Genomic DNA, 55,195 nt, shown 5'->3' with positions numbered 1-55,195 from the left:
ACTACGTTGTGACCGAAGCGGGCTTTGGTGCCGACCTTGGTGCCGAGAAGTTCATGAACATCAAGTGCCGCAAGGCAGGCATCGCACCCTCGGTCGTGGTTGTTGTGGCCACTGTCCGCGCGATGAAGATGAACGGTGGCGTTGCCAAAGCCGATCTCGGTGCGGAAAACGTTGCAGCGGTTCAGGAAGGTTGCGCAAACCTTGGCCGCCACATCGAGAACGTCAAATCCTTCGGTGTTCCGGTTGTTGTCGCGATCAACCACTTCGTCACCGACACCGACGAGGAAGTTCAGGCCGTGAAAGACTATGTGGAAGCACATGGTTCGGAAGCCATCCTGTCGCGCCACTGGGAACTGGGTTCGGAAGGTTCGGAAGACCTGGCCAAGCGCGTTGCGGAAATCGCAGACGCCGATACCGCCAACTTTGCACCGATCTACCCCGACGAAATGCCGCTGTTCGAGAAGATCGAAACCATCGCCAAGCGCATCTACCGTGCCGACGAAGTTCTCGCCGACATGAAGATCCGCAACCAGCTGCGCGAGTGGGAAGAAGCCGGTTACGGCAACCTGCCGGTCTGCATGGCGAAAACCCAGTATTCGTTCTCGACCGACCCGAACCTGCGCGGCGCGCCGGTTGGCCACTCGGTTCCGGTTCGTGAAGTCCGTCTGTCGGCTGGCGCCGGTTTCATCGTCGTTGTTTGCGGTGAAATCATGACCATGCCGGGCCTGCCGCGCAAACCTGCAGCAGAATCGATCCGTCTGAACGAAGAAGGCCAGATCGAAGGCTTGTTCTAAGACGCAAAATGCGCTTTCTGCGGCCCGGAGAGCCTTCGGGCCGCAGGAGACAAAGATGACCGAATTGACCCCGCCACGTGATTGTCAGGATATGACGGCGCTTCGTGCCGAGATAGACGCCCTTGACCGGCGTCTTGTTGCGCTTCTGGCGACACGTGCGACCTATATCGACCGCGCGATTGAGCTCAAGCAAGAGAATGGCTGGCCGGCGCGCATCCCCGATCGGGTGGAAGAGGTGGTCAGCAAGGTTTGCCAGGAGGCCGAGGGCAAGGGGCTGGATCCCAAGCTGATCGAGACTCTCTGGCGGGAATTGATTGACTGGTCGATTGCGCGAGAAGCGCAAGTGATCGTCGCCGAGTGATGCAGGGGCTGCTTGCCCTTGTCAGTGGAAAAGGAAGCAAGAGCTATGGCAGCTAACATCATCGACGGTAAAGCCTTTGCGGCAACGGTTCGCGAGAAGGTCGCGGGCCACGTAGCACGTCTCAAGGAAGAGCACGGCATCACCCCCGGTCTGGCGGTGGTTCTGGTGGGTGAAGACCCGGCCAGCCAGGTTTACGTCCGTTCGAAGGGCAAGCAGACCGTCGAAGCGGGTATGAACTCGTTCGAGCACAAGATGGACGCGGACACTTCGGAAGAGGATCTGCTGGCTGTCGTCGAGAAGCTCAACAACGATCCGTCTGTTCACGGTATCCTGGTTCAGCTGCCGCTGCCCGGTCACCTGAACGAAGACCTGATCATCAACTCGATCGCGCCGGAAAAAGATGTTGACGGTTTCCACATCTCGAACGTTGGCCTTCTGGGCACCGGTCAGAAGTCGATGGTGCCCTGTACTCCGCTGGGTTGCCTGATGATGCTGCGAGACTACCACGGCTCGCTTTCGGGCATGGACGCCGTTGTGATTGGCCGTTCGAACATCGTTGGCAAGCCGATGGCGCAGCTGCTGCTGGGCGATAGCTGCACCGTCACCATCGCGCACTCGCGCACCAAGGACCTGCCGGACGTCGTGCGTCGTGCAGACATCGTTGTCGCTGCTGTTGGTCGCCCCGAGATGGTGCCCGGCGACTGGATCAAGGAAGGCGCCACCGTGATCGACGTGGGCATCAACCGCATCGAACGCGATGGCAAGAACAAGCTGGTTGGCGACGTGGACTTTGCTTCGGCAGTTGAACGTGCCGGTGCGATTACCCCGGTTCCGGGTGGCGTGGGGCCGATGACCATTGCCTGCCTGCTGGCGAATACCGTAACTGCCTGTTGCCGTGCAAACGGTCTGGCAGAGCCGGAAGGTCTGACCGCGTAAGCGCCGTTAGTTTCAAGGTTTTTAAGGGCGGTCCAATCGGGCCGCCCTTTTTCGTTCAAACCTCGACCGGAATCATGCTGCCGGTCAGAAGGGCGATGTGGCGGGCGCTGCCGTCTTCCTGATCAGCGTAGACATCGGCCTGCACAATGACCAAACGGCGCCCTGGTTTGATGACCCGACCCTCAGCGCGAAGTTGCACACCCATTGCCGGGGCAAGGAGGTTGATCTTCATTTCGGTGGTCAGGACTTCACAATTCTCGGGCATCACAGACAGTGCCGCATAGCCCGCCGCCGTATCCCCCAGGGCGAACGTCAGCGCGGCATGGCCAAAGCCCTGCTGTTGTTTGAAACCGTCCCGTATCGGGCTTGTCAGGGTCGCCACGCCGTAGTCGATTGATGCGATAGACGCCCCGATCGAGCCCATCAAAGACTGATCCGCAAAACTCTGATTGATTTTCTTGACGATTTCGGGTGACAAGGCCACGGAAATTCCCCTTATTTGTTTTGTGGGATAAGCGCATTTTCAAGATCGGGTGGAAACCGCGAACAGGTCAAGCTGGTCGCAACGTCACGAATTTTGGGCATGACGAAAGAAAACGAAAATAGACTTGCAGTATTTCTGAATACCTTTGACACGCTCGGGACCCCGCGTGTTCTGGCCTTGGTATTCTTGGGTGCAACGGTCGCGGCAGTGGCCGGGCCTTTCGGAACATTTTCGGCAATGGATTTGCCGACGCGGATTTTCTATTGGAGCCTGATCTCTACCTCTTCGGTACTGTTCGGCTATCTCGGATTTGCCCTGGCACGCGCGATTGGGTTCAACAAGGATGATGTGCCTCATGCAGCTGTCGGTTCGCTCATCGCGTCATTCTTTATCACGGTGGATGTGTGGGCGATTTCAGTGACTAAGCCCTGGGGCTCGCAGTCGATGATCGGGTTCTGGGAACTCTTTGGCTATGTCTTCGTTGTGACCGCCGTTATCGGAACGTTGCGGTATCTTCTGATCACTTTCCTTGAGCGGGAAACCTCGATTGCGGAAGAGCGTGACCAAGCCCTGACGCTGCGGGAGCAGCCGCGGTTGGCGCGGCGGTTGCCGGATGAGATGGGGGAAGACATCCTTTATCTTTCGGTGCGCGATCACATGGTGGACGTGTTCACAGAAGCTGGTCAGACCTCGCTCAGAATGCGGTTTCGCGATGCGCTGGACGAAATGGACGGGGTGCCGGGCTATCGGGTGCACCGGTCGCATTGGGTGGCGCATCATGCGGTGCAGGGCGTGGAGCGGGATCAGGCGCGCGTGTACCTGCGGTTGCCCGATGGCCGCAAGGTGCCGGTGAGCCGGAACTACCGTCCCGAACTGGAAGACGCGGGCTTGCTCTGACGGGGCATTGGCACGAGGCGTGGCACCTGTCCGGTGACGATGGCGCGTGCCTCCTTTCGCATCAGACCATCAAGCGCCTCGTCGGTTGAGCGCAGACCGCCGGTATAGGTGCCATAGGCGGGCAGGATCACCCTATCGGAATCAAACAGGAAGGCCGGGCGGGAAATGCTGCGCAGGCGGGTCTGGATACGCACCTTGGGGTGGTAATGCCCTGAAATTTCGCCGCTTTTTCCGGGTTTTGCGATGTGTCGGAACGTCAGGGGCGGCAGCGGAAATTCGGCGAGGTGGCTGCCTCCGAATTCCACGGGGCCGGGATCGTGATTGCCTTCGATCCATATCCACTGGCGGCCTGCCTGAAGGCGGGAAATCCACAGCCTTTCGGCGTCGGACAGGGCGTCGGCGGCTTCGAGGTCATCAAAGCTGTCGCCGAGGCAGACAACGGTTGAGGCATTGGTCTGGCGCAGGTCGTTCTCGAGCCGCAAAAGCGTGTCGCGGGTGTCATAAGGGGGCAGGGTTGGACCCTTGCGGCGGGCCACCCTTTCGGACTTGCCAAGGTGCAGATCAGAGACGCAGAGAATACGCCGTTCCTCCCACCAGAGAGCGCCGGAGCCGAGGGCATCCAGCCGTGTGCCGGCAAGGGTGAAGGGAACAGTCTGCATGGGATATTGGTGGCGCAAATCGGGGGATCGGGCAAGGGGCCAGACCCGCGAAAATCAACGTCGGTATTACGTCGGTATTGCGACTGTATCACGGAGGTGCGTCAGGCGGACAATCCGGCATCGTTAAGAAGCCGTTCACTTTCTTCGGCCAACAGCCGTTCCTCGGCCTCGCCGTCAACGCGGACCTTGCCAACCTCAAGGAAGAGCGGGGCAGAGAGGGGCGTCACGTGATCCGTGCGCACCAGATCAATGCGCCCGTCAATGCGGGCCAGCATTTCCTCAATCCGCGAGAAATCGACAAGGCCGCGCATGGCTTCGTCGCGGGTGATCTGCATCAGCAGGTGATCCGGATCGTATTTCAGCAGCGTTTCATAGAGGATGTCAGAGGAGAATGTGGCCTGCCGCCCGGACTTGCGCCCTTGCGGGCTGTTGCGTTCGATCAGGCCTGCGATGGTGGCGGCCGAACGGAAGCTGCGTTTCATCAGGGCATTGCCGGCAAGCCAGCCATCGACACCTTCGCGAAGGACATGCGGGTCAAACAGCGGCGTCGGGTCGGTGACGGCATCCAGCCCCCAGATCAGGGTGGCATAGTCGGTCGAGACAAACCCCATCGGCGCGAGGCCAAGGTCTTCCATGCGTTTGGTAAGCAGGAGGCCAAGGGTCTGCTGTGCGTTGCGACCGGCAAACCCGTAGACACAGAGGTTCTCGCGTCCGTCACGTGGAAAGCTCTCGACAAGGAGCCTGTCATGGCTGGGCAGTTGCGACATGGCGCGTTGCAGGTGCAGCCAGTCGGCCGTGTGTTGCGGCAGGTCCGGCCAGTCGTCCTGTCGGAAGAGCTTGAGGATACGGTGCGAGAGCTGCGTCGAGGTGGCGAACTTGGTACCGGAGAAGGTGGCGATCTTGGGTTTCTTCGCGGCATTGCGCGAGACCTCGACCGTCATTTCGCGCAGCCCCTCGTAGCGCACGATCTGGCCACCGATGAGAAAGGTATCGCCGGGGGTGAGCGAGGCGGCAAAACCTTCTTCGACTTCGCCCAAGGGGCGGCCCCCCCGTGACCTCTTGAGACGGACCTTGAGAGTGTCGCTGTCCTGAATGGTGCCAGCGTTCATGCGGATCTGGGCCGCGGCGCGGGGATCGCGCAACTGCCAGAGACCGTCGGGGCGCTGAAGTAGGCGTTGCCACCGGTCATAGGCCCTGAGCGCATAGCCCCCGGTGGCACAGAAATCGAGGCAGGCATCGAATTGGGATCTGGGCAGGCCGGCATAGGCGCCTGCCGATGTCATCTCGTCGAAAAGCGCGTTGGCGTCGAATGGGCCGGAGGCGGCGGCGAGGAGGATATGCTGACAGAGAACATCGCGCGGGCCGGGGCCACGAGGATCACCATCAAGATCATGGTCGCGCACGGCCTGTAATGCGGCAACGCATTCGATCACCTCAAAGCGGTTGGCAGGCACAAGCAGCGCCTTGGAGGGGGCGTTGTATCGGTGGTTGGCGCGGCCGATCCGCTGGACAAGACGCTTGACGTTCTTGGGGGCACCCACCTGGATCACGAGGTCGACATCTCCCCAGTCGATCCCGAGGTCGAGAGAGCCGGTGCAGACAATGGCCCGCAGGTCTCCCCTTACCATCGCGGCCTCGACCTTTTCACGTTGCTGGCGATCAAGAGAGCCGTGGTGGATGCCGATCGGCAACGCGTCTTCGTTGGCAAGCCAGAGGTTGTGAAAGAAGATCTCGGCCTGGGCGCGGGTGTTGTGAAAGATCAGCGTGGTCTTGTGCTGTTTGATCTGTTCCATCACCGCCGGAATGGCATATGCCGCGCCGCCACCCGACCACGGCGGATGCTCTTCGGTCTGAAGCATGGCAATGTCGGGATCGGGGCCGGGATCAGCCATCAGGATGTTGCAGGGATCGGGATTGCGCGCGAGCAGGCGGGCGATGGCCTCGGGATCATCGACAGTGGCCGAAAGGCCCACCCGCCGCAGATCGGGACAGAGGCTTTGCAGGCGCGCGAGGGCGAGCATCAGCTGATCGCCGCGTTTGCTTTCGGCAAGGGCATGGATTTCATCGACGATGACCCGCTTGAGCCCTTTGAAGGTGCGGGCGGCATCCTCGTAAGAGGTGAGCAGCGCGAGGCTTTCCGGGGTGGTCAGCAGAATATGCGGCGGGTCGGCGCGTTGCGCCTTTTTCCGGGTATTCGAGGTGTCGCCCGTGCGGTCGTCAATACGGATGTCGAGACCCATCTCCTCGACCGGGGTGCGCAGGTTGCGCTTGATGTCAGCGGCCAGTGCCTTCAGCGGCGAGATATAGAGGGTGTGCAGACCCTGGTGCCGGCTGTCGGCCAGATCGACAAGGGAGGGCAAAAAGCCCGCCATCGTCTTGCCGCCACCGGTGGGGGCGATCAGCAGGGTGCAGGGATCATCTGCCCGCGCCAGCATGTTGAGCTGATGCGGGTGCGCCTGCCAGCCGCGGCTGGCAAACCAGTCGTGAAATTGCCTGGGCAGGGCGCCCTGAGCCAAGGGGTTACTCCTCGGCCGGTCCGCAGAACAGGCGGTAGAGCATTCCGATCACCTCGGCGGTGTTGTCGTCGGCAAGGCTGTAGTAGATGGTCTTGCCGTCGCGGCGGGTCTGGACAAGGCCCTCTTCGCGCAGGCGGGCGAGCATCTGGCTCACGGCGGCCTGGCGGATTTCCAGAAGCTGTTCCAGTTCGCCCACGGATTTTTCACCCGAGCCGAGGTGGCAGAGGATCATTAATCGGCCCTCGTGCGCCAGGGTCTTGAGGTAGGCAGCGGCCTGTGCGGCGCTGCGCGCCATTTCGGCGGGCGGTGCTGGGGTCTTCTGCATGTTCACGTGCACGTTTCCTCGGGTCTTTGGACCCATATAACACGGCTTTTGAGAAAGTGCGAGATCAGTCCGCAGGGGCGGGTGCGCCTCCTTGGAAACTGTTGCCATTTGCATAGTCGCAGGGCGCATCCTGCATCTGGAGGTGCAGATCCTTGCCTGTATAGGGGTGCGCGCGGGCGAGATCTTCGTCGACCTCAATGCCGAGGCCCGGGGTTTCGGGCGGGATCACAAAACCGTTATCGACGCGGATTGCGCCCTTGATCAGGTCATTATGGAAGTCGGTCTCGATGGTTTCGATCATCAGGAGGTTGGGGATCGAGGCCGCGAGGTGGATGTTCGCGGCCCACTCGACGGGGCCGGCATAGAGGTGCGGTGCCATCTGGGCGTTGAAGGCTTCGGCCATGGCGGCAACCTTCTTCATTTCCCAGATGCCACCGGCGCGGCCAAGGGCGGGTTGCAGGATCTCGGCGGCGCCGGCGCGCAGCACGGCACCGAACTCGGCCTTGGTGGCCATACGTTCGCCGGTTGCGACGGGGATGCGCACGTTGCGGGCGACGCGGGCCATGTCCTCGATGTTGTCGGGGGGCGTGGGTTCTTCGAACCAGAGGGGCGAATAGGGTTCGAGCGCCTGGCCAAGCCGGATGGCCCCTGCGGTGTTGAACTGGCCGTGGGTGCCGAACAGCAGGTCGGCGCGATCCCCGACCGCTTCGCGGATGGCCTTGCAGAAAGTTGCGGACATGGTGATGTCGCTCATTGCGGGCATGTGGCCGCCCCGCATGGTATAGGGGCCAGCGGGGTCGAACTTGACGGCGGTATAACCCTTTTCGACCATCGCGGCGGCTGTTTCGGCGGCCATTTCGGGCGAGGTCCAGAACTCTGACATTGCATGATGCGGCAGCGGGTAGAGATAGGTGTAGGCGCGCAGCTTTTCGTTCATCAGCCCGCCAAGCAGAGCCCAGACCGGGCGTTCGCAGTGTTTGCCAAGGATATCCCAGCAGGCGATCTCGAGACCGGAGAAGGCCCCCATGACGGTCAGGTCGGGGCGCTGGGTGAAACCGGAAGAATAGACCTTGCGGAACAGGCGTTCGATGTTCTCGGGGTTCTCGCCAAAGAAATGCCGCTCAAAGACGTCGCGGATCACGTGGGTCATCGCCTCGGGGCCAATGGTCGAGGCATAGCATTCGCCCCAGCCGGTGATGCCGGTGTCGGTGGTCACTTTCACCAGAATCCAGTAGCGCCCACCCCAGCCCGGTGCGGGCGGTGCGGTGACGATGACATCGAGGTCCATGAGGCGCATCGGCTCTCTCCCTGTTGGTTTCCGGAGAGGGTGACCGTGGCGAAGGGGCAAAGCAAGCGTGAATGCGTCAGGGGATGTCGGAAATGGGCGTTGCCTGCGCCAACGTAGCGGCAGGCAGGTTCCGCCTCCGGCGGGAGTATTTCGGGTGCATTGAAGACAGGCTGGCCTTCAATGCACGAAAAATACCCCGGGGGTGCGGGGGGCTGGCCCCCGCGGGAAAGGTCAGCCGCAGTGGGCATCGACAATGCGCTGGATCATCGGTGCAAAGTGCCAGAAATCCGGGGTTTCCATGCCTGCGCGTTTGCCGGCCTCATCCAGATAGCGCACCTGGATGATCTTTTCGAGGTTGGGGTTGGTCTCGAACTCTGCCACCTCGTCTGGCGACATGGGGCCGCCCTGTAGTTCGAGCGTGTGGATCGAAGCCTCGGAGAGACGTTTGAAATACTCCGGTTTGGTCGCGCAGAGATAGCGTTTGGCGGCGACGTGGTAGAGCACGCAGTCGGTGATCAGAGTTGGAAAGAAGGGGGCCAGAACCTCGGCCCCGGCGTCTTCGTGGTGGCGGTCCTCGGTATCGTCGGGGCTGTAGGTGCCGAATTCCGAAGTGAAGTGGCCGATGTCATGCAGCAGGGCGCCGACGATCACGTCTTCGGGCATGCCGTTCTGTTCGGCGATGGTGGCACCTTGCAGCATGTGTTCGGCCATGGTGACGGCTTCGCCGAGGTATTCCTCGCCGCCGCGGCGGTCGAAGATATCGCCGAGGAAGGCCACGATGTTGGTTTTGTCGAGGGTGGAGAAGTCTGGTTTGGTCACGTGCGGGCCTCAAGGCTTGCGAGGGTGGAGAGGAGGCCGTCCTTGTCGGCGTAGCAGCCCTGGAGCCAGCGGGAGCCTTCGCCGGAATAGCCTTTGCGGGCGTGCAGGACGCGGGTGTTGTCGACGATGAAGGCTTCGCCGGGTTCCAGCTTGAAGGCCACTTCCATTGCGGTGTCGTCGATGATGTCGGACAGCTGGCGGTAGGCGGCGTAGTAGGCCTGCATGTCCTCGAATGGGATGTCGGTCAGGGGGGCGATGGAGCGGGAATTGAACCGCACCGCTTGCAGCGTGCCGTCGGGGGCGAGTTCGATCATCGGGCGGCGCGATTGCAGCTTTACGCCGGAGCTGCCGGTGTAGGAGAAGCGCGCGGTGTATTTCGACAGGAGGTCAAAGCCTTCGGGGTTTTCATCCTTGAGGCGCAGGGCGCAGGCGAAGCCGTCGACGACCATGTTCTCGCCACCGGCGGCAGAGTTGTCGAGGCAGGACAGGACCTGCAATGTCGGCACCGGGTCGCGGTAGGGGTTGTCGGTGTGCGCCTGCAATCCAAGGCCGGTGTAGGCGAGGTTGACAGGGTTGACCTCGGTACGAACTTCGAAGTGGCGGCCATAGTTGGTTTCCCGAACAAAGCCGAAAAGATCGACGATTTTGAACAGGTTACCGGATTCCACCGGCAGGCCGGTGACCTTGGCGAACCCGTAACGGCGGATCAGCGCGAGCCAGTTGCGCCGCGCGGTTGGATCCTCCAGCAGAGCGGGGTAGTGGCCGGTCGGGACGTCTGTGTTCAACTCGGAGGTCCAGGCGATGGCGGCCTCGGGAAGGCGGCCTGCGAGGCGGGGTTGCCTGCGGTCGTAGCTGTTGGCGAGGAGCCAGTTCAGATCATAGGTGGCGCTGTGATCTTCGGGGGTGAAGGTGAGGTGTAGCTTGTCCCCTTCGAGGGTTGCGGCGTTGATTTTGGTATCGCGCGACAGGTCGGCGAGAGTGATCAGGCGCTGGCCGTTATCGGGGTCGCGGGTCTGGCCGTCGATGGCATTGTCACGCAGCCAGATGGCGTGGAACCGGGTGGTGGCGCCGTCGTCTGCGGTGAGGGTCAGGACGGTGCCGTTTTCGGTGATCGAAGGGGTGAGGGGCATGGTGTGTTTCCGGGTCAGTGCTTCCTGTGTTTCAGGGTGAGGCCGGGGGTGGGGGTGTGTTAAGTGACAAATCTGTAAAAATCGGGTGATTTTTCAGATTTTTTCGTCCATTCATTAAAATACTCATTCTGGAAATGAATAATCTGATCGTTTTATCAAAAAATTCAGGTGAAGGGCCGGCGGCCGATCTTCGATAGAGTGATTCTCTGGCGTCAGAACAGGTCGAAATTCCACGTCGGTATTCCGTCGGTATCGTGACGGTATTGCGGAGGTGTGAAAACGCCAAACCCCGCCGGGAGGGCGGGGCACAAGGTTTCATGAAGATTGGGTGACTGGCCCGTGCGCCGCTAGCCGGCGGTGGCCTCGTCAAATGCGATCAGTTCGCGATCGATCTCGGCGACGGTTGCGTCGGGGCCGAAGAAGGTGAGATCGGGGGCGTCGATGTCGTCCATGAAGGCCTCGATCTCGATCATCACTGGCGCGCCGTCGAAATCGCCTTCGACCTTCCAGCGGCGGGTCTGGTCCAGTTCCATGCCTGACAGATCGCTGGCGATCTGTTCGGCAAGGTCGGCGGGAAGTCCGAAGCGCGGGTTGTTGGCGAGCCGCGTGAGGAAGGGCGCGACCTCGGGAGCATCGAAGTTCATCGAGGTTTCCGAAGTGATCGGCGGGGCCTTGGGCGCTTGCGGTTTGAACAGGTCGGTCAGGAAGGTCAGCATGGTCCTGCTTTTATCCTGCCGCGTCAGTCAAAGACAATCACGTTGCGTTTGGCCGATCCGGTTTTGGTGTCGGCGATGGCCTCGTTGATCTGGTCGAGGGTCCAGCGGCCCGAGATCAGCTCGTCGAGTTTCAGGCGGCCCTGCTGGTAGAGATCGACCATCCAGGGAATGTCGCGCTTGATCACAACGTCGCCCATCTTGGAGCCCTGCATGCCCTGGCCGATGGCGGCGAGGATGACGGGTTCGTAAGTGGATTTGGCACCGGAATGCGGCATGCCGACCATGATGACCTTGCCGCCAGGGGCGAGGTAGCGGGGGGCTTCGTCGTAGGCGGGGATGGCGCCGACGGTGACGATCACGGCGTCTGCGCCGCGGCCCATCGCGCGCATGGCTTTGACGAAGGGTTTCTTCTCGGTTGCGAGGACGCCGTCGGTGGCCCCGAACTGTTTGGCGATTTCGAGCTTTTCCTCGCTCATGTCGACGGCCACGATGCGGCGGGCCCCGGCGATGCGGGCGCCCTGAATCGCGTTGAGACCAACGCCGCCAGCGCCGATGACCACCACGTCCTGACCGGCGCGGAGCTGGGCAGCATTCACGACCGAGCCGACGCCGGTGATCACGCCGCAGGCCACGAGCGCGGCGGAGTCCATGGGAATGCCTTCGGGGATTTTTACAACCTGGCTTTGGTCGACAACCACCTTTTCGGCGAAGGCACCGCAGGCCATGGCCTGATGCAGGGTGCCGCCCTCGGCGGTTTTCAGCGGCCCCTTGTCACCATCGTAGGGGGTGCGGCAGATCACCGGCTTGCCTTCTGAACAGGAGGGGCAGGTGCCGCAGGCGCGGATCAGGGTGACAACCACGGGGTCGCCTTCGGCAAGGCCTGTGATGCCAGCGCCCACGGAAGTGACGCGTCCAGCGGCTTCGTGGCCGTAGACTGCTGGCAGGGTGCCGCCCCATGCGCCGTCGGCAAAGGAGATGTCGGAATGGCAGACGGCGACGGCGTCGAGGGTGACTTCGACTTCGCCCATTTCGGGGCTGCGGAGCTGAACATCTTCGACAACGAGGGGCTGTCCGAATTCGTGGCAGACAGCGGCTTTGATTGTTTGCATGGTGCCCTCCCTTTGGCTGGCATCAGCGTTGCGGGGCGCGGCACGGTTACGCAAGGGCAAAATTTCGGGACGTGCCGTCAAATGCCTGACATTTTCTGCAAGTGCGGGGTTCAGAGCCTTTTGCGGACGCGGGAAAACAGCAGGAGGCCGATGCCGAGCAGGCAGGCGGAGAGGATGAAGGGCGCGCCGGGGGCATAGACCGGGGCGGCGGGTTTGGTGAAATAGGCGAAGGTTTGCGTCATCATCAGCGGCGCGAGGATGGTGGCCAGCGAGGTGAGCGAGGTCAGGACGCCCTGTAGTTCGCCCTGCGCGTCATCGGGGACGCGGCGGGACATGATGGCTTGGAGGGCGGGCATTCCGAGAGCGCCGAGGGCGGAGACCGGGACGGCGGCGAGGACAAGCAGGCCGGAGGTGACGACGCCGAGGAAGATGAGCGAGGCGAATTCGATCACGAGGCCGAAGGTTACTGTGCCGCGGTTGCCGAAGATGCGGATGGATGGTGCGACCAGCAGGCCCTGAACGATGGCAAAGCCGAGACCGTAGGCGGCAAGGGACAGGCCGATCATGCCGGGCGACCAGCCGAGGCGTTCGGTGGTGAAATAGGCCCAGATCGACGGATAGACGGCGGTGGCGATCTGGTAGAAGAAATAGACCGCCAGAAGCGCGGCAAGGCCCGGCAGGTGGGTGACGGCGCGCAGGGCGCCAAGCGGGTTGGCGCGTTTCCACGAGAACGGGCGGCGGATCTTGTCGGTCACGGTCTCGCGCAGCACGATCCAGCCCAGAAGTGCATTGGCCCCGGTGAGGCAGGCTGCGGCCCAGAACGGTGCGCGGGAGCCGAATTCGGCGAGCAGGCCGCCAAGTACGGGCCCCAGCACGAAGCCGACGCCAAAGGCTGCGCCAATCAGGCCGAAGTTGCGGGCTTTTTCCTCGGGTTTGGAGATGTCGGCCATATAGGCAGAGGCGGTGGAATGGGTTGCGGCCGTGATGCCGCCAACGATGCGGCCTGCCAGCAGGAGCCAGATCGAGCCGGCCACCGCCATGACCACGTAGTCGAGCGCCATGACCACCAGCGAGACCAGCAGCACCGGACGACGGCCGTAGCGATCCGAGAGATTGCCGATGATCGGGCCAAAGAGGAACTGCATCAGGGCAAAGGCGGCGGAGAGCACGCCGCCCCAGATCGCCGCATCGGCCAGGGTGCCGTCCGATACCTCCTGAATCAGCGTTGGCATGACTGGAAAGATCAGGCCGATACCCATGGCGTCGATCACGACGGTGATGAAGATGAAGAGGATCGGCAGGTTGGGACGCATGGGGGGCTCGGGCACTGGTACTGTGCCGCCTAAGGTGGCGCGGGCGCGCCGGTTTGGCAATTGTGGCGCGACGTTACTTCAGCGTGGCGACCTGTGCGGCGAAGGCACGGGCATCGGCGGGGGCGGTGCCCAGTTGCGTGGCGGGATCGAACAGGGCGCTGTCGATCTGCGGGTAGTCGCGGGCCGTGAGTGTCGAGAGAGGCGTCTGGCTGGCGTTTGCCTCCTGGCAGAGCGCCTTGGTGGCGGCCTGCGCGTCGGGGCGGGGCATGTGGGCCGCCAGCGCGAATGAGAGCGCCTCGGCGTGGATCAGCTGCAGCGGCACATTGACGGATTGGGCCATCGCATCAGGGCGTGGCGCGATCAGCGGCAGTTGTTTGGCAGCAAGCGTCAGGGCGGAGGCCGCGCCGAGGGCGATCTGCGGCAGGGTCAGCCATTCGGTGAACCATGCGGCCCCGTCGCGCTGGTGTTTGTGGATGGCAGCCCCTTGCATGGTGGAGAGAAGACCGCGTGCCTGATGCGACAGGGCAGAGAGGGCCGAGGGCATCACCGGGTTCTGTTTTTGCGGCATGGTCGAGGAGGACCCGCCTGCGCCAAGGTCGATTTCGCCGATGCCGGACATGGCCATGGCGATCAGGTCTTCGCCGATCTTGCCAAGGGCGATGTTGCTGCGCACCAGCCAGTCGGCAATGCGCAGCACCGGTGTGCGGTCGGTGTGCCAGCTTTGGCCGGGGTCGCGCAGGTTGAGGCCCTTGGCCAGCGCGGCGCGAATGTCGACGGCCTGTGGGCCAAGGGCACCGGCGGTGCCTGCCGCGCCTGAGAGCGAGACCATGAGACAGGAGGCGCGCAGGTCCGGCAGTTCCTTGAGCAGGCCCAGCAGTGGGGTGCCCCATTCGGCGGCCTGCGCTCCGAAGGAGGTGAGGGTGGCGTATTGGCCATAGGTGCGCGCCGTCATCGGGGTTTCGGCGTGGGTCTCTGCAAGGGCGGCGAGGGCAGCGAGGCAGGTCTTGAGGTCTTTCTCGGCGAGGGTCAGCAGCGAGCGCAGGCGCAGCATCAGGCCGGTGTCGATGATGTCCTGCGAGGTTGCGCCCCAGTGGATGTACTGGGCGTGTTCCGGGGCTTCCATGGCCTTGCGGAAGGCCGCCACCAGACCGGGGACGTTTACGCCGTTCTGGCCGGTGGGTTCGGCAAGGCCCGCGGGGTCGATCTGGACCTCCATGGCAGAGCGGTGGATGAAGAAGGCGCTGTCCTGGGGGATCAGGCCCAACTCGCCCTGCACCTTGGCCAGTGTTCCCTCGACCAGCAGCATCGCGCGGACCTCGGCTGTGTCGGTGAACAGGCGGCCTGCCTCGCCGGTGGGAAACAGGCGGGAAAACAGGGGGCTGTCGAAGACGGAACCGGCCATTTGGACTGTCCTTTGGTTGGGTAATCAGGGCGCGGCCAGTGGTAATCGCAAACGTCCCGAAAGTCAGCAGGGAAGCGGGGGTAATGTGCTAATGTCTTGAATTTGTTAAATACAATCCCCATATTCTGGTTGTTGAGGGGGCGATCCATGCGCCCGTTTCTTTTAAGAAAACAATACCACAGGGGGATTTACATGCTGTTTTGGCCAATCCTAGGACTTTTCATCATTGCGGCGGGCTATGTCATACGTCGCAACTTCAACTTTCCGGACAATGCCAACCTTGACGGGGCCGTGAACATGGCCGGTTGGGGCATCAAGGCAGGGGGCTTTCTGATGGTCGTCGTGACGGCGTTCAACGGGATGTTCTTTTATGCCGAGCCGGGGTTCAAATACCACGTGCGCACCATTCTGGGCGAAGAGAAGATGGTGTCGGATACCGGCTATAACCTCTATCTGTTCGGGCGCTATAATGCGTGGAAGAACGCGATGTCGGTGCAGGCGTCATCGTCGGGACGTGGCGAGGTTGTGGCCGAGGCCGAAAGCGCGCAGATGAGCGCGAACCTTGCGCCGAAATCGCTCGTGTTCCTGGATCAGGTGGATGCCTTCGTGTCGGCGACCTCGCGGTTTGAGCTGCCAAGTGACGAGGATGCCTTTTTGCGTCTGGCCCGCCAGTACCGCACGCCCGAGAACCTGTTGCGCACGGAACTTGTGCCGGCCTTCGAGGAAACCCTTGGGGCGACGGCGGCGCTGATGTCGGCAGAGGATTATTTCCAGGGCGGCAAGACCGAGTTCAACAACGAGTTCCAACGCCAGATGGAGGACGGGATTTACCTTGTGCGCCGGATCGAGACGCAGGTGGAAAGCGGGCAGAGGCGCGCGGGTTCGGCCAATGCGGCGCTGGGCGAGGATCAGGAAGACTTTGGCGATGATACCAAGACGGTTTTCGTGGTTCAGAAGCTGCTGGATGCCACCGGTCAGCCGCGCCGCAAGCAGCAGTCATTTACCAAGTTCGGGATCTCGGTGACTTCGGCGCGGGTGACGGATGTGAACCCGAACCAGAAGTTCAAGGACCGCATGGCGCTGCGCCAGCAGGCAGCGGCGGATCGTGCGATTGCCCGTGAACAGCGTATCCAGGAAGAGGAACAGAAGCTGTTGGCCGTGGCCCGCGGGGAACGCGAGGTGGCCGAACGTCAGGCGGCGGCGAAGGTGATCCAGATCGAAAAGACCACCGATGCCGAGACCGAAAAGCAGCTGGCGATCACCGCGGCCGAGCGTGAGCGGGAAGCGGCGCGGATTGCAAAGGAGCAGTCGGAGATCCTTCTGGAGAAGGCGCGGATTGATGCGGAGGCGGTGCAGGTGGCCGCGGATGCGGAGGCCTATGCCAAGACGCAGATCCTCGAGGCGGACAACGCGCTGGCGCAGAAGCTGGATGCCGAGGTGGAAATTCAACGCCTGTGGGCGGAGGCCTTTGCCCGCCGCAACGTGCCGACCTATGTCTTTGGCGGCAGCGGGTCATCGGACGGTGGCGCGCCGGTCGGATCGGACGACGAGGCCTCGCGCCTGTTCCAGATCCTGACGTTGCAGGCAGCGGAACGGCTCGACTACAACCGCTCGATTGCAACCGGCCAGTAAGGCATCGGGAAACACGGAAGGGGCGCGGGAAAGCCTGCGCCTTTTCCTGGGTCTGTTGCGGGGGCAAACACAGCGGCGCAATCGAGCAAGACTTAGACGCTCAACGACCTCACTGTTGCTGAGATGGAAAGCGTCGCGCCATTGGGGCTAAGGTTTATCGAGTATCTTATGCTCGATGTGATCGGCTTCACTGGGGTCTGTGTAGTGACGGATGAGCCTTTCAAATACTTCAGCGGCTTTCGCAGGATTGCTTGGTGCTATTTCCATGATCAAGATACGTCCGAACACTGCGTTGCTATCAATCGGCATCTCATAACATGCACCATCTTCAATCATTCGGTCATATGCAGCTTCAAGTGCTTCAAGATCAGCGAGACTCGTGTTCCACAGAAACGTATATTTCGCGGTTTGTAAGTCGCTTCCGAAATCATTTGATCGACAAAGTCTAATGATGTCATTTACGCTTTCAAGGAGTTGGGTTTGGACAAAGTCACGTACAGAACTCCTGATCTCCGTAGATTTGCTCACGGTATTTTCTTTCATGTTATCGAGACAAACTCTTCCACCTTTGAAACGGTGAGACAACGCAATCAATCATTTGTTGTACCGCCGCAACGGACATTCATGCGCGGCATGGCATCGGTCACTCTAGGCTCAAACCAGACGTAAGGTGTTGCGGGCCATGCGCTTTTGATCGGCGGCGCATTGGTAAGGAGCTTGGGGGAGACTGTGCGCCCTTCTGTCCTCAGGACGGGGTGTTGAGGATGTCGTGGATCAGGGTGGCGAGGCTGGTGGGGTTGGCGAAGAAGGGTGAGTGGCTGGTGGCCAGCAGGTGCCGGTTGGTGGCGGGAAGGGCGCGGGCCATCTCTTCCTGGAATTCGGTGGGAATGGCGTTGTCGAAGGCGCAGCGGATGTAGCTGCGGGGGATGGTGGTGTGGCCGGTGCCAAGCCGGGCGGGCGTGGTTTGCGGCAGGGTGGCCTGTGGCGTGATGTGCGCCTGTGCATAGGCGACGGTGCCGGGGGGGCAATCGGCGTAGAAGACCTCTTTGGCGTGTTCCGGGAAGACGGTGTAGCTTTGACCGTCTTCGGCGCGGTTGATGGCCTTCAGGATCGGCTGGCGCGGGGCGAGTTTGCGCATGTCGACCAGCGAGAGGCCGTCGCGCGGGATATACGCGCAGAGGTAGATCAGGTGGCGGATGCGGTCAGGCGCGATGTCGGCGGCCAGCGTCGCGGGGAAGCCGCCCCAGCTGTGGGCGACAACCACGGTGTCCTTGTTGAGCGCGTCGACAACAGAGCGGGTGCAGCTTTCCAGTGTGACCTCGGCGATTGGTGTGGGATCGTCGCCGTGGCTGGGCATGTCGATGGCGCGGGCGGTGTGGCCGAGGGCGGTGAGTGCGGGGATGGTGTCGCGCCAGCACCATGCGCCGTGGCAGGAGCCGTGGACCAGAAGGATGTCAGCCATTGGTGCCTCGCAGGTGGCCGGTGTCTTCGATGAAGCGGGTCAGGAGGGCGGCGTATTCCTCGGGTTTCTCGACGCAGGGCAGGTGGCCGGCGCGGCGGATCAGTTCGAACTTGGAGCCGTGGATCAGGTCGACGGTTTCGCGCACGAGATCGGGGGGCGAGGCGCCGTCTTCGCTGCCGGCGATGCCGAGGGTGGGCAGGCGCAGGCCGGAGGTTGGGGTATAGAAATCGGTGCCCTTGATGGCGGCGCAGCAGCCGGCGTAGCCTTCGGCGGGCTGGCGCACCAGCATGTTGCGCCAGAGCTCCATGTCGGGTGTGGCGCGGAAATCGCGGCCGAACCAGCGTTCCATGATGGGATCGGCCAGCGCCTCGATCCCGTCGCGTTTCACGGTGTCGATGCGGTCCTGCCACATCTTGGGCAGGCCCATCTTGGCGGCGGTGTTGGACAGGACGAGGGCGCGGATCAGGTCGAGGCGTTTCACCGCGAGGCCCTGTGCTATCATGCCGCCGATGGAGAGGCCGACAAAGAGCGCGTCTTTGACCGCGAGCATGTCGAGCAGGCGTTCGGTGTCACGCACCAGCGCGCCCATCGAATAGGGGCCGGGCGGGCAGGAGGAGAGACCGTGGCCGCGTTTGTCGAAGCGGATGATCCTGAGCCCCTTGGGCAGGTGCGGCAGGATCGGATCCCAGAGGCGCAGATCGGTGCCAAGCGAGTTGGCAAAGACCACGGGCGCGCCATCGGGGTCGCCGTCGATGCGGTAGTGAAGGCGGACGTCGCCAAGGTTTGCGATGTTCATGCTCAATCCTTGATCTGCATATGCGCCATCACTTGTCCGTGGTCCGACGCCAGCTTGTTGTAGGGCGCTTCGGCGTGGCTGCCATCGGTCAGGTGGTCGTTGAAGACGCTGAAATATTCCATCTCGCCGATGCGGTCGGCGTTGTCAGGATGGAAATGGCGCGACATGTAGATCTGGTCAAGGCTTTCGTAGACGCCGCCGAAGGCCGAGGTGTAGATCATGTCGCGCAGGGACTTGCGGACAAACAGGCTTTCGGCGCTGGTCAGGCGATGGGAGAGAACGGCGTTGGTGATCGCGGTGTTTTCCTCTTTCGAGTAGCGGTCGTTGCGGTCCTTGGCGTCGTGGCGCAGCATCCATGCGTAGTTGCGGAAGGGCTGTTCGCCGGAGATGATTTCCGAGCTGACCGCATGTTCGCCGTCGTTGAAATCGCCCAGCACCATGACCGGGTGCCCCTGTTCGAGTTCGGCGACGATCTCACGGCGCAGGACCCAGGCTTCGGCCATGCGGCGGGTTGCGGCGCGCAGGGCGCCGAGGGCACGGCCGACGGGATCATAGTGGGTGAGATCGGCCTCGGGGGCGAAGTCGGCGCCGGGGGCTTTGGCGAATTCGCCGAGTTTCGATTTCAGGTGGCAGTTGAAGACGGTGATGACCGTGTTGCCGACGGGCACGCGGGCCTTGAGGATCGGGCGCGAGGTGCGGGTGAGACGGTAGGATCCGGCGTCTTCGCCGGTGAGATCGCGGAAGGGAATTTCGAGCGGTTCGTCAAGCTGCTGGATCACCTCGGGGGTGCCGACAAACCCTTGGCGCGAGAGAATGGCGAGGCCGGGGCGACGCTGGCCGGGCAGGCCGTTGTCATTCACGTTCGGGGCAAAGGCAAGGCCTGCGTCGCGGTAGCTGTCGTAGCCAAGTTTCCGGAAGATCGCCTTTTTGCGGTAGCTCTTGGTTTTCGAGGGCAGGACGGCATCGTTGCTTTCCTGTCCGATGCGGTCGGCCTCGGCCACGACATCGCGCAGGGCCTTTTCCTCGAAGATTTCCTGAAACCCGATGATGTCGGCGTCCATCGAAAAGATCTGCTGGGCCATCCAGTCTTCTTTCCAGGCGTATTCCTCGGGGGTGTAGGTCTGGAACTGGTAGTATTCCTGATCCGGGCCGATCAGGTTCTTGACGTTGAACGAGGCGATGGTGAAGCGGGTCATGGGCAAAACCTCAGGCGAAGCGGGAGAGCGCGGTCTGGAACATTTCCGGGTCGACGTTGCCGCCGGTGCAGATGGCGATGACGTCGTCGCCTTCGATCTGGTCACCGTGGAACAGGGCGGCGGCGAGGGCGGCAGCGCCGCCGGGTTCGACCACGATCTTGAGGCGCAGGAAGGCCAGGGCCATGGCGTGCAGGCATTCGTCATCCGTCACGACAAGGCCGGGGCCGCAGAGGCGGTGCATGATCGGGAAGGTGATCTGGCCCGGTGAGGGGGTCACGATGGCATCGCAGATGCTGCCGGAAGGGGCGTTGTTCTGTTCGATGCCGCCGGAGGTAAGCGAGCGGGCGACATCGTCAAAGCCCTGCGGTTCGCAGGTGCGGGCGCGCAGGGTGGGGGCCTCGGCCTCGAGCGCGAGGGCGACGCCGGATGTCAGGCCGCCACCGCCGCAGCAGACGAGAACGTCGGCGTTTTGGATGCCTGCGTCGCTGGCCTGTTCGGCGATTTCAAGGCCGCAGGTGCCTTGGCCGGCGATGACCTGGGGTTCGTCGTAGGGGCGAATGAGGGTGAGGCCACGGTCTTCGGCGATGGCAGAGCCAACCTCTTCGCGGCTTTCGCCGCCCGCGCGGTCATAGAGCACGACCTCGGCGCCAAGGGCGCGGGTGTTGGCGATCTTCAGTTGCGGCGCGTCTTCGGGCATGACGATCACCGCCGGGGCGCCGTGTTGGGCGGCGGCATAGGCGACGCCCTGTGCGTGGTTGCCTGAGGAATAGGCGATCACGCCGCGTTTGCGGGTGTCTTCATCCAGCGCGGACAGGGCCGACCAGCCGCCGCGGAACTTGAACGATCCGGTGTGTTGCAGGCATTCGGGTTTGACCCAGAGGCGGCGGCCCGCGATCTCGTCCAGAAAGGGCGAGGACAAGAGGGGCGTCCGGCGTGCGTGGCCCTGAAGGCGGGTGGCGGCGGCGCGGATCATGTCGATGTTCATGGCGTCTCTTTCAGTTGCGCAATCCATTCCGTCAGCACGGTGACGGATTCCTTTTCGTCAAGAAAGGGGACATGTCCGCGATTTGGCACCGTAACCGCGAGCAGGCCGGGCGTGTGTTGCGCCATGGTTGCAAGGGTGTCGGCGCTCAGGAGATCCGAGTTCGCGCCGCGGATGGCCGCGAGGGGCATCCCGTTCAGGGTGGCGTAGAGCGGCCAGAGATCGGGGGGCGTGGCCTTGGGGTCGTAGGTTGCCAGCACCGCATCACGCAGTTTGGGATCGTAGTTGATGGTGAGGCCGGTGTCGGTTTCGACAAAGTGCTTCTCGACCTCTTCGCGCCAGCGCGATTGTGGAACGCCATCAAAGCCGATCATGCGGTCGCCGAAGACGGCGGCGGCTTCGTCGTGGGTTTTCCAGACCGGATTGCGCCCGAGATAGCCCATGATGACATCAAGGCCGCCGGTTTCGATCACCGGGCCGATGTCGACGAAACAGACGCCCAGCATCCGGTCGCGGGCCAGGGCGGCGAGGGTGAGGGAGATCAGGCCGCCGCGCGAGGTGCCGAGGAAGGCTGCCTTGTCGATCTGGAGGTGATCCATCAGTTCCAGCACATCCTGCGCTTCGCGCGGGACAGTGTAGGTGAGGAAATCCTCGGCCCAGTCGGATTGGCCCCGGCCGCGATAGTCGGGGCGGATGATGCGCGTGCCCTGCAAGGCGGGCAGGGCATAGTCGAAATCGCTGCCATTGCGGGTGAGACCGGAGAGGCAGATCACGGGCAGGCCGGTGCCTTCGTCGGTGTAGTGAAGGGACAGGCCGTCCGTGGTGGTGAAGCGGGGCATTCAGCCTCCTGTCAGGTCGGGGATTGTGGTGAGGTCGGAAAGAATTGTGTGCGGTGTCCACGGCAGGCGGTCGACGGGATCGCCGGCGCGGTTGACCCATGCGGTCTGAAACCCGTAGCCGGAGGCCCCGGCAGCGTCCCAGCCGTTGGATGAAACGAAGAGCACCTCGTCGCGGGCGCAGCCGAACCGCTGGCCGACAAGGTCATAGACACGGTGGTCTGGTTTGAAGATGCCGACGCTTTCGACGCTCAGAACATCGTCGAGGACATCGCCGACGCCCGCGCTCTGGACCGCGCCGTTCAGCATGTCGGGCGAGCCGTTGGACAGGATCGCGGTGTTCATGCCCTGCGCCTTGAGGGCGGCGAGCATGGCGGGCACCTCGGGGTAGGCCGAGAGTTCCCAGTAGAGTTGCAGCAGGCGTTCGCGCAGCTCGGCATCGCCCTGAAGGCCGCTGGCCTCGAGCGCCCAGTCGAGGCCGTTCTGGGTGACCTCCCAGAAATCGGTGTGGGCGTCGGTGATGGCGCGCAGCCATGTGTATTGCAGCTGTTTCAGGCGCCAGTTCTCGGCAACCTTGGGCCAGTGGGTCGCAAAGGTTTCGCGGCCCGGCTCGGTGGCGGCTTCGCGGGCTGCGGCGGCGACGTCGAACAGGGTTCCGTAGGCATCGAAGATGCAGGTTGTGATGGCCATTTTGTCTCTCCCCTCGTGGACATAGTGGCGATTGGAAGCGGGCTGTCAAAGGGTGAATGACCTGCCGTTGTGTTTGACAGGGTGATCGCATAGGGTGCGCCAATTCAATTCGGTAGAAATACCTGCCTGCCGGACCGCAAAACCAGAACTGGACAAGACATGAGTGTTGCAAAATCGGGCGATAAGGTCCGTATCCACTATACCGGAACGCTGAGCGATGGCTCGGTTTTCGACAGCTCGGAAGGCCGTGAGCCGCTGGAATTCACCCTTGGCTCGGGCCAGGTGATCCCCGGTTTCGATGCGGGCGTGACCGGCATGAGCGTGGGTGAGAAGAAGACCGTCGAGATCCCCTGTGACCAGGCCTATGGCCCGTCGCATCCGGAAGCGATCCAGGATGTCCCGCGCGAGCAGATCCCGGCGGAAATCCCGCTGGAGGTGGGTCTGCAACTGCAGATGCAGGCACCGACCGGTCAGGTTGTTCCGGTGACCGTGGTGAAGATCACCGAAGAAGCGGTGACGCTGGACGCCAACCACGCGCTGGCGGGCAAGGACCTGACCTTTGCTCTGGAGCTGGTCGAGATCGCCTGATCCGGTCTTGCGCCGAGATTTTGGAAAGACCCGTGGCGTGGCTGCGGGTCTTTTTGTTTGGGATGAGGGTATGCTCTGGGCACGGGCGGTTCGCCCGGGCCGCGCCCGACCCTCCCCCCGGGAGGGCGCATTTGCGCCCACCCAGGCTCGGGCGCGGCCCTGAGGGTCTGGGCGCACGCCGTAGTTTTGCGGGCTTTCTTTTTGTCGGGGTGCGGGGTTTGCTGGGCGTCAGGAGGATTTCATCATGACGCATTGGTTGCAGGACAGGCTGGGCGTGGCCCATCCGATCATTCAGGCCCCGATGGCGGGGGTGTCGACGCCCCGCATGGCAGCGGCCGTCTGTGCGGCTGGTGGATTGGGATCGCTGGGTGTTGGCGCGGCCAGTGCCGACGGCGCGCGGGAGATGATCCGGGAGCTGCAGGCGCTGACCGCGCGGCCGTTCAACATCAACCTGTTCTGTCATGAGCCCGCCGAACGTGACGGTGCAGTTGAAGGGCGCTGGCTTGAGGCGCTGGCACCGGAATTTGCCCGGTTTGGTGCCGAGGCGCCGGAGGTATTGTCGGAGATCTACAAGAGCTTCCTTGTGGATGATGCCATGCTTGAGGTGCTGCTGGAGACACGTTCCGCGGTTGTCAGCTTTCATTTCGGCCTGCCGGATGCGGGGCGGATCGCGGCTCTGAAAGAGGCGGGCTGTGTGCTGCTGGCCTCGGCGACCTCGGTGGACAGCGCGTTGGCCTGTCAAGCGGCGGGTGTGGATGCGGTTGTGGCGCAGGGTATCGAAGCGGGTGGCCATCGCGGTGTGTTTGATCCGGACGCCGACGACGCGGCGCTGGGCACGGAGGCGCTGGTCGCGCAGCTTGTCGGGGTGTTGGAGGTGCCGGTGATCGCGGCGGGTGGCCTGATGGAGGGTGCCGACATCGCGCGTGTTCTTGGACTGGGGGCCGTGGCGGGTCAGTTGGGCACGGCCTTTGTGGCATCGGACGAAAGCGCGGCGGATGCGGATTACCGCGCCTCCCTGCGCGATCCCGCCTGCCAGCCGCCGGTTCTGACCAAGACGATTTCGGGGCGACCTGCCCGCTGTTTGCAGAATGCGCTTGTGGGCTGGGGGGCGGTTTGTGGCGAAACGGTGCCGGCCTATCCGGTGACCTATGACGCCAGCAAGGCGCTGATGGCGGCGGCCAAGAAGGCCGGAGCCAGCGGCTATGGCGCGCAATGGGCCGGAAGCGGTGCCATGCGCGCCCGCGATGGCGGCGCGGCCGAGATCATGGCGCAGCTGGTGGCGGAGATGCGGGCGGCCTAGAGGTTCTCCGACTGCGGCATCCCGAGGACGTGGTAGCCGCCGTCAACGCGGATGATTTCGCCGGTGGTGCAGGCGCCGGACTCGGAGGCGAGGTAGACGGCGGTGCCGCCGATGGCCTCGAGAGTGGCATTGGCGCGCAGGGGGGCGTTTTCCTCGGTCTGGCGGAAGGTCTTGCGGGCGCCGCCGATCACCGCGCCGGCGAGGGTTTTCATCGGGCCGGGCGAGATGGCGTTCACGCGGATGCCGTCGGGGCCGAGATCGTTGGCAAGGTAGCGGGTGGTGGATTCCAGCGCCGCCTTGGCCACGCCCATCACGTTATAGAACGGCGTCACGCGGTTGGACCCCTGGTAGGTCAGGGTCAGGATCGTGCCGCCGTTTTCCCGCATCATCGGGTGCGTGCGGCGGGCCACGTCGATCAGCGAGTAACAGGAGATGTCCAGCGAGGTCTTGAAGTTGTCACGGCTGGTGTCGAGGAACCGCCCGGTCAGCTCATCGCGGTCGGAAAAGGCGATGGCATGGACGATGAAATCGAGGGTTGGCCATTTGGCCGACAATTGTTCAAAGGCCGCATCCAGCGAGGCATCGTCGGTGACATCGACATCTACCATGACATCCGCGCCAAGGCTTTGCACCAGCGGACGGACCCGTCTGCCAAAGCCTTCGCCCTGATAGGTGAAGGCCAGCTCCGCGCCGGCCTCGGACATGGCCTTGGCGATGCCCCATGCGATGGAACGTTCGTTGGCGACACCCATGATGAGGCCGCGTTTGCCGGACAGTGGCTGCATGTCGTCAGGTCCTTTGTCTTGGTAAGACCGGAATGGCGGCTTTGCGGGGGCGGGTCAAGTCGGAGGCTTGGGCTGCGCGGCAATGGCGGGCATGGATGGCCGTGGTCTGTTCCCCAAATGAAAAGGGCGGGGAAATCCCCGCCCTGATGTTGGATTGGCCGGATCAGCCCTTGTATCTGGACAGGATCATCGAACCGTTGGTGCCGCCGAAGCCGAAGCTGTTGGTCATGACACTGTCGAGGCCCGCGTTTTCGACCAGCTTGGTGGCGATTTCGCCGTCGTTGATGGCCGGGTCCTGGTTTTCGACGTTGATCGACGGGGTGATGAAGTCGCCGTCGAGCATCAGCAGGCAGAAGATGGCTTCGAGTGCGCCAGCGGCGCCCTGTGCGTGGCCTGTCATCGACTTGGTCGAGGAGATCGGCGGCTGTTCCTTGCCTTCGAAGACACGGCGCACGGCCTCGACTTCGCCGACGTCGCCGACCGGGGTCGAGGTGCCGTGGGCGTTGATATAGTCGACCTTGCGGCCTTCGGGCAGGGTTTGCAGGGCGAGGCGCATGGCGCGTTCGCCGCCCTCACCGGAGGGGGCGACCATGTCGTGGCCGTCCGAGGTGGCGGCAAAGCCGGTCACTTCGGCATAGATTTTCGCACCACGGGCCAGCGCGTGCTCGAGGTCTTCGAGAACCACGATGCCACCACCGCCGGAGATGACGAAGCCGTCACGGCTTTCGTCAAAGGCGCGCGAGGCGGTTTCGGGGGCGTCGTTGTATTTCGACGACATCGCGCCCATCGCGTCGAACAGGCAGGACAGGGTCCAGTCGAGTTCTTCGCCACCACCGGCGAACATCACGTCCTGTTTGCCCATCATGATCTGTTCTGCCGCGTTGCCGATGCAGTGCAGCGAGGTCGAGCAGGCCGAGGTGATCGAGTAGTTGATGCCCTTGATCTTGAAGGCGGTCGCGAGGTTGGCCGAGATCGTCGAAGACATGCATTTCGGCACCGCGAAGGGGCCGATGCGCTTGGTCGCGCCGGTTTTCAGCACGGTCTGGTGCGCGGTCAGCATCGCCGAGGTCGAGGGGCCGCCCGAACCGGCAACGAGGCCGGTGCGTTCGTTCACCACCTGGTCTTCGCTGAGACCCGCGTCGGCGATGGCCTGGCTCATGGCGATATGGGCATAGGCCGCACCGTCGCCCATGAAACGCAGGGCGCGTTTGTCGACATGTTCCTTGATGTCGATCTTGAGGGTACCGGCGATCTGGCTGCGGAAGCCATGTTCCGCCATTTCGGGGCTGGCCACGATGCCCGATTTACCCGCTTTCAGCGAGGCGGTGACCTCTTCGGCATTGTTGCCGATGGACGAAACGATGCCCAGTCCGGTGACGACGACACGACGCATACGTGCTCTCCCTTATTTGCTTATGCCTTACTAGGCGTTGAGGGGGGGAGGTGCAAGGTGGGTTGGTTGGAGTGACCGTTTCCTGATTTGGAAGAGAAAACTGTTCGTTGGGCAGAAATAGTACTGGAAGTAGCTAAGCTAAGAGATCAGTTTACAGTGACAAAGTAATTCAAATGAAAAATTGCGGCCTACTTCGACATGTTGAACCTCAATGCAGATCACTTGGACTTGCCAATAAACTATCAGTTCAATCAATTCGTTTGTTTTGAGTTTTTGAACGTGGGAATGGAACAGATGGCCAAATCCTCCCAAGCAAGGAACCATCCGGACGGCAGCTATCATTTTGTCGCTTGTGGTGCTGTTGGGATCGCATGCTTCGCTCAAGGAACCGAACTCCTCCTTAAGGCCGTGTGCCAAGCACGTGGCATGAGGGAGCCGGGAGGCAATCACCCAATCGTGGAATTGTACGAACAATTGACTAGCTGCGAGCGTTTTGTCGAAAACCTCGAAGCTCTATATGGTGCCGAAGGGATTAGTGTAGCGCAAGTTGAAGCGATTGAGACTGTTCGCAAGATTGAGACAGCATGGATGAATGCTCGGTATTTGGGTTTGAAGTCAAAGACACTTGAGCTTCCGTCCCCGAGGAAAGCCGGTCTCTTAGTTTTTGCTGTAGTGGTCTCTTTCTTTGGTAAATGGTCCGGCATTGTGCAAGAACAGCTAAACCTCAATTTGAGATTCATTTCCCCTTAGAAACTACAAGCAAACGTACCTGACCTTTTGCTGGTTCTCTGGAGCTAAAAGAGGCCCGAAAGCCTCTTCTCTTGTCGTGGTGTGATAGGTTTGTTTGCCCAGTCTTCGGGCTCAAAATTCGGAGAGCGCCAATTTCATGTCCTTGACCTGATAGATCACTTCGACGCGGCTTCGGCGAGACAGAAGGCAACAACTGATCAGTCTTGAGGTGGCCTAAGGACATTACGGCGCTGCCGCGGTGGAGTGCAGCAGCGTTGTGATGACCTGAAGTTTTGCGTCAGCCCGTCACCTCGCGGATTGCGTCGGACATGGTTTGCATGATGGTGTCGATGTCGTCTTCGGTGCAGATGTAGGGCGGGGCGATGGCGAGGACGTCGCCGATGATGCGGAAGAAGACGCCGCGGTGTTCGGCCTCCTGTCCGATCCGTTTTGCAAGGTCGGGGCCGTAGCGGCCGTCGGTTTCGAATTCGACGGCGGCCAGCATGCCGTTGCAGCGGGTGTCGAGGACGCCGGGGAGGGATTTGATGTCCTTAAGCTGGGCGGCGATGCGGGCCCCAAGGGATTTCACGTGGGCCGGCAGGTCCATCTCTTCATAGATGTCGAGGCATTCCAGCGCGACGGCTGCGCCGACCGGGTGGCCGCCGTAGGTGACCCCGTGGCCGAAGGTGCCATAGTCGCCAGCACGTATCGCGATGGTGTCGCGCACCGTGTCGGTCATGGCGACGGCGGACATCGGGAAGACCGAAGCGGTCATCTGTTTGGCCATTGTCATCATGTCGGGCGCGATGCCGTAGGTTTCGCAGGCGAACCATTCGCCCGTTCGGCCGAAGCCGCAGATGATCTCGTCGGCGATCAGCAGGATGTCGTGGCGGCTGAGGACCTCCTGGATCTCGGCCCAGTAGCCCTCGGGCGGCAGGATCACCCCGCCCGCGCCCATCGCCGGTTCGCCGATGAAGGCGGCGATGGTGTCGGGATCTTCGCGGCGGATCAAGTCGTCGAGTTCACGTGCGCGGCGCTTGGAGAAGTCGATTTCGCTTTCACCCGGATGGGCGTCGCGCAGGTGGTGGGGGCGTCCGGTGCGCAGTACGTCTGCCAGCGGCAGGCCAAAGCCGTCGTGGCAATAGGTGAGACCGGTGAGGGCGGCGCTCATCTGGCCGGAGCCGTGGTAAGCCCCCTCGCGGGCGATGAAGCGCCGCTTCTCAGGCTTGTCGCGGGCGGCCTGATAGTAGCGGGCAAACTTGGCCGCGGTCTCGACCGCCTCGGAGCCGGAGGTGCCGAAGAAAAGGTGGTTCAGGGCACCGGGCAGGCGCGCGGCAAGGCGTGCGGCCAGCCGGTCTGTGATCTCGGGGGTGCGGCCCATGAAGGAATGGTAGTAGGCAAGCTCCTGCATCTGCGTGTCGAGGGCGCAGCGCAGGCGGTCCGGCGTAAAGCCAAGCGAGGTACACCAGAGCGCCGAGACCGCATCAATATAGGCCTTGCCCTCGGTATCGAAGACGCGGATGCCGTCGCCTTTGGCGAACCGCTTGGGGGGAGAGGTTTCCGCTGCGATGGGATCGGTGAAGGGGAAAAGCTGTGTCACGGGAGGCTCCGGTCGGTCGAGTGTTGGGATGAGCTTTACGCAGTCGAAATATTCAGTCAAATTCGAAAAAGTTGTGCTTTTAAGTCGGTTTGCTCATGTCTAAATTCCGCCTTCCCAATCTGAACGCCCTGCGGGTTCTGGCCGAGGTGGCCCGCTATCGCAGCTTTACCAAGGCAGCGGAGAGCCTTGGCGTGACGCAATCGGCGGTCAGCAAGCAGGTTGCCGCGCTGGAGGCCGAGCTGGGGCAGCCGCTGTTTGTCCGGTCGCATCGCAAGATTGAGATCACGGCCTTCGGGCGGCGGGTGGCGGACCTTGCGGACGGGGCCTTTGCGCAGATCCGGGCCGGGCTGCGCGAGGAGGAGGCCGGGGCACCGGATCAGATCGCGCTGTGGGGGGATGCGGATTTCATCGAGCTGTGGCTGTTCCCGCGTCTGCATCGTTTCGAGGCGCTGCATCCCGAGATCAGGATTTCCATCTCGGTGCAGGTGGGCATGAACAGGCCGCCCCAGGGACGGTATGATTGCGCGGTGATCTGGGGACGTGGCGGCTGGGCCGGGTGCCGATTTGCGCCTTTCCTGACAAACAGTGTGTTTCCCGTGGCCGCGCCGGGGTTCTTTCATCACCTCGACCGGGCTCCGGCGCTTTCGGACATTCGGGAACAGCATCTGATCCACGACCAGAGCGCCTATTGGTGGCGGGCCTTCCGCGAGGCCGCCGGGGCGCGGTCGTTCAACCCCAACGCGGGCCGGATCTATAACCGGTCGGCGCTGTGTCTCGAGGCGGCGGTGCGGGGGCATGGCATCACCATCGGCGACGAGGTCACGACGCGCGAGCATATCGAGCAGGGCACGCTGGTCTGCCCGTTCGAGGCGCGCCTGCCGTCACCGGATGCCTACTATATCGCTCAGCCGGAAGGCGGGCGTGAGACGCCGTCGCTGACCACATTCCTGACATGGCTGGAGCACGAACGGGACGCGCACCGCCAGTTTTTCCAGAGGTTCTGGGAGGGGCGGGGGTGAGAGGCAGGTGCGTGTTTCCCGCGTGCGTGAGCCCGCAGCTTGCAATTTTTCCTGCGACGTGGTCTTCGCACCCGGTGCGAAACGAGGCATCGGGGCCAAGCGGAACGGATGCCGGACAGGAAGGACTGTGCCGATGACGGCTTTGATGATTGACCCGAACGCCCTGAAGAGCGTGCGCAAGGCACGCAAGCTGGGCCGCCCCCGTGTGGCGAAGGAAACCGGTTTGAGCGAACGGCAGATCGCGCGGCTGGAAGGTGTTGGCTCAAAGGGCGGAGACGTGCCGCTCGCGGCAGCGCTGCGTCTGGCCCATGTGTTGCAAGTGCCGGTGGAGACTCTGACCGGTGAGTTGCAGGTGTCGGATGCCTATCTCGCGCCTGCTGCGAAGCCGAGTTGTAGCTGCTGCGGGTGAGGCTGGCCACGCCGCGTGCTTGGCACCGTGTCTCGTGTTCGGTTGCATGGTGAACACAAAGAAAAAGAGGCCCGTGGACCTCTTTCTCGATGTCTCTGTGACGGGGTGGATCAGCTCTCGGAGAGCGCCACTTTCATGTCCTTGACCTGGTAGATCACTTCGCCATCTGCTTCGACGATGCCGTCGGCGACGCCCATGGTCAGGCGGCGGGTCTGGATCGCCTTGGTGAAGTCGATCTTGTAGGTCAGCATCTTGCGGTCGGGGCGGACCATGCCGGTGAGTTTGACTTCGCCCACACCCAGCGCATAGCCGCGACCCAGCCAGCCGCGCCAGCCGAGGTTGAAGCCGGTCAGCTGCCACAGGCCGTCAAGACCAAGGCAGCCGGGCATGATCGAGTTGCCGGGGAAGTGGCAGTCGAAGAACCACAGGTCGGGGGTGATGTCGAACTCGGCCAGAACGTGGCCTTTGCCGTGGGCACCGCCATCTGCGGAGATCTCGGTGATGCGGTCCATCATCAGCATCGGAGGCGCCGGAAGCTGTGCGTTGCCGGGGCCGAAAAGCTCGCCGCGCGCGCATTTCAGCAGGTCTTCTTTGTCGAAGCTGGTTGGATAGTCGGCCATGCTGGCTGCCCTCGTTAGTCTGGTTTTCTCAGGTTATGTCCCCTCTAACACCGCCCATGGCGCTCCTGCAAGTGTGGCCGTGTCATGAGGGTGTCATGAAGAGGGCGAGGGGTGCAGGCTGGATTGCGAGTGATTTTCAATTGAAAATGGGGGGCGTGAGGCTTTATATTGGCGTGTGAACAAAGGAAAGCCCGCATGACCACGCAAGCGATCGACAATGGAACCAACTGGCTGGCCAAGGCCGGTTTGCGCCCCACGCGACAGCGCGTAGCCCTGGCTTCGCTTCTGGTTGGCGACGGGATGGACCGCCATGTGACCGCCGAGAGCCTGTTTGCCGATGCGCGTGAACATGGCGAAAGTGTTTCGCTGGCAACGGTTTACAATACCCTGCGGGCGTTTTGTGATGCCGGTCTGATGCAGGAGATCACGGTGGATGGTTCGAAGAGCTATTTCGATACCAACACCCATGACCACCCGCATTTCTTCTGGGAAGATGACCGGGTGCTGACCGATGCGCCGGCCGAGCAGCTCGAGATTCAGCGCCTCCCGGATGTGCCGGAGGGGGCCGAGATTTCCAAGGTCGATGTGGTGATCCGCCTGCGTCGCAAGTGATGTGATCGCGGATTTGCGATGGGAAGGGGCGCTGGGCGTCCCTTTTTTGTTGCGCCCGGTGAGGCGGAACGCCGCGTCTGTCTTGGCAGTCCGCAAGGGGCGTGCAAGGGTGCGCCCAACAGGAGGAGTTTCCCATGAAAGCAGTTGTTTACCGCGCGTTCGGATTGGCAGAGACGGCCCTTGGCCTGGAAGAGTTGGATACGCCTGTTCCCGACACGGGCGAGGTACTGGTGCGGGTGGCCTTTTCGGGGGTGAACCCATCGGACTGCAAGGCGCGGGCGGGGACGCGCCCGGGCGTGACCAAACCGGCGTTTGAGGAGATCGTGCCGCATAGCGACGGCGCTGGCGTGATCGAAGCGGTGGGTGCGGGCGTTGATCCGGCCCGCGTGGGAGAGCGCGTGTGGATCTGGAACGGCCAGTGGCAGCGGGCCTTTGGCACGGCGGCAGAGTATATTGCCCTGCCCGCGGCACAGGCAGTGGCCCTGCCGGAAGGTGTCTCGCTGGAGGTGGGCGCGGTTCTGGGCATTCCCGGCCTGACGGCGGCGCATTGCGTGTTTGGTGCAGGTGATGTGGCGGGCAAGACGGTGCTGATCAACGGCGGTGCGGGCACCGTGGGGTATCTGGCGGTGCAGCTTGCGAAATGGGGTGGTGCGACCGTGATCGCGACCGGATCGCCGCGTGATTTCGACCGGATGCGGGGGGCTGGTGCGGACCACGTGATCGACTATCGCAGCGCGACGCTGGCGGCGGATGTTCTTGCCGCCAATGGGGGCGCGCTGATCGACATGGCGGTCGAGGTGGAATTCGGTATCAATGCAGGCATGCTGGCCGAGGTGATGGCCCCGAACGCGCGGGTGGCGATCTACGGGTCGGCCAAGGACATGGCGCCGGAACTGCCCTTCGGGCCGATGCTGTTCAAGGCGCTGACGCTGGATATCGTGCTGATCTACATCCTGCCCGATGCCGAACGCGCAGAGGCAATTGCCCGCCTGCACGGCGCGCTTGCGGATAGCGCTCTGGAGGTGCCTGTCGAGACCGTCTTTGCGCCAGAAGACGCCGCAAGGGCGCATGAGGCGGTGGAAGCCGGCGGGCGCGCAGGCGCGGTGTTGGTGCGGTTCTAAAGGGGGTAAGGCCTTTCGAAAGGCCTTACCAAGCCGTTTGGAAACGGCTTGGGGTGTTTTGTTGAGAGGAACGTTCTTGGGTGAACGTTGGTCTATTCTGGTTTTGCGGGTACACAATCGTGCGGATTGGGCAAACCGTAAAAGGGCTCGAAGCGGTTTTTATGGAAGCTGAAATGCACATAACATCCGTCAATCATGGCGATGGCATGTGGCGATTTGCCGAATTCCTTTCCGTGGTCCGACAGGGTTTTGAAAACGCTTTTCCGGAGAAGTCTTTCAGCTTGCAGCTCGGCGGCCTTCGTTTCTATGTGTCGTTTTAGAGTCTGATCGGCAACCCAGAGGGCGGAGTAAAAGGCCGCGATGGCGATCAGGGGCCAGATGAGGCCGAGTTTCCAGCCAAGTGCTTTTCGGGTGAGGAATGCCGCGCCAAGCACGATTGCGCCGAACGACAAGAGGAAGGTCCAAATCAGAGCCGGAAAGACTCTTGTTGTATCGAAGAGAACACCGAATACAAACAGGGTGCTCGGGGGGAATAGAAGAATGCCGGTGCTAAACGGCGTGTAGAGAAACCATGTGGTCGCGCCCAAGAAAGCCGTGCATTGAGCGAGAAGAAACCACAACGTGTAAGGTTTCGGAGCGATGCGTCCCTTGTTGCGTAGGAAAGATACGATCAACGGGCACCACCACAGCGGAGCGAGTAGCATGCAGCCAAAAATGTAGATCACTTCGCCCATTTGCTATGAAGCTGTGTTCAGAACCACTGTCCCGGTTCCATCAGGCCGAGGTCGAGGAGCTGGCGGGAGTGCCATTCGAATGGCACGGAGTTGTGCCAGGTGAAGGAGCGGATGTCGAAGGTGCTGCCAGGGTTGGTCTTGAGCGCCTTGGCGGTGCGGAAGGAACAGACGGCGGCGGTCAGGTTGTTGTGCCATTCGCAGCTGTAGGTGTTGTATTCCTCGTCACTGAAGGTGAAATCCGGGCGTAGCTGCAGATCGGGCTTGGACATGAACAGCGAGATCCGGTCGATCTTGCGGCGTTCGGCGGGGATGTGTTCCTCGTAGCGCCAGCGCAGGCCGCCGTAGAAATCGAGTTGCCGTTCCTTTGGGTGGTTGTGGTTGGCCGTGTCGGGGCGTGCGAGGGCGTAGTAGCCCGATTTGTCGAGCATCGCGTGATCCAGCGAGACGGCGTCAGGGTAGCTGTCGAGGTCGTTGGCATAGAGGTCGATCACGTAGGTGAGCATGGCGTAGCGGCGTTCTTCCATGTGGAAGGTGGCCATCTCGCTCACGTTACGCGATTCGCAGAAGGGGAAGAACAGGTATTCGGCATTGAAGCAGTAGTAGAGCCAGATGCCCGGTGCGGCCTCGATGATGGTGTTCACGGTGTCGATCATGACCTGCCCGGTGGGACGGTCTTCACGGATGCGGATCACGCGATCGGTGATGTCTTCGGGCAGGGTGTAGGCGTCAGGCATGAACACCAGGACTGCCTTGAAGCCAAGCTCAAGGTGATGGCGCAGCGTGGTTTCCAGCTCGATCCGGTCTTCGGCAAAGATCAGGGCGACCGGACCCTTGGCCAGGGTCTTGGTGTCCGTGTCCAGAAACTCTTTCAGGGAACCGTATTTCATGAATGCCTCTGCTCTTATTGGCGACAGATTCGGGGAAATCGTCGTGCATTGCAAGCCATACCCTTTTTGATGTAGGGAAGCGCCCTGAAACCGCGATGGGACCGGGCACATGGCCGATACGAAGAAGCTTTATATCAAGACCTATGGCTGTCAGATGAACGTCTATGACAGTGAGCGCATGGCAGAGGCCATGGGCGGGGCGGGTTATGAGACCACCGAAAGCCCGGATGACGCGGATATGATCCTGCTGAACACCTGCCACATTCGCGAAAAGGCGGCAGAGAAGGTTTATTCCGAGCTGGGCCGCTTCAAGGGTCTGAAGGCCGAGAAGCCGGACCTGAAAATCGGGGTTGCGGGCTGTGTGGCGCAGGCGGAAGGCGAAGAGATCATGCGGCGCCAGCCGCTGGTTGACCTCGTGGTTGGTCCGCAGGCCTATCACCGTCTGCCCGAGATGGAAGCCAAGGCGCAGGGTGGCGAAAAGGCGCTGGACACGGATTTCCCCGAGGAAGACAAGTTCGAGAAGCTGAAAGGCCGTGCCAAGGCCAAACGCGGACCGACCGCGTTCCTGACGGTTCAGGAAGGCTGTGACAAGTTCTGTGCCTTTTGCGTGGTGCCCTATACCCGCGGGGCCGAGGTCAGCCGTCCGGTTGAGCGGATCGTGGGTGAGGCGCGCGACCTTGTGGAGCGGGGCGTGCGCGAGATCACCCTGTTGGGGCAGAACGTGAATGCCTATCACGGGGCCGGCCCCGGTGGCAGCGCGTGGTCGCTGGCCAAGTTGATCTGGGAGCTGGACAAGGTGGATGGCCTCGAGCGTATCCGCTTTACGACCAGCCATCCCAACGACATGATGGACGACCTGATCGAGGCGCATGGCACCTGTGAAAAGCTGATGCCCTATCTGCACCTGCCGGTGCAGTCGGGATCGAACAAGATCCTGAAGCGGATGAACCGCAGCCATGACCGAGATAGCTATATCAAGCTGATCGAACGCATCCGTGCCGCGCGTCCGGATATCCTTTTGTCGGGCGATTTCATCGTTGGCTTCCCGGAAGAGACCGAAGCGGATTTCCAGGACACGATGGACCTTATTGAAGAGGTGAAATACGGGCAGGCGTTCAGCTTCAAGTATTCGCCGCGTCCGGGCACGCCGGCGGCGGAACGGGATAGCGTGATGGTGGATGATGCGGAGGCTTCGGATCGCCTTTATCGCCTTCAGGCGCTGATCACCAAGCAGCAGCGCGAGATCCAGGACAGCATGGTTGGCCGCGAGGTGGGTGTGTTGTTCGAAAAGGCGGGCCGTTTCGAAGGCCAGATGGTGGGCAAGTCCGACTATCTGCACGCGGTGCACGTGGCAGATGCGAATGCAGCGGTTGGCGATCTCAAGCGCGTCAGAATCGTTGAAAGCGGTGCCAACTCGCTCAAGGGCGAAGTGATCGGCGATTGATCGCGGGCTGGAAACAATCGCGCGGCCTGCGCGCGGTTGTTGTTTAAGCGTTGGTTAATGATCCGTGAAAACCGCTGTTTCGGCGGGCGCGGAAACACAATGTTGCCACATTAACCTACCAGATGTTGTGAATAGTTCTTCACAGACTCTCTAAATTTGCTACAGTAGGGGCCATTAAGATTAGGGTCGATTTGCGCTTTTTCCAGCCGCAGTTGACCAGAGTATGGCGAGGATATTGCTGTGGCGAACAAGACGATTAAGAAGGCGCGGGCCACACTGGGAGGAGCGGCAGCCATCTGTTTGGCGCTGGTGTCTCTTGCTCAGCCCGCAGCTGCACAGAACACACGGACCGTTCTTGGTCAGGAGTATGTGCCGACGGTCTGGATTGATCCGGATGGATGTGAACACTGGGTGATGGACGATGGCGTCGAGGGCTATATGACGCCCCACGTGAACCGTCAGGGTATTCCGGTGTGCCGTCGCGGCAATGTCTGCGGCGTGATGAACTCGGATCAGTTCTTTGCAACCGACCGGTATTCGATCAATTCGGCGAACCGCCAGCGCCTGGCGCAGTTCTTCCAGAACGCGACCGCCTCGGCCTTTATCATCGCGGGACACACCGACAGCCGCGCGAGCGACGAATACAACATGCGTCTGAGCTATAACCGCGCCAACGCGGTGGCCAAGATCGCCCGTTCGACAGGTGCGCGCGTGATTGACGTGCGTGGCTATGGCGAGCGGATGCCGCGGGCGTCGAACCGGTCCGCCGGTGGCATGGCGCAGAACCGTCGCGTTGAAATCATCTGCATCCGCTAAGGGGACACTGAAATGAAACTTGTACGTGGACTTCTTCTGGTTGGGGCAGTTGCCGCCGTTGCGGCCTGTGACAACAAGGTCGACAAAACTGTCGACCGCGGATTTGACAGCAAGCACCTGAGCCAGCTGAAAGGCGGTATCTGGGTTGATCCGAACGGCTGTGACCACTGGATCATCGACGACGGTGTCGAAGGGTATCTCTCGCAGCGTCTTGACCCTTATGGCAAGCCGGTCTGTTCGGGAACGGCCCCTCCGGGCGTCGCCACCGGGCCGTTCAAGAAGGGCTCGGCGTTCAAAGACCAGATCTGATGTCTGGTGCTTCCCATTCCAAAGGCCGCGTGTTTCGACACGCGGTCTTTTTTTGTGACCTTTCCGTGAAAAGTGATGCCGCGCGACTTGCGTATCCGCGCGTGAGTTGGCACCATTTTGGAAAGTCGTTTGCCAACAGGAGAGTTGATTGGCCACTGGTGTTCTGACCCCGCCGCCCGCATCCGAAAATCCAGCCGAGGTATTGGTCGAATTTCCGGACAACAGATTGCTGATCGACCTGTGCGGAGAGTACGACCGCAACCTTGCAGACATTGAACAAAAACTTTCGGTACAGATCGTGCGCCGTGGCAACCAGCTTGCCGTGCATGGCGAGGAAACGGCTCAGAAAGAGGCCGTTGAGGTACTTGAGGCGCTGTATGAGCGGCTGGAAAGTGGCAAATCGGTCGAACATGGCGATATTGATCGCGAAATCCGCATGGGTGGCTCGGAAGAGGGCACCGGTGCGCGCGAGGGCGACCAGCTTGAGATGTTCAAGGGCGGCCCTGTCGAGATCAAGACGCGCAAGAAGCTGATCGAGCCGCGCACGGATGCGCAGAAGGCCTATGTGCTTTCGCTGTTCAACAACGAGCTGGCGTTCGGGATTGGCCCTGCCGGGACCGGCAAGACCTATTTGGCGGTGGCCGTTGCGGTGGCGATGTTCATCGAGGGGCATGTGGATCGCATCATCCTGTCGCGTCCTGCGGTGGAGGCGGGCGAGAAGCTGGGCTATCTGCCCGGTGACATGAAGGATAAGGTCGATCCCTATATGCAGCCGCTTTACGATGCGCTGAACGATTTCCTGCCGGGCAAGCAGTTGGCCAAGTTGATCGAGGAAAAGCGGATCGAGATTGCGCCGCTGGCCTTTATGCGGGGGCGGACGCTGGCGAATGCCTTTGTTGTTCTGGACGAGGCGCAGAATGCCACGACCATGCAGATGAAGATGTTCCTGACCCGTCTTGGCGAAGGGTCGCGCATGGTGATCACGGGCGACCGCAGCCAGGTTGACCTGCCGCGCGGGGTGCCGTCGGGGCTTGCCGATGCAGAGCGGCTGCTGAAGTCGATCCCGAACATCAGCTTCAACTATTTCACCGCCAAAGACGTGGTGCGTCACCCGCTGGTGGCGGCGATCATCGAAGCCTATGACGCGGATTCGCAAAAAGAGATGGCGAAGCGCGCGCAGAAGGCTTAGGGGCTGCCTCGGATTTGTAGGACGCAAGGGGGCGTGCCTTTGTGCGCCACCGAGAGAGGCTCTGGATGCTGACCGATACGATTTTCGAGGATGACCGCTGGCAGGCGCTGGGCTTCGAGGCGCTGGCCGAAGCGGCGGCGCAGGCGACTTTGGCGCATCTGGAGATTGACGCGGCAGACTTCGAGATTGCGGTGCTGGCCTGTGATGATGCGCGGATTGCAGAGTTGAACGCGGATTTTCGCGACAAGCCGACGGCGACCAACGTGTTGAGCTGGCCTTCGGAAGAGCGCGGCGCGCAAGAGGATGGCGGGGTGCCCGAGCGGCCCGAGGTGTCGTTTGAAGGCATGCCGGAAGAGCTGGGCGATATCGCGATTTCCTATGACACCTGTCTGCGCGAGGCCGAGGCGGCGGGCAAACCCGTGGCCGATCACGTGACACATTTGATGGTGCACGGGGTTTTACATTTGCTGGGGTATGACCATATCCGTGACCTTGATGCCACTCTGATGGAGGGGATCGAAAGCGTGATACTTGGCAAAATGGGTCTTCCTGACCCATATAGAGAGTGACCGGGGGCAAACCCCTTGATGGAAAGGTAAAATGGGCGACAGTACCGACGGGTCTTCTAACGCAGCGCTGAGCGCGCAGCCTTTGGCCCCAACACAATCGAAACCCGGTTTCTTTGGCCGGATCGTCAAGGCGCTGGGTGCCTCTGACGAAAATGATATCGAGCCCCAGGAGACCGCGGATACGCCGCGCCCCCAGACCCATGGCATGATCAACCTGCGCCGGATGCGGGTTGAGGATGTTGCCATCCCCAAAGCCGACATCGTTGCCGTACCCGATGACATCAGCAAGGAAGAGCTGGTGCAGATTTTCCGGGACAGCGGGTTTACCCGTCTGCCGGTCTATTCGGGCACGCTGGATACGCCGAGCGGATTTGCGCACCTCAAGGACGTGGCGCTGCGCCACGGATTCAACGGGTCGGGCGGGTCGTTTGATCTTGAGGCGATGTTGCGCCCGTTGTTGTTCGTGCCGCCATCGATGTCGATTGGCGTGCTGCTGACCAAGATGCAGACCGAACGCCGGCACATGGCGCTGGTGATCGACGAATATGGCGGCGTGGATGGGCTTGTGACCATCGAAGACCTGATCGAACAGGTGATCGGCGAGATCGAAGACGAACACGATGTGGACGAGGCCGAGCACTGGGTGCAGGAAATGCCCGGCTGCTATCTGGCGCTTGCCAAGACGCCGCTTGAGGATTTCGAGGCCGAAATCGGACGCCACCTGACCACCCATGACGAAGTGGATGCCGAGGATGTGGAAACCCTTGGCGGGCTGGTCTTTACCCTGTCGGGCCATGTGCCCGCGCGGGGCGAGGTTGTGGCGCATCCGGACGGGACCGAGTTCGAGGTGGTGGACGCAGACCCGCGCCGGATCAAGCGCCTGCGGGTGCGACTGACCGAGGCGCAGGATGGCTGAGAGCCGGGTGGCGCGATGGTGGGCTGAGCGCACGCCGCGCCACAGGTTCGCACTTCTCCTTGGACTGGGGGGCATAACGGCGCTGGGACAGGCGCCGTTTTCGCTGCCGATTTTCACCTTTGTCGGCCTTGCTCTGGGGATGCTGTGTTTTTCTCGGACAACGCACGTGTGGCAGGCGTTCTGGACGGGGATTGCCCTTGGCACCGGGTATTTCGCGGTGGCGCTGCACTGGATCGTAGAACCTTTCCTTGTTGATCTGGCGCGGCACGGGTGGATGGCCCCTTTTGCGCTTGTTCTGATGGCGGTGGGTATGTCGCTGTTCTGGGGCTGGGCCTTTGCGTTGGCGCGCGGGGCGGGACGGTCGCTTTGGTTGCTGGTGGTGGCCTGGGCGGGGATGGAGCTTTTGCGCGCCTACCTGTTCACCGGGTTTCCGTGGGCGATGCCCTCCTACGTACTTGTAGATGGCATGCTGGGGCAGGGCGCGGCCTGGCTCGGGTCACACGGGATGAATCTCGTGATGTTCGCGGCGCTGTCGCTTGTGGTGCAGGTGCGTGCGGTGTCGGTGGTTGGGGCAGCAGTTCTGATTGCGGGGCTGTGGCCTGTGCCGCAGGGGACGTTGATTGCCGAGGACGCGCCGGTTGTTCGGGTGATCCAGCCCAATGCACCGCAGCGCGAGAAGTGGGATCCGGCGCATATGCAGCGGTTTTTTGATCGCGCGATCCTTGGCACGGTGGCCGGACCGGAGCGGCCGGATGTGATTGTCTGGCCGGAAACCTCGGTGCCTGCGCCCCTTGGGCGTGCGCCGAATTCGATGGCCGCGATTGCCTCGGCGGCGCAGGGGGTGCCTGTGGTTTTGGGGATGAACCGTATCGACGGTCAGCGGTTTTTCAACGCGGCGGTTCTGATGGGGCGCGATGGTGCGGTGGCGGATGTCTATGACAAGCACCACCTTGTGCCCTTTGGTGAATACGTGCCCTTTGGCGACCTGATGGCGCGGTTTGGCATTCATGGCATGGCGGCGCGGGACGGGGGCGGTTTCTCGGCTGGCAGCGGACCGCGGCTGATCGAGATCGAAGGCGTCGGCAAGGCGCTGCCGTTGATCTGTTACGAGGTGGTGTTCCCGCAGGATGTGTTTGCCGTGGATGAGCGGCCCGAACTGCTGTTGCAGATTACCAATGATGCGTGGTTCGGGAACTTCTCGGGGCCGTTCCAGCATTTGCAGCAGGCGCGGGTGCGGGCGATCGAAATGGGGCTGCCGCTGGTGCGGGCGGCGAATACGGGGGTGTCGGCGGTGATTGATCCGCGCGGGCGGGTGCTGGATTTCCTGCCGCTCAACACGCATGGACACCTTGATATCGCCCTGCCCACGGCAAGTGCGGCGACGCTTTACAGCCGGACGGGGGACATGCCGCTTATGGTGATCTTGATTTTGCTCAATGCCGGTTTGCTTGGGATCGCTATACGCAATAGGCATTGACCTATTCCAACTTGGCGCGTAAGGCCTCAGATGGTGTTGTCACAACGGCTTCCTGGCGTGGCGACGGATTTCTAATGGAGCACATCTCATGAGCAGACAGAACTACACCTTCACCTCGGAGTCGGTTTCCGAGGGGCATCCCGACAAGGTTTGCGACCGCATTTCCGACGCGGTGCTGGATGCCTTCCTCGCGGAAGAGCCCGAGGCGCGTGTCGCTTGCGAAACTTTTGCCACCACCAACCGTGTGGTGATTGGCGGCGAGGTTGGTCTGTCTGACCAGGACAAGCTGCATGAATACATGGACCGCATCGACGAGATCACGCGGGCCTGTATCAAGGACATCGGCTATGAGCAGGACAAGTTCCACCACGAGACCGTGGAAGTGACCAACCTGTTGCACGAGCAGTCGGCGCATATCGCACAGGGTGTGGATGCGGCGGACAACAAGGACGAGGGCGCGGGCGACCAGGGCATCATGTTCGGCTATGCCACGACCGAGACCCCGGCGCTGATGCCCGCCCCGATCCAGTACAGCCACGCGATCCTGCGTCGTCTGGCGGAAGTGCGCAAGAACGGCACCGAGCCGGCGCTTGGCCCGGATGCGAAATCCCAGCTGTCGGTGGTTTACGAAGGCGGCAAGCCGGTTGGCGTAAGCTCGATCGTTCTGTCGACCCAGCACCTTGATGCGGCGCTGTCTTCGGATGACATCCGCGCAATTGTCGAACCCTATATCCTTGAAACCCTGCCGGAGGGCTGGGTGACTGCGGATACCGCATGGCACGTGAACCCGACCGGCAAGTTCGTGATCGGCGGTCCGGATGGCGACGCGGGCCTGACCGGCCGCAAGATCATCGTGGACACCTATGGTGGTGCCGCGCCGCACGGTGGTGGTGCGTTCTCGGGGAAAGACCCGACAAAGGTTGACCGTTCCGCAGCCTATGCCGCGCGTTACCTTGCCAAGAACGTGGTTGCCGCTGGCATGGCCGAGAAATGCACCATCCAGCTGTCCTACGCGATTGGTGTTTCTGCACCGCTGTCGATCTATGCCGACACCCATGGTACCGGTTCGGTTGAGGCGCGTGACATCGAGGCCGCGATCCCGCAGGTCATGGATCTGACCCCGCGCGGCATCCGGACCCACCTTGGTCTGAACAAGCCGATCTACCAGCGCACCGCTGCCTATGGTCACTTTGGCCGTAACCCCAGCGACGACGGTGGCTTTAGCTGGGAGCGCACCGATCTGGTTGAGGCGCTGAAAAAAGCGGTCTGATCTTTCAGACAAACTGACATTGAGGGCCAGAGTGTTCCGTAGCGGAATGCTTTGGCCCTTGTGCTTTCCTGTGGCAGGTTGTCCCGGAACAGGGAGGAAATCACATGTTGCTTGACGTGGCTTTGCCGCTTTCGCTGGCGTTCATCATGTTTTCGCTGGGCTATGGCCTGACGTTTGCCGATTTCGGGCGGGTATTTGCCATGCCCAAGGCGGCGCTGTCGGGGATTGTGTTGCAGGTATGCGTGGTGCCTGCGGTGGCTTATGGGCTGTTGCAGTTGGTGAACCTGCCGCCTGCGCTGGCTTTTGGTGTGATGATATTGGCCTTTTGCCCAGGTGGGGTGACATCGAACATCCTGACCAAGCTGTCGGGGGGCAATGTGGCGCTTTCGATTACCCTGACTGCGGTGGTGAGCCTGATGTCGGTGGCGACGGTGCCGGTACTGGTGGGATGGGCTTCGGATGCCTTTCTGGGGGCGGCGGCGCCGGATCTGAACGTGACGGCGATTGCCTTCTCGATGTTCGCGATTACGGCGATCCCTGTGCTGATCGGCCTTCTGGCGCGGTTTCTTGCGGGATCAATCGCGGATCAGACAGAGCCGACGGTGACGCGGGTGGCGCTGATCCTGTTCGTGGTGATCGTTGTGGCGGCACTGGCGACGAACTGGCAGCTGTTCCTTGAGAACGTGGCGTTGTTGGGGCCGCTGTTGATGGCGATCAACGCGATCCTTCTGGTGCTTGGCGTTGTGATCTCGCGGGTGATCGGGCTGTCTGGCGCGGACGGGCTTTGTATCTCGGTCGAGATGGGGGTTCAGAACGCGGCGCTGGGCATCACGGTGGCCGGTCTTGTGGCGCAGGTGGGGGGTATCCCGGAATTTGCTGTGCCCGCCGCAGTATATGGGATCACCATGTATATCGTGACCATTCCGGGCATGTTCCTTTTGCGCAGGATTTTCGGCAGAGCTTGACTGGGGCTGCGCAAACGGGCACATGCCTTCCGGATTTGCACAGGTAGAACGATGACGAACGGTCAACACCCCTCGGGCGCCCCGTGGCGCAACTTTTATGGTCGCTTCAAGGGCAAGGGTCTGCGCAAGACGCAAGAGACCTGGCTTGATGAGGATCTGGCGGGGCTGAGCCCGGGCAAGGTGAGCTGGGAAGAAAACCCCGAGCGCGAGAAGATCGACCTGGAGGCGCTGTTTGGGGGCAAGGATGTCTGGCTGGAAGTTGGGTTCGGCGGCGGCGAGCACATGGTGCATCAGGCCGTCCAGAACCCGGACGTCGGCATTATCGGCTGTGAGCCTTATATCAACGGCGTTGCCATGCTTCTGGGGAAGATCCGCGATGCCGGTGCGGACAACATCCGTGTGCATCCGGGGGATGCGCGCGACATGTTCGACGTGCTGGAAGACGAGAGCATCTCGCGGGCCTTTCTGCTGTATCCCGATCCCTGGCCGAAGAAACGCCACCACCGCCGCCGGTTCGTGACGCCGGAACATCTGGCGCCGCTGGCGCGGGTTCTGAAGAAAGGCGCGATCTTTCGGGTGGCGACGGACATTCCTGATTATGTGCGCCAGACATTGGAGCAGGTGCCGCAGCAGGGATTTGAATGGCTGGCCGAACGCCCCGCAGATTGGCGCGAGCCGTGGGACGACTGGATTTCCACCCGTTACGAGCAGAAGGCCTTCCGCGAAGGACGCACGGCGCACTACCTGACCTTCCGAAAGACCTGAGTGCAGGGTTGCCCCGAATGTGGGGCTGAACCGTCGTAGGGCAAAACGCGGCATGGACCTGTGCCGCTGCTTGCGGTAACAGCGAAGTCAACGAAATAACATCTACTGGGTGTCCTGATGCGGTGTGCGGGCAAACCCCGCGCCACGGGACATCCTTTCAAAGGAACGCGCAAATGTCCGGACATGGCACCCCCATCCCGATGACCTCCACCCCCTGTGGCCCGCTCAAGGGCGAGGCGCATGTGCCGGGGGACAAGTCGATCTCGCACCGATCGCTGATTTTCGGGGCGATGGCCGTGGGCGAGACCAAGATCACCGGTCTGCTTGAAGGCGAAGATGTTCTGGATACGGCCAAGGCGATGCGGGCCTTCGGGGCCGATGTGGTGCGGGACGAAGACGGCACGTGGCATGTGCATGGGGTCGGTGTTGGCGGGTTTGCCGAACCGGACAACGTGATTGATTGCGGCAACTCGGGCACGGGTGTGCGGCTGATCATGGGGGCGATGGCCTCTTGCCCGATCACCGTGACCTTTACCGGCGATGCCAGCCTGAACAAGCGCCCGATGGCGCGGGTGACCGATCCGATTGCCCTGTTCGGCGCGCAGTCGGTAGGCCGTTCGGGTGGCCGTCTGCCGATGACCATCGTGGGCGCGGTTGATCCGGTGCCGGTGCGTTATACGGTTCCGATGCCCTCGGCGCAGGTGAAATCGGCTGTTTTGCTGGCGGGTCTGAATGCGCCCGGCGAGACGGTGGTGATCGAGAAAGAGGCGACCCGCGACCATACCGAGCGGATGCTGGCAGGGTTTGGTGCGGACATCCGCACCGAGGAGACCGAGGAGGGCCGGGTGATTACCCTGACCGGTCAGCCTGAGCTGAAACCGCAGACCATTGTTGTGCCGCGCGACCCGAGTTCGGCGGCGTTTCCTGTCTGTGCGGCAGTGATCACGCCGGGATCGGATGTGCTGGTGCCGAATATCGGGCTGAACCCGACACGGGCGGGCCTGTTCACCACGCTGCGTGAAATGGGTGCGGACCTGACATACGAGAACGAGCGCGAGGAAGGTGGCGAGCCGGTGGCAGACCTGCGCGCGAAGTTCTCGCCGGACCTCAAGGGGATCGAGGTTGATCCGGCGCGTGCCGCCAGCATGATCGACGAGTATCCGGTTCTGTCCGTGGTTGCCGCGTTTGCGCAGGGTGACACGGTGATGAAGGGCGTCAAGGAGCTGCGGGTCAAGGAAAGCGACCGGATTGACGCGATGGCCAAGGGGCTGCGCGCCAATGGTGTCGAGGTGGATGAAGGTGAGGACTGGTGGATCGTGAAGGGCCTTGGCCATGGCAACGTGCCGGGCGGCGCGACCTGCGAGAGCCACCTGGATCACCGGATCGCGATGTCCTTCATGGTGATGGGCATGGCGACACAACAGCCGGTCAGCGTGGATGACGGCGGGCCGATTGCCACTTCCTTCCCGATTTTCGAGCGTCTCATGGGAGACCTTGGCGCTCAGCTTTCGAGCGCGGCCAAGTGACGGCCTATGCCAGAGTTTTCGCGCTTCTGAGCGTGGCGACAGGGGCTGTCTATGTCATCTCGATATGGCTTGGAGCACAGCATCTTGTCGTCGGCAGCGAGAAACTCTGGCCGTTTGATCAGCGCCCGCTGGGTTACGGGTTCTTTGATGCCAAGACCTACCTGATGCTGCTGAAGGAAGAGGGGTCGGCCTTTTACCTTGGGCCGATGCGCCTTCTGGACACTGCGTTTCCGATTCTGCTCGGGTTCTGGATGGGGATGCTCTGGTGGGGGCTGACTACGCGGATACACCCGTGGTCGCGGGTGATCATGCTGATTGCCCCGGCGGCGTTTACCATGATGGATCTTTGCGAAAACGCCCTGATCGCCGAGATGGTGCGCTTGGGACCGGAAGGGATTGATCGTGATCTCGTCGTTCTGGCCAGCAGCTACACGGTGTCGAAATATGTGACCTTGCTCGTGGCCATCCTTGTTCTGGGGGGCATGGCCTTGCAACGCTCTACGCGGGTGGGGTAGGGCTTGGGCCCCGATAGGAAGAGAGTTCGAGGAAAAAGATGCCTTTCACGATTGCGATTGATGGCCCTGCGGCGGCGGGAAAGGGAACAATTTCCAAGGCGGTCGCTGCACATTTCGGGTTCGCGCATCTTGATACCGGGCTGTTGTACCGGGCGGTTGGCGCCAAGACGCTGGACGGTACGGACCCGATTGCCGCGGCCTTGGCATTGATGGCGGATGATCTGGAAACGGACAATCTGCGCACGCCCGAAGTGGCGCAGGCGGCCAGCAAGGTGGCGGTGATTTCGGAAGTACGCGCGGCGCTGGTGGACTTCCAGCGGGCCTTTGCGCGCCGGGCCGGTGGTGCAGTTCTGGATGGGCGCGACATTGGCACGGTGATCTGTCCCGATGCCGAAGCCAAGCTGTTCGTTACGGCGAGTGCCGAGGTAAGGGCAGAGCGGCGCTATCTTGAACTGGCAGGCAAGGGCATGTCGGTGAGCCGGGAAGAGGTTCTGGCCGACGTCAAAGAGCGGGACACGCGAGATCGCGAACGCGCCGAGGCGCCGATGGTTGCGGCCAAGGATGCGGTTGTGATCGACACCAGCAGTCTTGGGATCGACGAGGCGGTGGCCGAAGCGATTGCCGCGATCGAGGCGCGGCGCGGGTAGCATCGCGTTTCAGGCAAATTGCGTGGGCGGTGTGTTGCGCTCTTTTTGATATGTTATTACATATCGAATTTATGATGGCCGGACCGGAATGAAACGCATGCACCAACGCAATATCTCGACCCGTCTGAAGCGCCGCCGCGCGGGTGACCCGATGCGCGAGTTTGATGCCCTGCCGCCGGAATTGCGGCGGTGGCTGGCGGAGGCCTCCTTGCCGTGGTCGCCGCGTTCGGCCCGGCGCATCTGGCGACAGGGGTTGAAGACCGGTGGGATCGACGAGGCATTGCGCCGTCTGGAGAGTGCAGAAGTCGCGACCTTGAAACGGGATCGTTTGGCGCAGCTTTAGGGGGCCGGTTCGGGGCTCAGGCCGTCAGGATGATTGTGTCGCGCGGACAATGAGGCGATTTGCCCATCGTCCGCGCAGAGCGGATCATTACGGGCGGGTGACCGACAGGACGCCTTTCCAACCGGCCTCGTTCAGGTCGAAGGGGAGGTCACGGATGGCGACTTTGCCGTGGGCAACGCCGATCAGACCTTCGCGCACAACCAGTTCAAGGGCTTGGGTTTCCCCGGTCGGGAAATTGGTCATCTGGGCCGCAGCCGCGGTGCCGACGATACCGGCAAGATAGGGCAGGCCGGTTTTAGGGCCCATATCGACGGCCTTAACCACGTCTTCAGGGGCGATGGGAACTGTTCCGGTTGCCCCCTGGGGATCGGTAAACATAAAGGTCAGGCGGAAGTTGGCGTCCGCGAGGATGGGATCGTCCTCGGCAAACATCGCGGAAGGCAGGGCGGTCAGGGCCACAAGATTGGCCAGGAAGATGCGTTTGGTGAGTTTCATGCGTAGCAGTCCCATTGTCCGTTCGAGTTTTCCTTCCATAGCGGAGCGCTGGACGCGGGGACTTGTCTTAAATCAAGGGATGGCCTTGCATCATTGCGCGAAACGGTCTAAACGCGCCCTGTCCAGAGACCGTCAAGAGTCGCGGATGTGGTGAGTAGGGCCCGAGGAATTCCTCCGGCCCTTATTGTTTGTTTGTGACACCGCGTCCGAATTCTTGGTCAAACGGCCCGGGACGTAACGAAACCAAGACCGGCGGAGACAACCGCGCGGCCCGCAAAAACGTTAGTAAAGGAACCTGAGACCACATGGCTCAAAACGTATCGATGGAGGAATTCGAAGCCCTCCTTAACGAAAGCTTCGAAATGGACACCCCGAACGAGGGTTCGGTTGTCAAAGGCAAAGTCATCGCTGTTGAAGCAGGCCAAGCCATCATCGACGTAGGCTACAAAATGGAAGGCCGCGTTGATCTGAAAGAATTCGCAAACCCCGGTGAAGCTCCTGAAATCGCTGTTGGCGACGAAGTAGAAGTCTTCCTGCGCGCAGCTGAAAACGCCCGTGGCGAAGCTGTTATCTCGCGCGAGATGGCCCGTCGTGAAGAAGCATGGGACCGCCTGGAAAAAGCATACGCAGACGATGCACGCGTCGAAGGCGCGATCTTCGGCCGCGTCAAAGGTGGCTTCACTGTCGACCTTGGCGGCGCTGTTGCCTTCCTGCCCGGCTCGCAAGTTGACGTACGTCCGGTACGTGACGCTGGCCCGCTGATGGGTCTGAAGCAGCCGTTCCAAATCCTGAAAATGGACCGTCGTCGTGGCAACATCGTTGTTTCGCGTCGCGCCATCCTGGAAGAGTCGCGCGCCGAACAGCGTGCAGAAGTCATCGGCAACCTGTCCGAAGGTCAAGCCGTCGAGGGTGTTGTCAAGAACATCACCGAGTACGGTGCATTCGTTGACCTGGGCGGCGTTGACGGCCTGCTGCACGTCACCGACATGGCATGGCGCCGTGTGAACCACCCGTCGGAGATCCTGTCGATCGGCGAAACCGTCAAGGTTCAGGTCATCAAGATCAACAAAGAAACCCACCGCATCAGCCTGGGCATGAAGCAGCTGCAAGAAGATCCGTGGGATCTGGTTGCTGCCAAGTACCCGCTGGAATCGGTACACACCGGCCGCGTGACCAACATCACCGACTACGGTGCGTTCGTCGAGCTGGAGCCTGGTGTCGAAGGTCTGGTCCACGTTTCGGAAATGTCCTGGACCAAGAAGAACGTTCACCCCGGCAAGATCGTTTCGACCTCGCAGGAAGTCGAAGTCATGGTTCTGGAAATCGACGGTGCCAAGCGCCGCGTTTCGCTGGGCCTCAAGCAGACCATGCGCAACCCGTGGGAAGTTTTCGCGGAAACTCACCCGGAAGGCACCGAGGTCGAAGGCGAAGTCAAGAACATCACCGAATTCGGTCTGTTCATCGGCCTCGACAACGACATCGACGGCATGGTTCACCTGTCGGACATCTCGTGGGACGAGCGTGGCGAAGACGCCATCCAGAACTACAAGAAGGGCGACGTTGTCAAAGCCGTTGTTTCGGAAGTTGACGTTGACAAAGAGCGTATCTCGCTCTCGATCAAAGCCCTGGGCGGCGACAAGTTTGCCGAAGCAACCGGCGGCGTGAAGCGTGGCTCGGTCATCACCGTAGAAGTCACCGCGATCGAAGACGGCGGCATCGAGGTCGAGTACGAAGGCATGAAGTCGTTCATCCGTCGTTCGGACCTGTCGCGCGACCGTGCAGAGCAGCGCCCCGAGCGTTTCTCGGAAGGCGACAAGATCGACGTCCGCGTCACCAACGTTGACAGCAAGACCCGTCGTCTTGGCCTGTCGATCAAGGCACGCGAGATCGCCGAAGAGAAAGAGGCCGTGGAACAGTACGGTTCGTCGGACTCGGGTGCATCGCTGGGCGACATCCTGGGTGCAGCACTGAAGACCGGCGACTAATCGTTCGCGTCTTTGCATCCGTGCAAAATTGGAACCCCGCACCATCCGGTGCGGGGTTTTTCGTTTCTCGTTTGGTCGAAACACCCAGACCTTTTTCGTTCCGAATCAATGAGTTCTTTCTGCAGGTGCAGCGCGAATTTGTTGGGCTGGCGTGGAGAATGACCGGCGGGGAACTGCCGATCCGTGCAAAAACCTGTCGATTTCGGGCGATTTTGCGACTTGCCCCCGTCGTATCTGTTTCCGTTTTGAACGATTGTTCCTATAGTTCCTGTGATGCAAGCGACAAGACGTGCACGCCCAGGGAGAGATAACCGATGATCCGTTCGGAACTGATTCAGAAGATCGCTGATGAGAACCCTCACTTGTACCAGAGGGACGTTGAGCGGATCGTGAATACGATCTTTGAAGAGATCACCAACGCAATGTCGCGTGGCGATCGTGTTGAGCTTCGTGGCTTTGGGGCGTTCTCGGTGAAGAAACGGGATGCCCGCGTGGGCCGCAACCCGCGCACCGGTGAATCGGTTGAAGTCGAAGAGAAACACGTGCCCTTCTTCAAGACGGGCAAACTGCTGCGTGACCGTCTCAACGGACAATAATTCATGCGATACATTCGGTATGCGTTTCTGGCTGCGCTCGCGATCGTTCTGATCTCGGTGGCGATGGCCAATCGTGACTTTGTGACCCTGAGCCTGTTGCCGGCCACGCTGGCGGATCTGATTGGCTTTGGCTATTCGATCACCCTGCCGCTTTACGCGGTGATCTTTGCCAGCATTGCTGTTGGTCTGCTGATCGGCTTCGTCTGGGAATGGCTGCGCGAACACAAGCACCGCGCCGACAAGAGCAAGACCCAGCGTGCCCTGAAACAGACCGAACGCGAAGTGCGTCGCCTGAAAGGGGGCGAGGGCAAGCCGCAGGACGAGGTTCTGGCAATCCTCGAGTAGGGGGTTGGATTTTTAAGTTTTGGAACAGCGACGGGCGGAGCGTGATTTGCGTTCCGCCTGATGCACGTCTAGAGAACTGTCATGGATATTCGCGTCAAGATCTGCGGGCTGCGTGAGCCCGAACATGTGGAAGCGGTGGCCGAGGCCGGGGCGGCCTATGCCGGCCTTGTCTTTTTCGAAAAATCGCCGCGTCATGTGAGCGTTGAGCTGGCGCGTGATCTGGCGCTGGCGGCGCCGGTGGGGCTTGCCAAGGTGGCGCTGACGGTGAATGCCGAGGATGCTTTTCTGGATCGGCTGATCGACACCGTGCCGCTTGATATGTTGCAGCTTCACGGCAAGGAGAGCCCGGCGCGGGTGGCGGAGTTGCGCGCGCGCTATGGTCTGCCGGTGATGAAGGCCGTGGGGATCGCCGAAGAAGCCGATCTGATTGCGCTCAAGGATTACGGCATGGTGGCCGATCAGTTGCTGGTGGATGCCAAGCCGCCGAAAGGGGCCGATCTGCCGGGGGGCAATGGGCTGGCGTTTGACTGGCGTCTGGTGAACCGCAAATACTGGCCCTGCCCGTGGATGCTGGCCGGAGGATTGACGCCGGAAAACGTGGCCGAAGCGGTGCGTATGACCGGTGCACGGCAGGTTGATGTGTCTTCGGGGGTGGAAAGCGCACCGGGTGTGAAGGACGTGGAGAAAATCCGCGCCTTTGTTGCGGCGGCCAAGGGACAGGATGCGGGGGCCGTGCCGATCCTGCGGTGAGCGGCGCCTGCTTTACGGTATCTTTCCCAAGGTCTGATGAGGGGCTGCCACGGCGGCGCCCCCCGATCGCCTCGCGGATAGTCCTATGGCTGAAGTGGGTTCCTGTCTCGCTTCCAATGCGGTTTGAAACGGAACGTGGTTTATAAACCGCGCACGCAAAGCGTTTCGAAACGCTTTGCGCTTGCCCCGACGCGGCCTGCGTTCTAGGTAAAGTGGGCGCAACGGAAGGGCGAGAGTATGGCCGAAGATCTTTTCAACAGCTTCATGAATGGTCCCGATGAGAAGGGCCGTTTTGGTGACTTTGGGGGCCGCTTTGTGTCGGAAACCCTGATGCCGCTGATCCTTGATCTGGAAGCCGAGTATGAAAAGGCCAAGACGGATGCAAGTTTCTGGGCCGAGATGGATGACCTGTGGAAGCACTATGTGGGCCGTCCGAGCCCGCTGTATTTCGCAGAGCGCACCACCGAGACGCTGGGCGGCGCGAAAATCTATTTCAAGCGTGACGAGCTGAACCACACCGGCGCGCACAAGATCAACAACGTGCTGGGCCAGATCATTCTCGCGCGCCGCATGGGCAAGACCCGCATCATCGCCGAAACCGGCGCGGGCCAACATGGGGTGGCCACGGCCACCGTTTGTGCCAAGTTCGGTCTGAAGTGCGTGGTCTACATGGGCGCGCATGATGTTCAGCGTCAGGCGCCGAACGTGTTCCGGATGCGTCTTCTGGGCGCCGAAGTGGTGCCTGTAACCTCGGGCCGTGGCACGCTTAAGGACGCAATGAACGATGCGCTGCGTGACTGGGTCACCAACGTGCGCGACACCTTCTACTGCATCGGGACCGTGGCGGGCCCGCACCCCTATCCGGCCATGGTGCGCGACTTCCAGTCGATCATCGGCAAGGAAGTGAAGCAGCAATTGCCCGAGTTCGAAGGTGAAGGCGCGTTGCCCGATACCGTGATCGCGGCGATTGGTGGCGGGTCGAACGCGATGGGCCTGTTCTATCCGTTCCTTGACGACACATCGGTGAACATCATTGGTGTCGAAGCCGGTGGTCGTGGCGTGGACGAGAAGATGGAGCACTGTGCTTCGCTGACGGGTGGCCGCCCGGGCGTTCTGCACGGCAACCGCACCTACCTGTTGCAGGACGATGACGGCCAGATCCTCGAAGGCTATTCGATTTCGGCGGGTCTGGATTATCCGGGCATTGGACCGGAGCACAGCTGGCTGCATGACACCGGCCGTGCACAATATGTTTCGATCACCGACAAGGAAGCGTTGGAGGCGTTCCAGTTCTCCTGTGCGCAGGAGGGGATCATCCCCGCGCTGGAGCCCTGCCACGCGCTGGCGCATGTGATGAAGATCGCGCCGACCCTGCCCAAGGACCACGTGATCGTGATGAACATGTGTGGCCGTGGTGACAAGGACGTGCAAACCGTGGCGCGTTACCTTGGTTTTGATATGAGCGATACCGAAGGTCGTTCAGCGGACTAAGGGCTTTGCCGGATTGGTTATCAAGGCGTCCCATCGGGGCGCCTTTTTCATGTCGTGAGGTAACTTGAATGCCGGTTCAATTTTTTGATTGACGGATCGTATCTGGCGGCGCAACGCTGGGCGTCATGAAAACGATAACCGAACCCGCCCGCGACATTGATGTGATCCACGAAACCGACGTGCTTGTTGTCGGCTCGGGCCCCGGTGGGCTGTCGGCGGCGCTGGCAGCGGCACGAGCTGGTGTCGAGGTGACACTGGTCGAGCGGTTTGGTTGTTTCGGGGGCAATATCACCGTGGTGGGGGTCGAGGGGATGCATTGGTATCGCCACGAACAGACCGTGGAATCCAACGGCATCGCGCGCGAGTTCGAGGAGGCCGCCAAGACGGCCGGGGCGGCGGTGCCGGAGAGCCAGTCTCTCAGCTACGAGATCGACTCGGAAGGGTTCAAGCTGGTGGCGGACCGCATGGTGGAGGAGGCGGGTATTCACGCCATGCTGCACCGGTCGTTCGTGGCGCCGATCATGGAGGGAGATCGGATCACCGGCATCATCACCGAATCCAAGGCCGGGCGCGAGGCGCTCTTGGCCAAGGTCGTGATTGATGCGACGGGCGATGCGGATGTGGCGCATCGCGCCGGAGCACCGACCGAGAAGGCGCCGCGGGAAGACTTGATGGCGGCCTCGGTCATGTTCCACGTGGCCGGTGTGGATCGCCAGAAGTTCCTGGAGGGGGTCAAGGCCGATCCGCAGACCTATGCCGACTGGGGCGGTGGTGGCGAGTGGAACATCGAGACCACCGGCAAGGAGGACGAGATGTTCTCGCCCTTCCTGCACAAGCCGTTTGCGCAGGCCATCGAGGCGGGGATGATCCCGCCGCATCTGAACACGATTGCGGGCACATGGGGGGCAGCGCATGAAACGGGTGAACTGACCTATATGAACTTGATCCACCTCGGGAATTGCGATGGCACCGATCCGGATGACCTGACCCGCAACGAGATCGAGGGGCGGCGGCAGGCGATGCTGGCGATCGAGGCCTTGCGCGCCTTCACGCCGGGCTGTGAAGGTATCAGGCTGCGGAACTTCGGCATGACGCTGGGTATTCGCGATACGCGCAAGGTCGACACCGCCTATCGCATGACCGAGTGGGACGTGCGCGAACAGGGGCGGTTCGAGGACAGTATTGGCATTTTCCCGGAGTTCATTGACGGCTATGGCGTGCTGATCCTGCCGACAACGGGGCGGTATTTCGAAATCCCCTATCGCAACCTTTTGCCCAAGCGCATCAAAGGGCTGTTGGTGTCGGGACGGGCGACGGGCGGTGAGAAGATCGCCCATGCCGCCACCCGCAACATGGCCTGCTGCGCGGTGATCGGACAGGGCGCAGGCGTTGCGGCGGCGCTGTCGATCAAATCGAACCGTGAGCTGGAGGACATCGATATCGGATCAATCCAGCGGGAGTTGGAGCGACAGGATTCCCGGGTTCACTGACCATTCGGAGCGGTGTCTAGGGCCTGCGCAGGGGAATGGCGGCAATGCGGGACCAATCTGCCAATCCGCCTATATACCGCTGGGTCCGTTTCCGTCACAGAACTGCCATTTGAGTGTGGGCAGTGATTTGCACACATTTCAAAGCTACTAATGGCGTGCCCTATAAGAGATTGATTTAGAGCAGCGCCGTAGCACGATCAAAGCTGAGGTCCGCAAACGTTAGATCATTGGCACCGATCACCGTCGCGATCACCGTGCCCGAAACCATTATGTCGCTCCCTTGACCATCTGCTCGCGCCGCAACCGTGACTTGGTCGCTTCCGGGCCCGGAGAAACCAGAAAAATCTCCCAAATTGCCGATTACGATCACATCCTCTTTGGGATCGAAGTCGGTGATTACGATTGGTTCTGGGGTAAGGTTTTCACCAGTGTATGTATCGTTATCAATATAGCGCATGTTTTGATTGACCACGAAAACATCTTCGTCTGCGCCACCCGTCAGAATGCCACCGTTCGTTGCAATCAAAGTGTCGTTGCCTTCCCCACCGTTAAGCGTGTCGACATGTAGGTCGCGCTCGACGTCAATCGGATAACTTCCATCGTTGTATGCAAAATAATCGCCGCCTTCGGCTACGATATAGTCATCCCCCGCACCGCCGTTCAAAACGTCACTGCCACCGTGATAGTTGTTCCAATTACTCTGGTATCCATTACCGGTTCCGGCGTAAATGCTGTCATTCCCGCCCTCACCATTGATCACATTGTCAAAATGATTGCCGACGATGAGTTCATCGGCATCAGAGCCAGTATAGCTAACATGCCCGGCGTTTTGTTCGATAATGAAGTTGACGTCCAAATCATCCAGCGTGAGACCTTGACCACCAGCAATTTGAGCTATCAGCATATCGCCCATGCGCACCTCGGCACCTGTGCCATCAGCCATATCTTGAATGCTGAGCGAGCCCGTGTCGCTTTCGCTAAGGACGATGTCAAAAGCAAGTCGATCTTCGCCTTGAACAAAATCCGTGATTTCGGTGACACCTTCGATACCGATGTCAGCATGAACATAAAAGCTGTCGTTGCCGGAGCCGCCGGTAATGGTGCTTCCGCCGTCAACACGGATGTCGTCATCCCCCGCGCCGCCGTCAACGA

Annotated in this window: 58 protein-coding genes and 1 riboswitch (2 of these 59 only partly in view); of the genes, 32 read left to right on the top strand and 26 right to left on the bottom strand. The window is 61.6% G+C overall.

The window, feature by feature from the left end; genetic code table 11:
• The 3 genes in view from ABWV42_RS05695 to folD are tightly spaced (at most 55 nt apart) and all read left to right on the top strand, a layout consistent with a single transcriptional unit that may run on beyond the window.
• Window positions 1-794, top strand: the 3' portion of a protein-coding gene (locus ABWV42_RS05695; protein WP_353339249.1) for a formate--tetrahydrofolate ligase. It extends 883 nt beyond the left edge of the window; only the last 794 of its 1,677 coding nucleotides appear in the window; its start codon lies off the left edge, out of view; it ends in the stop codon at window positions 792-794.
• A gap of 55 nt (window positions 795-849) precedes the next feature.
• Window positions 850-1,155, top strand: a complete 306-nt coding sequence (locus tag ABWV42_RS05690; protein WP_353339248.1) for a chorismate mutase — start codon at window positions 850-852, stop codon at window positions 1,153-1,155.
• Between the two features lie 45 nt (window positions 1,156-1,200).
• The gene (gene folD, locus ABWV42_RS05685; RefSeq protein WP_353339247.1) at window positions 1,201-2,091 is read left to right on the top strand and encodes a bifunctional methylenetetrahydrofolate dehydrogenase/methenyltetrahydrofolate cyclohydrolase FolD; all 891 of its coding nucleotides are present in this window, start codon (window positions 1,201-1,203) and stop codon (window positions 2,089-2,091) included.
• Window positions 2,092-2,146: 55 nt separating this feature from the next.
• Here folD and ABWV42_RS05680 read toward each other — a convergent pair whose 3' ends face one another.
• A complete protein-coding gene (locus ABWV42_RS05680) occupies window positions 2,147-2,515 on the bottom strand; it encodes a PaaI family thioesterase (RefSeq protein WP_502930949.1) in 369 nt (122 codons plus the stop codon).
• 297 nt (window positions 2,516-2,812) lie between these two features.
• Between ABWV42_RS05680 and ABWV42_RS05675 the strand changes: the two genes are divergently transcribed.
• Entirely contained in the window at window positions 2,813-3,472 is a 660-nt protein-coding gene (locus tag ABWV42_RS05675; protein WP_353339246.1) for a LytTR family DNA-binding domain-containing protein, read from the top strand.
• Here the strand turns inward: ABWV42_RS05675 and pdeM are convergent.
• The 10 genes from pdeM to ABWV42_RS05625 all read right to left on the bottom strand — a co-directional run bounded on the left by pdeM (window position 3,436) and on the right by ABWV42_RS05625 (window position 14,749).
• Window positions 3,436-4,131: a ligase-associated DNA damage response endonuclease PdeM gene (gene pdeM / locus ABWV42_RS05670; RefSeq protein WP_353339245.1), complete on the bottom strand. Its 696-nt coding sequence runs from the start codon at window positions 4,129-4,131 to the stop codon at window positions 3,436-3,438. The two genes, ABWV42_RS05675 and pdeM, sit on opposite strands and share 37 nt — an antisense overlap.
• Before the next feature lie 101 nt (window positions 4,132-4,232).
• Window positions 4,233-6,647, bottom strand: a complete 2,415-nt coding sequence (locus tag ABWV42_RS05665) for a ligase-associated DNA damage response DEXH box helicase (protein ID WP_353339244.1) — start codon at window positions 6,645-6,647, stop codon at window positions 4,233-4,235.
• A 4-nt stretch (window positions 6,648-6,651) separates the two neighbouring features.
• On the bottom strand, window positions 6,652-6,972 hold the full coding sequence (locus tag ABWV42_RS05660; protein WP_255107392.1) for an ArsR/SmtB family transcription factor: 321 nt from the start codon (window positions 6,970-6,972) through the stop codon (window positions 6,652-6,654).
• 64 nt (window positions 6,973-7,036) lie between these two features.
• Entirely contained in the window at window positions 7,037-8,269 is a 1,233-nt protein-coding gene (locus ABWV42_RS05655; RefSeq protein ID WP_353339243.1) for a mandelate racemase/muconate lactonizing enzyme family protein, read from the bottom strand.
• 222 nt (window positions 8,270-8,491) lie between these two features.
• Entirely contained in the window at window positions 8,492-9,079 is a 588-nt protein-coding gene (gene tmpB, locus ABWV42_RS05650; protein WP_353339242.1) for a (R)-1-hydroxy-2-trimethylaminoethylphosphonate oxygenase, read from the bottom strand.
• Window positions 9,076-10,209, bottom strand: a complete 1,134-nt coding sequence (gene tmpA, locus ABWV42_RS05645) for a 2-trimethylaminoethylphosphonate dioxygenase (RefSeq protein WP_353339241.1) — start codon at window positions 10,207-10,209, stop codon at window positions 9,076-9,078. The genes tmpB and tmpA overlap by 4 nt, the downstream gene beginning before the upstream one ends.
• Before the next feature lie 347 nt (window positions 10,210-10,556).
• Complete coding sequence (locus ABWV42_RS05640) at window positions 10,557-10,925, bottom strand: hypothetical protein (protein WP_353339240.1); 369 nt, start codon at window positions 10,923-10,925, stop codon at window positions 10,557-10,559.
• Window positions 10,926-10,948: 23 nt separating this feature from the next.
• Window positions 10,949-12,034 carry a Zn-dependent alcohol dehydrogenase gene (locus ABWV42_RS05635; protein ID WP_353339239.1) on the bottom strand — a complete coding sequence of 362 codons (1,086 nt, stop codon included), beginning with the start codon at window positions 12,032-12,034 and terminating at the stop codon, window positions 10,949-10,951.
• Window positions 12,035-12,144: 110 nt separating this feature from the next.
• Window positions 12,145-13,347 carry a TCR/Tet family MFS transporter gene (locus ABWV42_RS05630; protein ID WP_353339519.1) on the bottom strand — a complete coding sequence of 401 codons (1,203 nt, stop codon included), beginning with the start codon at window positions 13,345-13,347 and terminating at the stop codon, window positions 12,145-12,147.
• Between the two features lie 73 nt (window positions 13,348-13,420).
• Window positions 13,421-14,749 (bottom strand): lyase family protein, encoded by a 1,329-nt coding sequence (locus ABWV42_RS05625; RefSeq protein ID WP_353339238.1) that lies wholly within the window; start codon window positions 14,747-14,749, stop codon window positions 13,421-13,423.
• A 192-nt stretch (window positions 14,750-14,941) separates the two neighbouring features.
• Between ABWV42_RS05625 and ABWV42_RS05620 the strand changes: the two genes are divergently transcribed.
• A complete protein-coding gene (locus ABWV42_RS05620; RefSeq protein WP_255107379.1) occupies window positions 14,942-16,381 on the top strand; it encodes an SPFH domain-containing protein in 1,440 nt (479 codons plus the stop codon).
• A gap of 147 nt (window positions 16,382-16,528) precedes the next feature.
• Here the strand turns inward: ABWV42_RS05620 and ABWV42_RS05615 are convergent, their stop codons facing one another.
• From ABWV42_RS05615 to ABWV42_RS05585, 7 genes are all read right to left on the bottom strand, one after another.
• Window positions 16,529-16,924 carry a hypothetical protein gene (locus ABWV42_RS05615; RefSeq protein WP_353339237.1) on the bottom strand — a complete coding sequence of 132 codons (396 nt, stop codon included), beginning with the start codon at window positions 16,922-16,924 and terminating at the stop codon, window positions 16,529-16,531.
• Between the two features lie 202 nt (window positions 16,925-17,126).
• Window positions 17,127-17,843: an alpha/beta fold hydrolase gene (locus ABWV42_RS05610; protein WP_353339236.1), complete on the bottom strand. Its 717-nt coding sequence runs from the start codon at window positions 17,841-17,843 to the stop codon at window positions 17,127-17,129.
• Window positions 17,836-18,639 (bottom strand): 3-oxoadipate enol-lactonase, encoded by an 804-nt coding sequence (gene pcaD / locus ABWV42_RS05605; protein ID WP_353339235.1) that lies wholly within the window; start codon window positions 18,637-18,639, stop codon window positions 17,836-17,838. The genes ABWV42_RS05610 and pcaD overlap by 8 nt, the downstream gene beginning before the upstream one ends.
• A gap of 2 nt (window positions 18,640-18,641) precedes the next feature.
• The gene (locus tag ABWV42_RS05600; RefSeq protein ID WP_353339234.1) at window positions 18,642-19,835 is read right to left on the bottom strand and encodes an endonuclease/exonuclease/phosphatase family protein; all 1,194 of its coding nucleotides are present in this window, start codon (window positions 19,833-19,835) and stop codon (window positions 18,642-18,644) included.
• A 10-nt stretch (window positions 19,836-19,845) separates the two neighbouring features.
• The gene (locus tag ABWV42_RS05595) at window positions 19,846-20,820 is read right to left on the bottom strand and encodes a threonine ammonia-lyase (RefSeq protein WP_353339233.1); all 975 of its coding nucleotides are present in this window, start codon (window positions 20,818-20,820) and stop codon (window positions 19,846-19,848) included.
• Complete coding sequence (locus tag ABWV42_RS05590) at window positions 20,817-21,656, bottom strand: alpha/beta fold hydrolase (RefSeq protein WP_353339232.1); 840 nt, start codon at window positions 21,654-21,656, stop codon at window positions 20,817-20,819. The genes ABWV42_RS05595 and ABWV42_RS05590 overlap by 4 nt, the downstream gene beginning before the upstream one ends.
• Entirely contained in the window at window positions 21,657-22,343 is a 687-nt protein-coding gene (locus ABWV42_RS05585; protein WP_255107364.1) for a haloacid dehalogenase type II, read from the bottom strand.
• 159 nt (window positions 22,344-22,502) lie between these two features.
• On the opposite strand from ABWV42_RS05585, the gene ABWV42_RS05580 reads away from it, so the two are divergent.
• Window positions 22,503-22,931, top strand: coding sequence for an FKBP-type peptidyl-prolyl cis-trans isomerase (locus ABWV42_RS05580; protein WP_353339231.1), 429 nt, complete (start codon window positions 22,503-22,505; stop codon window positions 22,929-22,931).
• A 244-nt stretch (window positions 22,932-23,175) separates the two neighbouring features.
• Window positions 23,176-24,231, top strand: coding sequence for an NAD(P)H-dependent flavin oxidoreductase (locus tag ABWV42_RS05575; RefSeq protein ID WP_353339230.1), 1,056 nt, complete (start codon window positions 23,176-23,178; stop codon window positions 24,229-24,231).
• Here ABWV42_RS05575 and ABWV42_RS05570 read toward each other — a convergent pair.
• Both ABWV42_RS05570 and fabB read right to left on the bottom strand, forming a co-directional pair.
• Window positions 24,228-25,016, bottom strand: a complete 789-nt coding sequence (locus tag ABWV42_RS05570; RefSeq protein ID WP_353339229.1) for an enoyl-ACP reductase FabI — start codon at window positions 25,014-25,016, stop codon at window positions 24,228-24,230. The genes ABWV42_RS05575 and ABWV42_RS05570 overlap by 4 nt on opposite strands.
• 163 nt (window positions 25,017-25,179) lie before the next feature.
• On the bottom strand, window positions 25,180-26,409 hold the full coding sequence (gene fabB, locus ABWV42_RS05565) for a beta-ketoacyl-ACP synthase I (protein WP_353339227.1): 1,230 nt from the start codon (window positions 26,407-26,409) through the stop codon (window positions 25,180-25,182).
• A gap of 198 nt (window positions 26,410-26,607) precedes the next feature.
• Here fabB and ABWV42_RS05560 point away from each other — a divergent pair, with 198 nt between their 5' ends.
• The gene (locus tag ABWV42_RS05560) at window positions 26,608-27,159 is read left to right on the top strand and encodes a hypothetical protein (protein WP_353339226.1); all 552 of its coding nucleotides are present in this window, start codon (window positions 26,608-26,610) and stop codon (window positions 27,157-27,159) included.
• A 277-nt stretch (window positions 27,160-27,436) separates the two neighbouring features.
• Here ABWV42_RS05560 and ABWV42_RS05555 read toward each other — a convergent pair whose 3' ends face one another.
• Complete coding sequence (locus ABWV42_RS05555) at window positions 27,437-28,738, bottom strand: aminotransferase (RefSeq protein WP_353339225.1); 1,302 nt, start codon at window positions 28,736-28,738, stop codon at window positions 27,437-27,439.
• Window positions 28,739-28,833: 95 nt separating this feature from the next.
• On the opposite strand from ABWV42_RS05555, the gene ABWV42_RS05550 reads away from it, so the two are divergent.
• Both ABWV42_RS05550 and ABWV42_RS05545 read left to right on the top strand, forming a co-directional pair.
• Window positions 28,834-29,757, top strand: a complete 924-nt coding sequence (locus tag ABWV42_RS05550; RefSeq protein WP_353339224.1) for a LysR substrate-binding domain-containing protein — start codon at window positions 28,834-28,836, stop codon at window positions 29,755-29,757.
• 133 nt (window positions 29,758-29,890) lie between these two features.
• Window positions 29,891-30,166 (top strand): helix-turn-helix transcriptional regulator, encoded by a 276-nt coding sequence (locus ABWV42_RS05545; protein ID WP_353339223.1) that lies wholly within the window; start codon window positions 29,891-29,893, stop codon window positions 30,164-30,166.
• Between the two features lie 110 nt (window positions 30,167-30,276).
• Here the strand turns inward: ABWV42_RS05545 and fabA are convergent, their stop codons facing one another.
• Window positions 30,277-30,786, bottom strand: coding sequence for a bifunctional 3-hydroxydecanoyl-ACP dehydratase/trans-2-decenoyl-ACP isomerase (gene fabA / locus ABWV42_RS05540; RefSeq protein WP_353339222.1), 510 nt, complete (start codon window positions 30,784-30,786; stop codon window positions 30,277-30,279).
• Window positions 30,787-30,981: 195 nt separating this feature from the next.
• Between fabA and irrA the strand changes: the two genes are divergently transcribed.
• Both irrA and ABWV42_RS05530 read left to right on the top strand, forming a co-directional pair.
• A complete protein-coding gene (gene irrA / locus ABWV42_RS05535; protein ID WP_255107347.1) occupies window positions 30,982-31,398 on the top strand; it encodes an iron response transcriptional regulator IrrA in 417 nt (138 codons plus the stop codon).
• A 134-nt stretch (window positions 31,399-31,532) separates the two neighbouring features.
• Window positions 31,533-32,519 (top strand): NADPH:quinone reductase, encoded by a 987-nt coding sequence (locus ABWV42_RS05530; protein ID WP_353339221.1) that lies wholly within the window; start codon window positions 31,533-31,535, stop codon window positions 32,517-32,519.
• A 92-nt stretch (window positions 32,520-32,611) separates the two neighbouring features.
• On the opposite strand, the gene ABWV42_RS05525 is transcribed toward ABWV42_RS05530, so the two are convergent.
• Together ABWV42_RS05525 and ABWV42_RS05520 are read right to left on the bottom strand one after the other, a co-directional pair.
• Window positions 32,612-33,253 (bottom strand): hypothetical protein, encoded by a 642-nt coding sequence (locus ABWV42_RS05525; RefSeq protein WP_353339220.1) that lies wholly within the window; start codon window positions 33,251-33,253, stop codon window positions 32,612-32,614.
• A 17-nt stretch (window positions 33,254-33,270) separates the two neighbouring features.
• Window positions 33,271-34,140, bottom strand: a complete 870-nt coding sequence (locus tag ABWV42_RS05520; protein ID WP_353339219.1) for a hypothetical protein — start codon at window positions 34,138-34,140, stop codon at window positions 33,271-33,273.
• A 109-nt stretch (window positions 34,141-34,249) separates the two neighbouring features.
• Between ABWV42_RS05520 and miaB the strand changes: the two genes are divergently transcribed.
• The 14 genes from miaB (at window position 34,250) to ABWV42_RS05450 (ending at window position 46,891) form a co-directional block, all read left to right on the top strand.
• Entirely contained in the window at window positions 34,250-35,584 is a 1,335-nt protein-coding gene (miaB, locus tag ABWV42_RS05515) for a tRNA (N6-isopentenyl adenosine(37)-C2)-methylthiotransferase MiaB (RefSeq protein WP_353339217.1), read from the top strand.
• A 234-nt stretch (window positions 35,585-35,818) separates the two neighbouring features.
• Window positions 35,819-36,400: an OmpA family protein gene (locus ABWV42_RS05510; RefSeq protein ID WP_502930948.1), complete on the top strand. Its 582-nt coding sequence runs from the start codon at window positions 35,819-35,821 to the stop codon at window positions 36,398-36,400.
• Window positions 36,401-36,412: 12 nt separating this feature from the next.
• Window positions 36,413-36,709: a hypothetical protein gene (locus tag ABWV42_RS05505; RefSeq protein WP_255107332.1), complete on the top strand. Its 297-nt coding sequence runs from the start codon at window positions 36,413-36,415 to the stop codon at window positions 36,707-36,709.
• A 148-nt stretch (window positions 36,710-36,857) separates the two neighbouring features.
• Window positions 36,858-37,898, top strand: coding sequence for a PhoH family protein (locus ABWV42_RS05500; protein ID WP_255107331.1), 1,041 nt, complete (start codon window positions 36,858-36,860; stop codon window positions 37,896-37,898).
• Window positions 37,899-37,963: 65 nt separating this feature from the next.
• Window positions 37,964-38,467, top strand: a complete 504-nt coding sequence (ybeY, locus tag ABWV42_RS05495; protein WP_353339216.1) for an rRNA maturation RNase YbeY — start codon at window positions 37,964-37,966, stop codon at window positions 38,465-38,467.
• Window positions 38,468-38,498: 31 nt separating this feature from the next.
• Complete coding sequence (locus tag ABWV42_RS05490; RefSeq protein WP_255107322.1) at window positions 38,499-39,383, top strand: hemolysin family protein; 885 nt, start codon at window positions 38,499-38,501, stop codon at window positions 39,381-39,383.
• Window positions 39,376-40,860 carry an apolipoprotein N-acyltransferase gene (gene lnt, locus ABWV42_RS05485; protein WP_353339215.1) on the top strand — a complete coding sequence of 495 codons (1,485 nt, stop codon included), beginning with the start codon at window positions 39,376-39,378 and terminating at the stop codon, window positions 40,858-40,860. The genes ABWV42_RS05490 and lnt overlap by 8 nt, the downstream gene beginning before the upstream one ends.
• A gap of 33 nt (window positions 40,861-40,893) precedes the next feature.
• Window positions 40,894-40,942, top strand: a riboswitch (SAM-SAH riboswitch).
• A gap of 6 nt (window positions 40,943-40,948) precedes the next feature.
• Window positions 40,949-42,130, top strand: a complete 1,182-nt coding sequence (metK, locus tag ABWV42_RS05480; RefSeq protein WP_255107318.1) for a methionine adenosyltransferase — start codon at window positions 40,949-40,951, stop codon at window positions 42,128-42,130.
• Between the two features lie 104 nt (window positions 42,131-42,234).
• Window positions 42,235-43,095, top strand: a complete 861-nt coding sequence (locus ABWV42_RS05475; protein WP_255107317.1) for a bile acid:sodium symporter family protein — start codon at window positions 42,235-42,237, stop codon at window positions 43,093-43,095.
• Window positions 43,096-43,146: 51 nt separating this feature from the next.
• Window positions 43,147-43,860 carry a tRNA (guanosine(46)-N7)-methyltransferase TrmB gene (gene trmB, locus ABWV42_RS05470; RefSeq protein ID WP_353339214.1) on the top strand — a complete coding sequence of 238 codons (714 nt, stop codon included), beginning with the start codon at window positions 43,147-43,149 and terminating at the stop codon, window positions 43,858-43,860.
• Between the two features lie 173 nt (window positions 43,861-44,033).
• Window positions 44,034-45,386, top strand: a complete 1,353-nt coding sequence (gene aroA / locus ABWV42_RS05465) for a 3-phosphoshikimate 1-carboxyvinyltransferase (RefSeq protein ID WP_353339213.1) — start codon at window positions 44,034-44,036, stop codon at window positions 45,384-45,386.
• The gene (locus ABWV42_RS05460; RefSeq protein ID WP_353339212.1) at window positions 45,383-45,901 is read left to right on the top strand and encodes a hypothetical protein; all 519 of its coding nucleotides are present in this window, start codon (window positions 45,383-45,385) and stop codon (window positions 45,899-45,901) included. Before aroA ends, ABWV42_RS05460 begins: the two co-directional genes overlap by 4 nt.
• Before the next feature lie 38 nt (window positions 45,902-45,939).
• Entirely contained in the window at window positions 45,940-46,548 is a 609-nt protein-coding gene (cmk, locus tag ABWV42_RS05455; RefSeq protein ID WP_353339211.1) for a (d)CMP kinase, read from the top strand.
• Between the two features lie 97 nt (window positions 46,549-46,645).
• Complete coding sequence (locus ABWV42_RS05450; protein WP_353339209.1) at window positions 46,646-46,891, top strand: DUF6525 family protein; 246 nt, start codon at window positions 46,646-46,648, stop codon at window positions 46,889-46,891.
• An 87-nt stretch (window positions 46,892-46,978) separates the two neighbouring features.
• Here the strand turns inward: ABWV42_RS05450 and ABWV42_RS05445 are convergent, their stop codons facing one another.
• A complete protein-coding gene (locus ABWV42_RS05445) occupies window positions 46,979-47,386 on the bottom strand; it encodes a hypothetical protein (RefSeq protein WP_353339208.1) in 408 nt (135 codons plus the stop codon).
• A 305-nt stretch (window positions 47,387-47,691) separates the two neighbouring features.
• On the opposite strand from ABWV42_RS05445, the gene rpsA reads away from it, so the two are divergent.
• From rpsA to ABWV42_RS05415, 6 genes are all read left to right on the top strand, one after another.
• On the top strand, window positions 47,692-49,371 hold the full coding sequence (gene rpsA, locus ABWV42_RS05440; RefSeq protein WP_255107305.1) for a 30S ribosomal protein S1: 1,680 nt from the start codon (window positions 47,692-47,694) through the stop codon (window positions 49,369-49,371).
• A 314-nt stretch (window positions 49,372-49,685) separates the two neighbouring features.
• On the top strand, window positions 49,686-49,967 hold the full coding sequence (gene ihfB / locus ABWV42_RS05435; protein ID WP_255107304.1) for an integration host factor subunit beta: 282 nt from the start codon (window positions 49,686-49,688) through the stop codon (window positions 49,965-49,967).
• Window positions 49,968-49,970: 3 nt separating this feature from the next.
• Complete coding sequence (locus ABWV42_RS05430) at window positions 49,971-50,312, top strand: LapA family protein (protein WP_255107303.1); 342 nt, start codon at window positions 49,971-49,973, stop codon at window positions 50,310-50,312.
• Between the two features lie 81 nt (window positions 50,313-50,393).
• Window positions 50,394-51,062 carry a phosphoribosylanthranilate isomerase gene (locus tag ABWV42_RS05425; protein ID WP_353339207.1) on the top strand — a complete coding sequence of 223 codons (669 nt, stop codon included), beginning with the start codon at window positions 50,394-50,396 and terminating at the stop codon, window positions 51,060-51,062.
• A gap of 237 nt (window positions 51,063-51,299) precedes the next feature.
• Entirely contained in the window at window positions 51,300-52,553 is a 1,254-nt protein-coding gene (gene trpB, locus ABWV42_RS05420) for a tryptophan synthase subunit beta (RefSeq protein WP_353339206.1), read from the top strand.
• Between the two features lie 125 nt (window positions 52,554-52,678).
• Complete coding sequence (locus ABWV42_RS05415; protein WP_353339205.1) at window positions 52,679-54,043, top strand: FAD-dependent oxidoreductase; 1,365 nt, start codon at window positions 52,679-52,681, stop codon at window positions 54,041-54,043.
• 175 nt (window positions 54,044-54,218) lie between these two features.
• Here ABWV42_RS05415 and ABWV42_RS05410 read toward each other — a convergent pair whose 3' ends face one another.
• On the bottom strand, window positions 54,219-55,195 hold the 3' portion of the coding sequence (locus ABWV42_RS05410; RefSeq protein ID WP_353339204.1) for a calcium-binding protein. It continues 628 nt past the right edge of the window; 977 of the gene's 1,605 nt are visible here — the last part of the coding sequence; the start codon falls outside the window, past its right edge — the gene reads right to left on this strand; it ends in the stop codon at window positions 54,219-54,221.

It is taken from the genome of Pelagimonas sp. KU-00592-HH, assembly GCF_040369695.1.
GTDB lineage: Bacteria > Pseudomonadota > Alphaproteobacteria > Rhodobacterales > Rhodobacteraceae > Shimia.
This window is presented reverse-complemented; position numbering and strand designations above follow the sequence as displayed.

Bases quoted from the DNA above. Each gene is read 5' to 3' on its own strand.
- pdeM (WP_353339245.1), bottom strand. From the start codon at position 4,131: ATGCAGACTGTTCCCTTCACCCTTGCCGGCACACGGCTGGATGCCCTC.
- ABWV42_RS05615 (WP_353339237.1), bottom strand. From the start codon at position 16,924: ATGAAAGAAAATACCGTGAGCAAATCTACGGAGATCAGGAGTTCTGTA.
- ybeY (WP_353339216.1), top strand. From the start codon at position 37,964: ATGCTGACCGATACGATTTTCGAGGATGACCGCTGGCAGGCGCTGGGC.
- pcaD (WP_353339235.1), bottom strand. From the start codon at position 18,639: ATGAACATCGCAAACCTTGGCGACGTCCGCCTTCACTACCGCATCGAC.
- trpB (WP_353339206.1), top strand. From the start codon at position 51,300: ATGGCCGAAGATCTTTTCAACAGCTTCATGAATGGTCCCGATGAGAAG.
- ABWV42_RS05640 (WP_353339240.1), bottom strand. From the start codon at position 10,925: ATGCTGACCTTCCTGACCGACCTGTTCAAACCGCAAGCGCCCAAGGCC.
- ABWV42_RS05415 (WP_353339205.1), top strand. From the start codon at position 52,679: ATGAAAACGATAACCGAACCCGCCCGCGACATTGATGTGATCCACGAA.
- cmk (WP_353339211.1), top strand. From the start codon at position 45,940: ATGCCTTTCACGATTGCGATTGATGGCCCTGCGGCGGCGGGAAAGGGA.
- fabA (WP_353339222.1), bottom strand. From the start codon at position 30,786: ATGGCCGACTATCCAACCAGCTTCGACAAAGAAGACCTGCTGAAATGC.
- ABWV42_RS05580 (WP_353339231.1), top strand. From the start codon at position 22,503: ATGAGTGTTGCAAAATCGGGCGATAAGGTCCGTATCCACTATACCGGA.
- ABWV42_RS05430 (WP_255107303.1), top strand. From the start codon at position 49,971: ATGCGATACATTCGGTATGCGTTTCTGGCTGCGCTCGCGATCGTTCTG.
- ABWV42_RS05600 (WP_353339234.1), bottom strand. From the start codon at position 19,835: ATGACCCGCTTCACCATCGCCTCGTTCAACGTCAAGAACCTGATCGGC.
- ABWV42_RS05445 (WP_353339208.1), bottom strand. From the start codon at position 47,386: ATGAAACTCACCAAACGCATCTTCCTGGCCAATCTTGTGGCCCTGACC.
- ABWV42_RS05505 (WP_255107332.1), top strand. From the start codon at position 36,413: ATGAAACTTGTACGTGGACTTCTTCTGGTTGGGGCAGTTGCCGCCGTT.
- ABWV42_RS05575 (WP_353339230.1), top strand. From the start codon at position 23,176: ATGACGCATTGGTTGCAGGACAGGCTGGGCGTGGCCCATCCGATCATT.
- ABWV42_RS05530 (WP_353339221.1), top strand. From the start codon at position 31,533: ATGAAAGCAGTTGTTTACCGCGCGTTCGGATTGGCAGAGACGGCCCTT.
- ABWV42_RS05610 (WP_353339236.1), bottom strand. From the start codon at position 17,843: ATGGCTGACATCCTTCTGGTCCACGGCTCCTGCCACGGCGCATGGTGC.
- ABWV42_RS05625 (WP_353339238.1), bottom strand. From the start codon at position 14,749: ATGGCCGGTTCCGTCTTCGACAGCCCCCTGTTTTCCCGCCTGTTTCCC.
- ABWV42_RS05525 (WP_353339220.1), bottom strand. From the start codon at position 33,253: ATGGGCGAAGTGATCTACATTTTTGGCTGCATGCTACTCGCTCCGCTG.
- ABWV42_RS05450 (WP_353339209.1), top strand. From the start codon at position 46,646: ATGCACCAACGCAATATCTCGACCCGTCTGAAGCGCCGCCGCGCGGGT.
- ABWV42_RS05475 (WP_255107317.1), top strand. From the start codon at position 42,235: ATGTTGCTTGACGTGGCTTTGCCGCTTTCGCTGGCGTTCATCATGTTT.
- ABWV42_RS05690 (WP_353339248.1), top strand. From the start codon at position 850: ATGACCGAATTGACCCCGCCACGTGATTGTCAGGATATGACGGCGCTT.
- ABWV42_RS05630 (WP_353339519.1), bottom strand. From the start codon at position 13,347: ATGCGTCCCAACCTGCCGATCCTCTTCATCTTCATCACCGTCGTGATC.
- ABWV42_RS05590 (WP_353339232.1), bottom strand. From the start codon at position 21,656: ATGCCCCGCTTCACCACCACGGACGGCCTGTCCCTTCACTACACCGAC.
- ABWV42_RS05660 (WP_255107392.1), bottom strand. From the start codon at position 6,972: ATGCAGAAGACCCCAGCACCGCCCGCCGAAATGGCGCGCAGCGCCGCA.
- tmpA (WP_353339241.1), bottom strand. From the start codon at position 10,209: ATGCCCCTCACCCCTTCGATCACCGAAAACGGCACCGTCCTGACCCTC.
- ABWV42_RS05585 (WP_255107364.1), bottom strand. From the start codon at position 22,343: ATGGCCATCACAACCTGCATCTTCGATGCCTACGGAACCCTGTTCGAC.
- folD (WP_353339247.1), top strand. From the start codon at position 1,201: ATGGCAGCTAACATCATCGACGGTAAAGCCTTTGCGGCAACGGTTCGC.
- ABWV42_RS05635 (WP_353339239.1), bottom strand. From the start codon at position 12,034: ATGCAAACAATCAAAGCCGCTGTCTGCCACGAATTCGGACAGCCCCTC.
- irrA (WP_255107347.1), top strand. From the start codon at position 30,982: ATGACCACGCAAGCGATCGACAATGGAACCAACTGGCTGGCCAAGGCC.
- ABWV42_RS05560 (WP_353339226.1), top strand. From the start codon at position 26,608: ATGTTGAACCTCAATGCAGATCACTTGGACTTGCCAATAAACTATCAG.
- ABWV42_RS05680 (WP_502930949.1), bottom strand. From the start codon at position 2,515: ATGGGCTCGATCGGGGCGTCTATCGCATCAATCGACTACGGCGTGGCG.
- trmB (WP_353339214.1), top strand. From the start codon at position 43,147: ATGACGAACGGTCAACACCCCTCGGGCGCCCCGTGGCGCAACTTTTAT.
- ABWV42_RS05550 (WP_353339224.1), top strand. From the start codon at position 28,834: ATGTCTAAATTCCGCCTTCCCAATCTGAACGCCCTGCGGGTTCTGGCC.
- ABWV42_RS05595 (WP_353339233.1), bottom strand. From the start codon at position 20,820: ATGAACATCGACATGATCCGCGCCGCCGCCACCCGCCTTCAGGGCCAC.
- ABWV42_RS05655 (WP_353339243.1), bottom strand. From the start codon at position 8,269: ATGCGCCTCATGGACCTCGATGTCATCGTCACCGCACCGCCCGCACCG.
- miaB (WP_353339217.1), top strand. From the start codon at position 34,250: ATGGCCGATACGAAGAAGCTTTATATCAAGACCTATGGCTGTCAGATG.
- ABWV42_RS05675 (WP_353339246.1), top strand. From the start codon at position 2,813: ATGGATTTGCCGACGCGGATTTTCTATTGGAGCCTGATCTCTACCTCT.
- aroA (WP_353339213.1), top strand. From the start codon at position 44,034: ATGTCCGGACATGGCACCCCCATCCCGATGACCTCCACCCCCTGTGGC.
- ABWV42_RS05425 (WP_353339207.1), top strand. From the start codon at position 50,394: ATGGATATTCGCGTCAAGATCTGCGGGCTGCGTGAGCCCGAACATGTG.
- ABWV42_RS05570 (WP_353339229.1), bottom strand. From the start codon at position 25,016: ATGCAGCCACTGTCCGGCAAACGCGGCCTCATCATGGGTGTCGCCAAC.
- ABWV42_RS05620 (WP_255107379.1), top strand. From the start codon at position 14,942: ATGCTGTTTTGGCCAATCCTAGGACTTTTCATCATTGCGGCGGGCTAT.
- ABWV42_RS05545 (WP_353339223.1), top strand. From the start codon at position 29,891: ATGACGGCTTTGATGATTGACCCGAACGCCCTGAAGAGCGTGCGCAAG.
- ABWV42_RS05490 (WP_255107322.1), top strand. From the start codon at position 38,499: ATGGGCGACAGTACCGACGGGTCTTCTAACGCAGCGCTGAGCGCGCAG.
- ihfB (WP_255107304.1), top strand. From the start codon at position 49,686: ATGATCCGTTCGGAACTGATTCAGAAGATCGCTGATGAGAACCCTCAC.
- fabB (WP_353339227.1), bottom strand. From the start codon at position 26,409: ATGCGTCGTGTCGTCGTCACCGGACTGGGCATCGTTTCGTCCATCGGC.
- rpsA (WP_255107305.1), top strand. From the start codon at position 47,692: ATGGCTCAAAACGTATCGATGGAGGAATTCGAAGCCCTCCTTAACGAA.
- lnt (WP_353339215.1), top strand. From the start codon at position 39,376: ATGGCTGAGAGCCGGGTGGCGCGATGGTGGGCTGAGCGCACGCCGCGC.
- metK (WP_255107318.1), top strand. From the start codon at position 40,949: ATGAGCAGACAGAACTACACCTTCACCTCGGAGTCGGTTTCCGAGGGG.
- ABWV42_RS05520 (WP_353339219.1), bottom strand. From the start codon at position 34,140: ATGAAATACGGTTCCCTGAAAGAGTTTCTGGACACGGACACCAAGACC.